We start from the raw sequence: 50,175 nt of genomic DNA on the forward strand, positions 1-50,175 counted from the left end.
GGGGTTCCCCGCGCCGACCGACCGGCGCGGGGAACCGGCAACCGCCGTCAGTCCAGGTGCGGTTCCGGCACGCGCAGGGTCAGGATCGCCATGTCGTCGGAGGGGGCGTCGCTGGCGAAGCGTTCGACGGCGCGCATGATGCGGGCCGCGACCGCCCCTGCCGTCAGGCCCGTGCAGGTGGCGAGGACGTCCGCGAGCCCGTCGTCGCCGAGCATGCGGGTGCCCTCACGCCGTTCGGTGATGCCGTCGGTGACGCACAGCAGCACGTCCCCGTGGTCGAGCGTGTACGTCTCCTCGTACAGCTCCAGGTCGTCCATCACGCCGAGCAGGGGCTGGGGTTCGGCGGCGGGGACGACGGTGCCGTCCGGGCGCAGGCGCAGGGGGAGCGGGTGGCCGGCGCAGACGACCTTGAGGACGGCGCTGCCGTCCTCCTGCGGCCACAGCTCGCCGTAGAGGAGGGTGAGGAAGCGGCTGCGGGCGCCCTCGTCGAGGATCGCGGCGTTGAGGCGTTCGAGGACGGCGGGGCCGCTGAAGCCCTCGCGGGCGAGCAGCCGCAGGGCGTGGCGGGCGAGACCGGTGACGGCCGCGGCCTCGGGGCCGGTGCCGCAGACGTCGCCGATGGCGAAGCCGTAGGCGCCGTCGCGGATGGGGAAGAGGTCGTAGAAGTCGCCGCCGACCTCGTTGCCCTCGCCGGCGGCGCGGTAGATGACCTCGACCTCGACGTTCGGGACGACCGGCAGCTCCGGGGGGAGGAGGCTGCGCTGGAGGGACTGGCTGATCGCGACGCGCTCGGAGTACAGGCGGGAGTTGTCCAGCGCGAGGGCGGCCCGGCGTGAGAGGTCCTCGGCGAGCTCCAGGATCTCCTGGCGGAAGTGGTCGTCGGACGGCTTGCCCAGGGTGAGCATGCCGATGACGCGGTTGCGGGCGACCAGCGGCAGGACGACCGTCTCGCCGGCCACCGCCGCGGAGGTGGCGAGCGTGGCGCCGATGCCGTTGCCCAGGTGCGGGGTGTCGGAGCGGCCGAGGCTGTGGATGGAGGCGCGCAGGGCGGCCTGGTGGGCGGCCTCGGCGGGCGCGCTCCAGGGGCGGGCGCCGGGGGTGGGGACGGGGTCGGGCGGGCTGATCTTGGAGAGCAGCGCCTTGAGGCCGTCGATGCGCTCCTCGTCCTCGTGCAGGACGTAGGAGAGGTAGGGGGCCGAGGTCTGGTCGGCGATGGTGTAGACGGCGCACCAGGTGGCGAGGGTGGGGACGGTCATCTGCGCCATGAGGGCGAGGGTCTGGTCGCGGTCCAGGGTGCCGGCGAGGAGGTCGGAGGCCTCGACGAGGAAGGAGAGCGAGCCGCGGCGCAGCCGCTCCAGCTCACCGAGGCGGGCCGACTCGACGGCGAGCGCGATGCGGTCGGCGGCGAACTGCAGCCGCAGCGCCTCCTCGTTGGAGTATCGGCCGGCGGCCTCCGCCGCGACGCCGAGCGAGCCGGTGAGTCGGCCCTCGACCTTGAGTGGGACGGTGACGACCGACCGCATGCCCGTGCCGGCGAGCAGGGGGACGGCGCCGGGGACCGCGGCCAGGTCGTCGTGGACGGCGGGCATGCGGGCCGAGCCGTAGCGGCCGGAGCCGGCCTCGACGGGGACGCGCGCGAACCGCTGGCGGGCCGAGGGCAGCCCGGTGGAGGCGCGGACCTCCAGCTCGGTCTCGTCGTCGGTGGCGAGCAGCAGGAAGGCGGCGTCGCCGTCGAGCATGTCGCGGGAGCGCTCGACGGTGCGCTGGAGCAGGCCGTCGAGGTCGTCGGGGGCGGGGGAGCCGATGAACGTCTCGAACGGGTCGCTGGTGCGGCTCTCGGCCAGCGAGGAGGAGTCGGTGGACGCGCCGCGCAGAGGTGTCTGCAGGACGGCCCGGTCCTCGTCGCGGACCAGCAGGCAGACGGTGGACGGCGCGCCGTCGCTGTCGCGGACGCGCAGGTGGGAGGCGTAGACGGGCAGGACGCGGCCGTCGGCGGCGCGGAAGCCGTAGCTGCCCTCCCAGCGGGAGAGGCCGAGGGCCTCGGCGACGCCGGTGCCGGTGCCGGGGGTGTGCGGCCAGGCGACGAAGTCGGTGAGGAGCTTGCCGGTGATCTGTTCGGCGGGGTGGCCGAAGACGTGCTCGGCGTCCTCGTTCCACGAGGTGACGGCACCGGCCGCGTCGGTCTGCACGACGGCGACCCGGACCCGTCCGTCGGCGGCGGGGAGCAGGCCGACGGGGAGGGCGGGCCCGGCGGAGCGGGTCCCGACGGGGCGCTCGGGCAGTTCGAGCTGGAACCAGACCTGCTTGTGGGTGGGGGTGTACTCGACGCCCCAGCGGGCGGCCAGGGCCGCGCAGAGCAGCAGGCCGCGGCCGCCCTCCTGGTCGGGGCTGCGCTCCTCGACGCCGGAGAGCAGGGGCACCTCGCGCTCGGGGTAGTGGTCGGCGACCTCGACCCGTACGCCGTCCTCGGAGCGCAGGCACAGGACCTGGGCCTCGGTGCCGGCGTGGACGACGGCGTTGGTGACCAGCTCGCTGGTGAGGACGACGGCGTCGTCGACGATGTCGGAGAAGCCCCAGCCGTGGAGGGTGTCGCGGACGAAGCCGCGGGCGGACGCGACCGAGCGGCCGACCGGTTCGAAGGTTGCGGCCGCGCGGGCGGTGATCACAGAACTCCTCATGTTCGAACGCGCCTCTGCCCCGAGATCCGCCATCGTGCGGCCGCCCCTCCGTGCCCCGTGTGTGTCACCGTGCGGTGTGGATTCGCGCGCCGTCGACCGGGCCGGGCGGGCCGGACGGTTGGACAGCCGGATGCCAGGTTACTTACCTTCGCGGTCCGGGCCGATGCCGGTCTTCCGTGTTTCCGTCCCTACGGGGCGGGGACGGTATGCGAAGCTGCCGAACTGTTATGGCCAGGTTCGGCCGTGGTGAAACACTGGGCAGGCTTCAAGGGAAGCCCCCCTGGGCATTGAGGTCGACCCCTGCGGGAGGGACACGTGGAGTCTGGCGGATCGGCGCGAGGCACGGGCACGCGCGCGAAGAGCAGTCCGCCGCGACCTCGCCGGCGGCGCGGGACCACCGAGGTGGACACGGCCGCGCTCGACCGGCTGCTCACCGCGCTCGTGGCCATGCGGGACGGCAACTTCCGGCGGCGGCTGACCGTCTCCGGCGACGGTGTCATGCCGGAGATCGCGGCCGTCTTCAACGAGGTCGCGGACCGCAAGCTGCATCTGACGGGCGAGCTGCAGCGGGTGCGGCGGATGGTCGGCCGCGAGGGGAAGCTCGCGGAGCGCCTGGAGACGGGCGTCAGCGAGGGCGACTGGGCCGACGCGATCGACGCGGCGAACGCGCTGGTCGACGACCTGGTGCGGCCGGTCTCCGAGGTCGGCCGGGTGCTGTCGGCGGTCGCGGAGGGCGACCTCGACCAGCGGATGGACCTGCGGGCGCAGGCCGCCGAGGGCACGGAGCGGCCGCTGCGGGGCGAGTTCCTGAAGGTCGGCCGGACCGTGAACGGCCTGGTCGACCAGCTGTCCACGTTCACCGACGAGGTGACCCGGGTGGCCAGCGAGGTGGGCACGGAGGGCAAGCTCGGCGGGCAGGCGAAGGTCCGGGGGATGTCCGGGTCGTGGAAGGACCTGACCGACTCCGTCAACACGATGGCGTACCGGCTCACCGCGCAGGTGCGGGACATCGCGCTGGTCACCACCGCCGTCGCCAAGGGCGATCTGTCCCGCAAGGTCACCGTCGAGGTGGCCGGCGAGATGGCGGAGCTGAAGAACACCGTCAACACGATGGTGGACCAGTTGTCGTCGTTCTCCTCCGAGGTGACCCGGGTCGCCCGCGAGGTGGGCACCGAGGGCGAGCTGGGCGGGCAGGCGACGGTGCCGGGGGTGGCGGGGGTCTGGAAGGACCTCACCGACTCGGTGAACACCATGGCGGGGAACCTGACCTCGCAGGTGCGGGGCATCGCCGAGGTGACGACGGCGGTCGCCAACGGCGACCTGTCGCAGAAGGTCACGGTGAGCGCCCGCGGCGAGGTGGCGCAGCTCGCCGACACGATCAACCAGATGACCGAGACCCTTCGGACGTTCGCCGACGAGGTGACCCGGGTGGCGCGCGAGGTCGGCCTCGAAGGGGAGTTGGGCGGCCAGGCGAAGGTGCCGGGGGCGGCGGGGACGTGGAAGGACCTGACCGACTCCGTCAACACGGCGTTCCGCAACCTCACCGGTCAGGTGAGGGACATCGCGCAGGTGACGACGGCGGTCGCGAACGGCGACATGTCGCAGAAGGTCACCGTCGACGTCGCCGGCGAGATGCTGGAGCTGAAGAACACCGTCAACACGATGGTCGACCAGCTCTCCGCGTTCGGCGCCGAGGTGACCCGGGTGGCGCGGGAGATCGGCGTCGAGGGCGAGCTGGGCGGGCAGGCGCGGGTGCCGGGGGCGGCGGGGACGTGGAAGGACCTGACCGACTCCGTCAACACGGCGTTCCGCAACCTCACCGGTCAGGTGCGCAACATCGCGCAGGTGACGACGGCCGTGGCCAACGGGGACCTCTCGCAGAAGGTCACCGTGGACGTGTCCGGCGAGATGCTCCAGCTGAAGAACACCGTCAACACGATGGTCGACCAGCTGTCGTCGTTCGCCGACCAGGTGACCCGGATGGCCAGGGACGTGGGCACGGAGGGCCGCCTCGGCGGGCAGGCGCGCGTCATCGGGGTCTCGGGGACGTGGAAGGACCTGACCGACTCCGTCAACTTCATGGCCGGCAACCTCACCTCTCAGGTGCGGCAGATCGCGCAGGTCACGACGGCGGTCGCGCGCGGTGACCTGTCGCAGAAGATCGAGGTCGACGCGCGCGGCGAGATCCTGGAGCTGAAGAACACCATCAACACGATGGTCGACCAGCTCTCCGCCTTCGCCGACCAGGTCACCCGCGTGGCCCGCGAGGTGGGCACCGACGGGCGGCTCGGCGGGCAGGCGCAGGTGCCGGGCGTGGCCGGGGTGTGGCGCGACTTGACCGACTCGGTGAACGGCATGGCCGGGAACCTCACGGCGCAGGTCCGCAACATCGCCCAGGTGGCGACGGCGGTCGCGCGCGGTGACCTGTCGCAGAAGATCGACGTGGACGCGCGCGGCGAGATCCTGGAGCTGAAGAACACCCTCAACACGATGGTGGACCAGCTGTCGTCGTTCGCGGAGCAGGTGACCCGGGTGGCCCGCGAGGTGGGCACCGAGGGGCAGTTGGGCGGGCAGGCCGAGGTGCAGGGGGTGTCGGGCACCTGGAAGGACCTGACGCAGTCCGTGAACTTCATGGCGAACAACCTCACCAGCCAGGTGCGGAACATCGCCGAGGTGACGACGGCCGTGGCGCGCGGCGACCTGTCGAAGAAGATCACCGTCGACGCCAAGGGCGAGATCCTGGAGCTGGTGACGACCGTCAACACGATGGTCGACCAGCTGTCGTCGTTCGCGGAGCAGGTGACCCGGGTGGCCCGCGAGGTGGGCACCGAGGGGCAGCTCGGCGGGCAGGCGCGGGTGCCGGGCGTCACCGGCATCTGGAAGGACCTCAGCGACAACGTCAACCTGATGGCCAACAACCTCACCAGCCAGGTGCGGAACATCTCCCAGGTCTCGGCGGCGGTCGCCAACGGAGACCTGACGAAGAAGGTGACGGTCAAGGCGCGCGGCGAGGTCGCGCAGCTCGCCGACACCGTCAACACGATGGTGACGACGCTGTCGTCGTTCGCCGACGAGGTGACCCGGGTGGCCCGCGAGGTGGGCACCGACGGCATCCTCGGCGGGCAGGCGCGGGTGCCGGGCGTCTCGGGGACGTGGAAGGACCTCACCGAGTCGGTGAACTCGATGGCGTCCAACCTGACCGGCCAGGTGCGCAACATCGCGATGGTCACCACCGCGGTCGCCAAGGGCGACCTGACGAAGAAGATCGACGTCGACGCGCGCGGCGAGATCCTGGAGCTCAAGACGACCATCAACACGATGGTCGACCAGCTGTCGTCGTTCGCCGAGGAGGTCACCCGCGTCGCCCGCGAGGTGGGCACGGAGGGCCAGCTCGGCGGGCAGGCGCGGGTGCGGGACGTCGACGGCACCTGGCGCGACCTGACCGAGTCGGTGAACGAGATGGCCGGGAACCTGACCCGTCAGGTCCGCGCCATCGCGGCGGTCGCCACGGCGGTGACCCGCGGCGACCTCAACCTCAAGATCGACGTGGACGCGGCCGGCGAGATCCAGGTCCTGCAGGACAACATCAACACGATGATCGCGAACCTGCGCGACACCACGATCGCCAACAAGGAGCAGGACTGGCTCAAGGGCAACCTCGCCCGCATCTCCGGCCTGATGCAGGGCCGCCGCGACCTCGCCGACGTCGCCTCGCTGATCATGAGCGAGCTGACGCCGGTGGTCTCCGCGCAGCACGGCGCGTTTTTTCTCGCGATGCCCGTCGACGACGGCCCGGACCTGGCCGTCGAGGTCGGCGACGACGCCTACGAGTTGCGGATGCTGGGGAGTTACGGCTACTCGATGGGCGCGATGCCCACCGCGTTCCGGCCCGGCGAGACGCTGATCGGCACCGCGGCGACGGAGAAGCGCACCATCCTGGTGGAGAACGCGCCCAGCGGCTACCTCAAGATCGCCTCCGGGCTCGGCGAGGCGCCGCCGGCGCAGGTCATCGTCCTGCCGGTGCTCTTCGAGGGGAAGATCCTCGGCGTCATCGAACTGGCCTCGTTCCAGCCGTTCACGCAGATCCAGCGCGACTTCCTCAGCCAGATCGCGGAGATGATCGCGACCTCCGTCAACACCATCAGCGTCAACACCAAGACCGAGGTGCTGCTGAAGCAGTCGCAGGAACTCACCGAGCAACTGCGGGAACGGTCGGCCGAGTTGGAGAACCGGCAGAAGGCGCTCCAGGTCTCCAACGCCGAACTGGAGGAGAAGGCCGAGCTGTTGGCCCGGCAGAACCGCGACATCGAGGTCAAGAACACCGAGATCGAGGAGGCGCGGCAGGTCCTGGAGGAGCGCGCCGAGCAGCTCGCCGTCTCGATGCGCTACAAGTCCGAGTTCCTGGCGAACATGTCGCACGAGCTGCGGACCCCGCTCAACTCCCTGCTGATCCTGGCCAAGTTGCTCGCCGACAACGCCGAGGCGAACCTCTCCCACAAGCAGGTCGAGTTCGCCGAGACCATCCACGGCGCGGGCTCGGACCTGCTGCAGCTCATCAACGACATCCTGGACCTGTCGAAGGTCGAGGCGGGCAAGATGGACGTCAGCCCGACCCGGATCGCGCTCGTCCAGCTCGTCGACTACGTGGAGGCCACCTTCCGGCCGCTCACCGCCGAGAAGGGCCTCGACTTCTCCGTCCGGGTCTCCCCGGAGCTGCCCGCCACGCTGCACACCGACGAGCAGCGGCTGCTGCAGGTGCTGCGCAACCTGCTGTCGAACGCGGTGAAGTTCACCGACGGCGGCGCGGTCGAGCTGGTCATCCGGCACGCCAACGCCGACGTCCCCGACGCGATCCGCGAGCAGCTCCTGGAGGCGGGCTCCCTCAGGGACGCCAACGCCGACCTGATCGCGTTCTCGGTCACCGACACCGGCATCGGCATCGCGGCGAGCAAGATGCGGGTCATCTTCGAGGCGTTCAAGCAGGCGGACGGCACCACCAGCCGCAAGTACGGCGGTACGGGCCTGGGGTTGTCGATCAGCCGGGAGATCGCCCGGCTCCTCGGCGGCGAGATCCACGCGGCGAGCGAGCCGGGCCGCGGCTCGACGTTCACGCTGTACCTGCCCCTGCACCCGAGCGAACTCCCGCCCCAGGGCTACGCGCAGCCGGCGCCCGGCTCCGACCGGGCCGGCGAGGAGGCGCAGCCGGAGGAGGCGGCCGCCGACGCCGAGCGGCTCGCGCGGCCCGAACCGCCGCGCGCGGAGCGCGAGGCCGCCGCGGGCCCCGCCGCGCTGTTCCGGCGGCGGCGCAGGGCCGTCCAGGCGGCCCCGCCGCGCGCCGCGCTGCCCGAGCGGGCCTCGGCCGAGCCGGACGGCCTGACGGCCCCGGCGGGTGAGGAGCAGCCGGAGGCCGGCGAGCGGAAGGTGTTCGCGTTCGACGGCGAGCGGGTGCTCATCGTCGACGACGACATCCGCAACGTCTTCGCCCTCACCAGCGTCCTGGAGCAGCACGGGCTCGCGGTGCTCTACGCGGAGAACGGGCGGGAGGGCATCGAGGTCCTGGAGCAGCACGACGACGTGACGCTCGTCCTGATGGACATCATGATGCCGGAGATGGACGGCTACGCGACCACCACCGCGATCCGCCGGATGCCGCAGTTCGCCGGTCTGCCGATCATCGCGCTCACCGCGAAGGCGATGAAGGGCGACCGGGAGAAGGCGATCGAGTCGGGCGCCTCGGACTACGTGACCAAGCCCGTCGACCCCGATCACCTGCTGTCGGTCATGGAGCAGTGGATGCGCGGTGAGTGACGGCGGTTGGCCGGATCCCGTCGGTGCCCGGTGAGGCGGTGCTGACCGAACGTGCCCGAAGGCGTGTGAGGCCTCGGTGTTCGGGGAACCTTCTGGTCTTCACCCGCGTTTCCGCTACGTCGACAGTGACATCGCGGTGACAGGGTGTGGCGACCGGCAGGGTGCGGCTACCATGACCGGCACGAGTGCGGGCGGCGAAAAGGTGTCGCCCCCTGGGGCGGCGCCCGGTTCACTGCCGGGGCGAGGAGGGCGGGCCGTGGTGCAGAAGGCCAAGATCCTCCTGGTCGATGACCGGCCGGAGAATCTGCTGGCGCTGGAGGCCATCCTCTCTGCGCTCGATCAGACGCTGGTGCGGGCATCGTCCGGGGAGGAGGCGCTCAAAGCGCTGCTCACCGACGACTTCGCGGTGATCCTGCTGGATGTCCAGATGCCGGGCATGGACGGGTTCGAGACCGCCGCCCACATCAAGCGGCGGGAGCGGACCCGGGACATCCCGATCATCTTCCTCACCGCGATCAACCACGGCCCGCACCACACCTTCCGCGGGTACGCGGCGGGCGCGGTCGACTACATCTCCAAGCCGTTCGACCCCTGGGTGCTGCGGGCCAAGGTCTCGGTGTTCGTCGAGCTGTACATGAAGAACTGTCAGCTCCGGGAGCAGGCGGCGCTGCTGCGGCTCCAGCTCGAGGGCGGCGCCGGCGCCCGCCCGGGCGCCGGACAGGGCAAGGAGGCCGCCGGTCTCCTCGCCGAGCTGTCCGCGCGGCTCGCCGCCGTCGAGGAGCAGGCCGAGGCGCTCTCCAAGCAGCTCGACGACGACGCGGCCGACGCGTCCGCCGTGGCCACCGCGGCCCATCTCGAACGCAAGCTCACCGGTCTGCGCCGCGCGCTCGACGCGCTGGAGCCGGGCACCGGTTCCGACGCGGCCCAGGTGCAGTCGAAGAGCTGAGCGGGCCTCGCCCGCAGGGGACCGGCGCGCGGCCGCACTGAGGTCGCGTCAGTTTCCGTCCTCCCCGAGGCGACACGTACGGGTGAAGCCGCCGCCACACGTGTTCCGTCCGGCCTCCACCGGTAACCTCACCCCCATGGCCTCACGTATGTCCGCAGCCAAGAAGGCGTCCGCGCAGAAGGCGCCCGCGAAGAAGGCGGCGGCCGTGAAGAGGCCTCCCGCCGCGAAGGCCCCGGCCAAGCGGGCCCCCGCGAGGAAGGCGCCCGCCCGGAAGGCCGCGGCGAAGCGGCCCGCCCCCCGGCCCGCGCCGAGCCCCACCGGCGGCGTCTACCGGATGGTCCGCGCCCTGTGGCTCGGCCTCGCGCACTCCGTGGGCGCGCTGTTCCGCGGCATAGGGCGCGGCGCCAAGGGACTCGACCCGGCCCACCGCAAGGACGGCCTCGCCCTGCTCCTCCTCGGCCTCGCGCTGGTCGTCGCGGCCGGCACCTGGTCGAACCTCTCGGGGCCGGTCGGCGGCCTCGTCGACCTGCTCGTCACCGGCGCGTTCGGCCGCCTGGACCTGCTCGTGCCGCTGCTGCTCGGCGCCGTCGCCGTCCGGCTGATCCGCCATCCGGAACAGCCGGAGGCCAACGGACGGATCGTCATCGGCCTGTCCGCGCTGGTCGTCGGCGTGCTCGGCCAGGTGCACATCGCCTGCGGCGCGCCCGGCCGGGGCCAGGGCACCGACGCGCTGCGGGACGCCGGCGGGTTCATCGGCTGGGGCGCGTCCATGCCGCTCGTCTTCACGATGGGCCAGTTCCTCGCCGTGCCGCTGCTCGTGCTCCTCACCGTCTTCGGGCTGCTCGTCGTCACCGCCACGCCCGTCAACGCGATCCCGCAGCGGCTGCGGCTGCTCGGGGTGCGGCTCGGCGTCATAGAGCCCCGCCCGGAGGACGAGGTACGCGACGAGCGGGCGTACGAGTACGACGACGAGTGGGGCGACGAGGCGCCCGCGCCGCGCGCCCGGCGGCGGGCCTCCACCGCGGACGCCGTCGACCCCGACCACGCCGAGGCGGAGGCGCTCGCCCGGCGCCGGCGGCCGCGCCGCGGCCCCTCGCAGCCGGCCTTCGACCAGCCCATGGACGCCGTCGACGTCGCCGCGGCGGCGGCCGCCGCGCTCGACGGGGCGGTGCTCAACGGGATGCCGCCGTCGCCGCTGGTCGCCGACCTGACCCGGGACGTCACGGGGGAGCGCGGAGCCGAGCGCACGCCCGTGCCGTCCGCGCGAGAGGACACAGGCCGCCCGGTGCCCGGGAAGGTGTCGCGGCCGGCGAAGGCGCCGGAGCCCGAACGGGACGAGGCGACGCCCTCCGACGGCGTCCCCGACCTCACCAAGACCCCGCGGACCGAGGACCGGCCGCTGCCCGCCCGCGCGGAGCAGCTCCAGCTGTCCGGCGACATCACCTACTCGCTGCCCTCGCTGGACCTGCTGGAACGCGGCGGCCCCGGCAAGACCCGCAGCGCCGCCAACGACGCCGTCGTCACCTCGCTGACCACCGTCTTCAGCGAGTTCAAGGTCGACGCCGCCGTCACCGGCTTCACCCGTGGCCCGACCGTCACCCGCTACGAGGTCGAGCTCGGCCCGGCGGTGAAGGTCGAGCGGATCACCGCGCTCACCAAGAACATCGCCTACGCCGTCGCCAGCCCGGACGTGCGGATCATCTCGCCGATCCCCGGCAAGTCGGCCGTCGGCATCGAGATCCCCAACACCGACCGCGAGATGGTCAACCTCGGCGACGTGCTGCGGCTCGCCGACGCCGCCGAGGACGACCACCCGATGCTCGTCGCGCTCGGCAAGGACGTCGAGGGCGGCTACGTGATGGCCAACCTGGCGACCATGCCGCATGTCCTGGTCGCCGGCGCCACCGGCTCGGGCAAGTCGTCCTGCATCAACTGCCTCATCACCAGCATCATGGTGCGGGCCACGCCCGAGGACGTCCGGATGGTCCTCGTCGACCCCAAGCGGGTCGAGCTGACGGCCTACGAGGGCATCCCGCACCTCATCACCCCGATCATCACCAACCCCAAGAAGGCCGCCGAGGCCCTGCAGTGGGTCGTGCGCGAGATGGACCTGCGCTACGACGACCTCGCCGCCTTCGGCTACCGCCACATCGACGACTTCAACAAGGCCGTCCGGGACGGCAAGCTGAAGACGCCCGAGGGCAGCGAGCGCGAGCTCTCGCCGTACCCGTACCTGCTGGTGATCGTCGACGAGCTCGCCGACCTGATGATGGTCGCCCCCCGGGACGTCGAGGACTCCATCGTCCGGATCACCCAGCTCGCCCGTGCGGCGGGCATCCACCTCGTGCTCGCCACCCAGCGTCCTTCGGTGGACGTCGTGACCGGTCTGATCAAGGCGAACGTGCCCTCGCGGCTCGCGTTCGCCACCTCCTCGCTCGCGGACTCCCGCGTCATCCTCGACCAGCCGGGCGCGGAGAAGCTGATCGGCAAGGGCGACGGTCTCTTCCTGCCGATGGGGGCCAACAAGCCCACCCGTATGCAGGGCGCGTTCGTCACCGAGGACGAGGTCCACGCGGTGGTGCAGCACTGCAAGGACCAGATGGCGCCGGTCTTCCGGGACGACGTCACCGTCGGCGGCAAGCAGAAGAAGGAGATCGACGAGGAGATCGGCGACGACCTCGACCTGCTCTGCCAGGCGGTCGAACTGGTGGTCTCCACCCAGTTCGGCTCCACCTCGATGCTCCAGCGCAAGCTCAGGGTCGGCTTCGCGAAGGCGGGGCGGCTGATGGACCTGATGGAGTCGCGGAACATCGTCGGACCCAGCGAGGGGTCCAAGGCGCGGGACGTGCTGGTGAAGGCGGACGAGATCGAGGGAGTGATCGCCGTCATCCGCGGGGAGTCCCAGGACTAGAGCGGGGGACGACCACGGGCGAAGGGGGCGTACCGCCCCGGTGATGGGGCGGATTCCGCCGGGAGGGGCGCGGCGGGCAACCGTTTCGCCCGGGGCCACGTCCACGGGGTAGGCGGAGCGGTGAGCGGTCCGGCCGGTGGACCGTTCCGATGGCGTAAAAGGTCCCCCGTCCGGTTGCCCCACCCTTTCGCACCACCCCTAAACTGAACCTCCAGCAGGTGGTTGAACGCTCGAAAGGCGTCCCCGTGTCCATCGGCAAATCCTCCGGCACCCCCCACGAGTCCCCCGAACCGGCCGAGACCGACGCGGCCCCGGAACCGGGCAGCACCCCGGATTCCGGCGCGGCCGACGAGGCCCGCCCCTCGATCGGGCGCGCCCTGCGCGAGGCCCGCGCCGCCGCCGGGCTGAGCGTCGACCAGATCAGCCAGACCACCCGCGTCCGCGCACCGATCGTCCAGGACATCGAGCAGGACGACTTCTCCCGGTGCGGCGGCGACGTCTACGCCCGCGGACACATCAGGACCATCGCCGCCGCCGTCGGCATCGCCCCCGGGCCGCTGCTCGAGCAGTTCGCCGAGGAACGCGGCGGCCGGCCGCAGCCCACCCCCGCGGCCCCGCTGTTCGAGGCCGAGCGGATCAGGCCGGAGCGGCAGCGGCCGAACTGGACGGCGGCCATGGTCGCCGCGATCGTCGCGGTGATCGGCTTCGTCGGCTTCACGATGTTCACCGGTGACGACGAGGGATCCAAGCGGAACCTGGCCCAGGACGACGCCACGCCCGCCCCGTCCGCCGAGCCGAGCAAGAGCCCCGCGAAGGCCGCGGGCCCCAAGCCCGCGCCGTCCGAGAGCGCCGTCGCGGCGGCTCCCGCGGACAAGGTGACCGTGAAGCTGGTCGTCGTCGAGGACGGCCGCAGCTGGGTCTCCGCCAAGGACCACAACGGGATGAAGCTCTTCGACGGCACCCTGCAGCAGGGCGACGCGAAGACCTTCACCGACCCGCAGAAGATCGACCTGGTCCTCGGCAACGCCGGCGCGATCCAGCTGTTCGTGAACGGCAAGGAGATCAAGGACGAGTTCGGCGACGGCCAGGTCGAGCGGCTCACCTACACCAAGGGCGACCCCGAGGCCGGGTGACCGCCCCGGTCGCGCCCGCCGCGGCCCTCCGGGGCGGGCCCGGGGGCGGCGGCGCTCTGGGCGCCGGCCGGACGAAGTACGCTGGGTGCCATGCCCGAACGCCGTACCGTCGCTCTCGTCACTCTTGGCTGCGCCCGTAACGAGGTGGACTCGGAGGAGCTCGCAGGCCGCCTGGAGGCGGACGGCTGGGAGCTCGTCGAGGACGCCGCCCACGCCGACGTCGCCGTCGTCAACACCTGCGGATTCGTCGAGGCCGCCAAGAAGGACTCCGTCGACGCCCTGCTCGAAGCCAACGATCTGAAGGACCACGGCAAGACCCAGGCCGTGGTCGCCGTGGGCTGCATGGCCGAGCGCTACGGCAAGGAGCTGGCCGGCGCCCTGCCCGAGGCGGACGGCGTCCTCGGCTTCGACGACTACGCCGACATCTCCGACCGCCTGCAGACCATCCTCAACGGCGGCATCCACGCCTCCCACACCCCCCGCGACCGGCGCAAGCTGCTGCCGATCAGCCCGGCCGAGCGCCAGACGGCCGGGGGCGTCGCGCTGCCCGGCCACGCCCAGAGTGCCGAGCCCGCGCCGGCCCCCGAGGACCTCCCCGAAGGCATCGCGCCCGCGTCCGGACCGCGCGCGCCGCTGCGCCGCCGGCTCGGCTCCGCCGGTCCGGTCGCCTCCGTCAAGCTGGCCTCCGGCTGCGACCGCCGCTGCTCCTTCTGCGCCATCCCCTCCTTCCGCGGCTCCTTCATCTCGCGCCGCCCGAGCGACGTCCTGCAGGAGACCCGCTGGCTCGCCGAGCAGGGCGTCAAGGAGGTGATGCTCGTCTCGGAGAACAACACCTCCTACGGCAAGGACCTCGGCGACATCCGGCTCCTGGAGACCCTGCTGCCCGAGCTGGCGGACGTCGACGGCATCGAGCGCATCCGCGTCAGCTACCTCCAGCCCGCCGAGATGCGGCCCGGCCTGATCGACGTCCTCACCTCGACGCCGAAGGTCGCCCCGTACTTCGACCTGTCCTTCCAGCACTCCGCGCCCGGCGTGCTGCGCGCCATGCGCCGCTTCGGCGACACCGACCGGTTCCTGGAGCTGCTCGACACCATCCGGAGCAAGGCGCCCCAGGCGGGTGTCCGCTCGAACTTCATCGTCGGCTTCCCCGGCGAGACCGAGGCCGACTTCGCCGAGCTGGAACGCTTCCTCACCGGCGCCCGCCTCGACGCCATCGGCGTCTTCGGCTACTCCGACGAGGAGGGCACGGAGGCCGAGACGTACGACGGGAAGCTGGACCAGGACACCGTCGACGCGCGCCTCGCGCACCTCTCGCAGCTGGCCGAGGAGCTCACCGCCCAGCGCGCCGACGAGCGCGTCGGCGAGACGCTCCACGTCCTCGTCGAGAGCGCCGGAGACGACGACAGCGAGGGTCTCGCCTTCGGCCGCGCGGCCCACCAGGCGCCCGAGACCGACGGCCAGGTGATCTTCACGGAGAGCGCCGGTCTCGTCCCGGGTCGTATGGTCGAGGCGAAGGCGGTCGGTACCGAAGGGGTCGACCTCGTGGCGGAATGTATCGACGTGGAGGCGGCCAGATGACGGGAGTCCCGGCATCCGCGGCGGGCGGTACCGGCGCCACGCCGGCCCGCGGCGGGAAGCTGGGGGCCGCGGCGGTCGACCCCGTCTCCCTCTGGAACATCGCCAACATCCTCACGATGATCCGGCTGGTCCTCGTGCCGGGCTTCGTGATCATCCTGCTGCAGGACGGCGGCCACGACCCCGTCTGGCGGGCCTGGGCCTGGGCGGCCTTCGCCGTCGCCATGATCACCGACGTCTTCGACGGCCACCTGGCCCGGACGTACGACCTGGTCACCGACTTCGGCAAGATCGCCGACCCGATCGCCGACAAGGCCATCATGGGCGCGGCGCTCATCTGCCTCTCCTGGCTGGGCGATCTGCCGTGGTGGGTGACCGCCGTGATCCTGGCCCGGGAACTCGGCATCACGCTCATGCGTTTCTGGGTCATCCGGCACGGTGTGATCCCCGCCAGCAGGGGCGGCAAGCTGAAGACCCTCACCCAGGGGGTCGCCGTCGGGATGTACGTCCTGGTGCTCACCGGGCCGCTGGCGACCCTGCGGTGGTGGGTGATGGCGGCCGCCGTCGTGCTCACCGTCGGCACCGGGCTCGACTACGTCCGGCAGGCCGTCGTGCTGCGGCGCATCGGCCGCGCGGCCGAGCGGGAGACCTCGTGACGTCGGACGCCCACGAGGAGTCGGATGTCCTGGAGCTCCTGGTGGGGCGCGGCGAGAGCGTCGCCTGTGCTGAGTCCCTGACCGGCGGCCTGCTGGCCGCGGCGCTGACCGACGTACCCGGGGCCTCGCGGGCCTTCCGCGGCGGGGTCACGGCGTACGCCACCGACGTCAAGCGGGACGTGCTCGGCGTGGACGGTGCGCTGCTGGCCGAGCGGGGCGCCGTCGATCCGGACGTCGCCCTCGCGATGGCCGCGGGCGTCAGGCGGCTCCTCGGCGCCGACTGGGGCGTCGCGACCACCGGCGTCGCCGGGCCCGACCCGCAGGACGGGCGGCCGGTCGGGACGGTGTTCGTGGCGGTCGCGGGACCGGGTGCGGAAGGTGGCCTCGGGGAGCATGCCCGAATTGTCACGCCCCTGCGGTTGAACGGTGGCCGAACGGAAATCCGTAAGGACAGCGTACGAGCGGCCCTCGGGCTGCTGTCCGGCGAACTGATCGGAAATGGGCGGACACAGGATACGGAACAGAACGGGGGGATTTGATGTTTGCAGCCCTGAGTGAACACGACATCGCTCCCCGCACGGCCGCGTCGCTAAGCGGTACGGTGGGGCGTAATGGATGCGGCTACGCGGTCCGAGGAGGGAGCCACCGATGATTCTGCTCCGTCGCCTGCTGGGTGACGTGCTGCGTCGGCAGCGCCAGCGCCAAGGCCGTACTCTGCGCGAGGTCTCCTCGTCCGCCCGAGTCTCACTCGGCTATCTCTCCGAGGTGGAGCGGGGGCAGAAGGAGGCGTCCTCCGAACTGCTCTCCGCGATCTGTGACGCGCTTGATGTACGGATGTCCGAGCTCATGCGCGAGGTGAGCGACGAGCTCGCCCTCGCGGAGCTGGCCCAGTCTGCAGCGGCGAGCGAGTCGATGCCGGCGCCGGTGCGCCCGATGCTCAATTCCGTCTCCGTGACGTCGATGGCGGGTGTCTCGCCCGATCGCGTCACCATCAAGGCGCCCGCGGAAGCGGTGGACGTGGTCGCCGCGTAGCCGACGGCTGCGTACGAGTGCGACGCCGAGCCCCGGCCGGGTACGTCCCGGCCGGGGCTTCTGCGTGCCCGGACGGGTGCGAGAGGCCCTGAGGTGACCGTATTGTCCGACATGTGACATGGTTGCTGAGGGACATCACCGGAGCCGGCCCGCAGGGCCCGACGGGAGGTACGGGTGCTGACGCGTGCGGCGCTGGTGATCGCGGTCGGGGCGGGCGTGGCGTGGTGGTGGGCGGTAGCCAGGCTGCTGCTCGACCCGGCGGACGCGGGGGCGCTGGAGGGGACCGTGGTGGTCGGCGGGTGGGGGCTGAGCCTGCTGCCGGTGCACTGCGTGGGCAAGGCGCGGGCGAAGGGTGTGGCGCCGTGGACCCTGGCGTGGTGGTCGGGGCGGCGCAAGGGGTCCTGAGGGGGATGGGATCGGATCCAGCGCTCCGGGGCGGGCGCTTCAGGGGGTGGGGCCGCTCTGGCAGCGGGGGCACCAGTACGTGGGCCGCTCGCGCGAACCGTCGCCCTGGTCGGCCTTGCGGATCGAGGTACCGCAGCGCAGGCAGGGGCGGGGCGCGCGCCCGTAGACGTACTGCTGCCGGCCCGGAGTGGAGTTGCCGGTGGTGATCCGGGTCGGGCGGACGCGGTTGGCCTCCAGGAGCTTCTTGGCGACCGTCGTCGCGTGCTCGGGGGCCGGCAGTTCGCCGACGGGCAGCCAGGGGGTCACCCGGAGCAGGAAGCAGATCTCCGACTTGTACACGTTGCCGACGCCGGCCAGGTTCCGCTGGTCGAGCAGGGCCTCGCCGAGTGCCCGGCCGGGCTCCTTGAGCAGGTTGGCCAGCGCCCGGTCGGCGTCCCAGTCCGGGCCGAGGAGGTCCGGACCCAGGTGTCCCACAGCCTTCTCCTCGTCCCGGGTGCGGAGCAGTTCCAGCACGGGGAGCCGGTAGCCGACGGCCGTGCGCTCGTCGTTGCCGAGGATCGCGCGGATCTGGTGGTCGGGCCCGCCCCGCCAGCGCTCGCCGGGGGCGTATATCCTCCACTGGCCGTCCATGCGCAGGTGCGAGTGCAGGGTGAGGCCGCCCTCGATCCGGGTCAGCAGGTGCTTGCCGCGCGCGGTCACGTCCAGGACGGTGCGGCCCGTCAGGTCGGCGGTGGCGAAGCGGGGCACACGCAGGTCCGACCGGGTGAGGACCCGGTCGGCGAGCGCCGTGTGCAGACGGGCCGCGGCCTGGAAGACGGTGTCGCCCTCGGGCATGGCATCGGGCTCCCTGGTCGTCGCTGTCCGGTGCTGCCCGTCGTCGGAGCGGGGCAGGTCGGGTCGGTCGGGGTGCGGGTTCCCGGGGGCGGACCGGCCAGTCCGGCTGACGTGTGTGCGAGCCGGTCAGGCGCGCAGCCGCAGGCCTCGCGGGGTGGCGTGGAACCCGGCTGCCTCCAGTGTGCGGCCCAGGGGCGAGGTCAGCGCGGAGGCGCCGTTGACCCGCTCCACGGTGACCGTGCCGAGTGCGCCCGCGGCCGCCGCTGCCGCCAGGGCGGTGACGGCCGCGTGGACCCGGTCGTCGGGCGCCCCGGGGGCGTCGGGTTCCGGGGCGGTCCCATCGCCGTGGTCCGTGCGGGCGTCGGGCCAGGCCAGGAGCGTCTTGCCGCCGCGCTCCATGTACAGGGTGAGCGCGCCGTCGACCAGGACGACGAGGGAGCCCGCCTTGCGGCCCGGCTTGTGGGTGGCGTCACCTGGGGGTTCGGGCCAGGGGAGGGCGGCTCCGTAAGCGTTGGCGGGGTCGGCGGCGGCGAGGACGACGGCCCGGGCGGGCTGGTCGCGGGGGGTGCCGCGGTCCTGGGCGGTGGAGGTGGCGCGCAGCCGGTCGACGGCCCCGTCCATGGCGAACTGGGCGGCTCCCAGGCCTTCGACGACGTAACCGCGGCGGGCCTGGCCGCTCTCCTCGAAGACGGACAGCACTCGGTACACGGCGGAGAAGCCGCCCTCCACGCCCTCGGCGCCGACTGCGCCCCTGGTCACCACCCCGTGCCGGTCCAGGAGGGTGCGGGCCAGGGCGTGGGCCCGGACCGTGGGGTCCGGCTCGGGCGAGGGCAGGAGTGACCAGCGGCCGGACACGGTCGGCGGCCCGGTGCGCGAGGTGGCGCGGGCGGCTGCGGTGAGAGAGCCGTAGCGGCCGCGCGGTACGGACCGCTTGGCGCGGTGGGCGGTCGAGCCGGCGGTGCGGCCCGAGCCGAGCAGCGCGCGGAGCGGGGCGAGGGTGTCGTTGGTCAGCCGGCCCGACCAGGTCAGCTCCCACAGGGCCTCCGCGAGCTGCGTGTCGGAGACGGTGGGGTGGGTGGTGGCGCGCACCTGGTCGGCGATCTGGCGGAAGAAGAGACCGTAGCCGCCGGCCAGGGTGGTCAGCACGGACTCGTGGAGAGCGGTCTGCTCCAGGGGGTGCGGGGGCGGCAGCAGGAGCGGGGCGGCGTCGGCGAGGTGGAGGGAGACCCAGCCGTCCTTGCCGGGGAGCGATCCCGCACCGGACCACACCACCTCGCCGGTGGTGGTCAGCTCGTCGAGCATCGCGGGGGTGTACCCGGCGACCCGGGACGGCAGGACGAGCCTCTCCAGGGCCGAGGCGGGGACGGTCGCCCCCTGGAGCTGCTCGATCGCGCGCACCAGGCCGTCGATGCCGCGCAGCCCGCCCCCGCCGACGTGCTGCCACTGCGGGAGGAACGCGGCCAGGGCGGTGGGCGGTACCGGTTCGAGTTCGTGCCGGAGCGCGGCGAGGGAGCGGCGGCGCAGGCGGCGCAGCACGGTGGCGTCGCACCACTCCTGGCCGCTGCCCGAGGGATGGAACTCGCCCTGGACGACGCGGCCGTTGCCCGCGAGGCGCTGCAGGGTGCCGTCGGTGACGGCCGGGCCGAGGCCGAAGCGGTTCGCGGCGGCGGCCGAGGTGAAGGGGCCGTGGGTGCGGGCGTAGCGGGCGAGCAGGTCGCCCAGGGGGGCCTTGACCGGTTCGGTGAACGCCTCGGGGACGCCGACGGGCAGCGCGGTGCCGAGCGCGTCCCGCAGGCGGCCCGCGTCCTCGATCGCGGCCCAGTGGTCGGCGCCGGAGATCCGCACCCGGATGGCGCGGCGGGCGCCGGCGAGGGCGGGGGCCCATTCGGGTGCGGCGCCGCGCTCGGCCAGTTCGGCGTCGGTGAGGGGGCCCAGTACGCGCAGCAGGTCGGCGACGCCCTCGGCGCCCTTGATCCGGCGGTCCTCGGTGAGCCACTGCAGCTCCTGCTCCAGCTCCGACAGGACCTCGGGGTCGAGGAGCTCGCGCAGCTCCGCCTGTCCGAGCAGCTCGGCGAGCAGCCGGGAGTCCAGGGACAGTGCGGCCGCCCGGCGTTCGGCGAGCGGGGAGTCGCCCTCGTAGAGGAACTGCGCCACGTAGCCGAAGAGCAGGGAGCGGGCGAAGGGGGACGGTTCGGGGGTGGTGACCTCGACCAGGCGGACCTTGCGGGACTCGATGTCCCCCATCAGCTCGGTCAGTCCGGGGACGTCGAAGACGTCCTGCAGGCACTCGCGGACCGCTTCGAGGACGATCGGGAAGGAGCCGAACTCGGATGCCACCTGGAGCAGTTGGGAGGCGCGCTGGCGCTGCTGCCACAGCGGGGTCCGCTTGCCGGGGCTGCGCCGGGGCAGCAGCAGCGCCCGGGCGGCGCACTCGCGGAAGCGGGAGGCGAAGAGGGCGGAGCCGCCGACCTGGTCGGTGACCAGCTGGTCGACCTCGGACTTGTCGAAGAGCGTGTCGGCGGCGCCGACCGGGGGCTTGTCGCTGTCGTAGGACGCCTCGGGGAGCATCGGCTCCTGGTCGAGGAGGTCCAGGCTCATCAGGTCGGCGTCGGGCAGCCGGAGCACGATGCCGTCGTCGGCGTGCATGACCTGGGCGTCCATGCCGTACCGCTCGGTGAGGCGGGCGCCCAGGGCGAGCGCCCAGGGGGCGTGGACCTGCGCGCCGAAGGGGGAGTGGACGACGACCCGCCAGTCGCCCAGCTCGTCGCGGAAGCGTTCCACGACGATCGTGCGGTCGTCGGGGATGTGGCCGCAGGCCTGGCGCTGCTCGTCGAGGTAGGCGATCACGTTGCCCGCGGCCCACTCGTCCAGGCCCGCGGCGGAGAGGCGGGCGCGGGCCTTGTCGGGGGTGAGGGCGCCGACCTCCCGGAGGAAGGCGCCGACCGCGCGGCCCAGTTCGAGCGGGCGGCCGAGCTGGTCGCCCTTCCAGAACGGCAGCCTTCCGGGGACGCCCGGGGCGGGGGAGACCAGGACCCGGTCGCGGGTGATGTCCTCGATGCGCCAGGAGCTGGTGCCGAGGGTGAAGACGTCCCCGACGCGGGACTCGTAGACCATCTCCTCGTCGAGCTCGCCGACCCGGCCGCCGCCCTTCTTGGGGTCGGACCCGGCGAGGAAGACGCCGAAGAGGCCCCGGTCGGGGATCGTGCCGCCGGAGGTGACCGCCAGGCGCTGCGCGCCGGGGCGGCCGGTCACGGTGCCCGCGACGCGGTCCCAGACCACACGGGGGCGCAGCTCGGCGAAGGCGTCCGAGGGGTACCGGCCGGCGAGCATGTCCAGGACGGCGGTGAACGCGGACTCCGGGAGCGCGGAGAACGGGGCCGCGCGGCGGACGACGGCGAGCAGGTCGTCGGCCTGCCAGCTGTCGAGCGCGACCATGGCGACGAGTTGCTGGGCGAGGACGTCGAGCGGGTTGGCGGGGACCCGCAGCGACTCGATGGCGCCGGTCCGCATCCGCTCGGTGACCACGGCCGACTGGACCAGGTCGCCGCGGTACTTGGGGAAGACGACCCCGGTGGAGACCGCCCCCACCTGGTGGCCGGCCCGGCCGACGCGCTGGAGCCCGGAGGCGACCGAGGGGGGCGACTCCACCTGCACGACCAGGTCCACCGCGCCCATGTCGATGCCGAGCTCCAGGCTGGACGTGGCCACGACGGCGGGCAGCCGGCCGGCCTTGAGGTCCTCCTCGACCAGGGCGCGCTGCTCCTTGGACACCGATCCGTGGTGGGCGCGTGCGAGGACCTGGGGGGCGCCCGAGACCCCGCCGGAGCCGCCCATCAGTTCCGCGGGGGAGTGGGCCTCCGGTACGGGTTCGCCGGTGGCCCGCTCGTAGGCGATCTCGTTGAGCCGGTTGCACAGGCGCTCGGCGAGGCGGCGGGAGTTGGCGAAGACGATGGTGGAGCGGTGCGCCTGGACGAGGTCGGCGATCCGTTCCTCGACCTGCGGCCAGATCGAGGGGCGCTCCTTCTCGTCGCCCTCGGCGACCGGGGAGCCGCCGAGCTCGCCCATGTCCTCCACCGGCACCACCACCGACAGGTCGAAGCGCTTCGCCGACGGCGGCTGCACGATCTCGACCTTGCGGCGCGGCGAGAGGTAGCGGGCGATCTCGTCGACCGGCCGGACCGTCGCCGACAGGCCGATGCGCCGGGCAGGGCGGGGGAGCAGCTCGTCCAGGCGCTCCAGGGAGACGGCGAGGTGGGCGCCGCGCTTGGTGCCCGCCACCGCGTGGACCTCGTCGAGGATGACCGTCTCGACGCCGGCCAGGGCTTCGCGGGCGGACGAGGTGAGCATCAGGAAGAGCGACTCGGGGGTGGTGATGAGGATGTCCGGCGGGTGGGTGGCCATCGAGCGCCGCTCGGCCGCCGGGGTGTCGCCGGAGCGGATCCCGACCCGGACCTCCGGCTCGGGCAGCCCCTGCCGTACGGACTCCTGGCGGATGCCGGTCAGGGGCGAGCGGAGGTTGCGCTCGACGTCGACCGCGAGCGCCTTGAGCGGGGAGACGTACAGGACCCGGCAGCGCTTGCGGGGGTCGGCGGGGGGCGGGGCGGCCGCCAGGTCGTCCAGGGCGGCCAGGAAGGCGGCGAGCGTCTTGCCGGAGCCGGTCGGGGCCACGACCAGCACGTCCGAGCCCTCGCCGATCGCCCGCCAGGCTCCGGCCTGGGCGTCCGTGGGCGCGGTGAAGGCCCCCGTGAACCAGCTCCTGGTCGCGGGGGAGAAACCGGCAAGCGCGTCTCCAGCCATGGCCCCATCGTGCACCGAGCCACTGACAATCGCCCGGACCTGCGACAATTCACGGTATGACGGCGGCGGACGAGGACGGCGGGAACCGGGACCGGGCCCGGTACTGGCAGCACCCCGACCTCCCCGGCGTCGACCTCCTGCACGCCCACTACGTCCGGATGGCCTTCGCCCGGCACACCCACGAGACGTTCGTGTTCGCCGCGATCACCGAGGGCGTCGAGGCCTTCCACTACGGTTCCGACCTGGTCAGGGCGGGGCCGGGGCAGATCGCGCTGGTGAACCCGGACGTCTCGCACACCGGGCACGCGGGCGTCCCCGAAGGCTGGACCTACCGCACGCTCTACCCGGACGCCGACCTGATCGAGTCCATCGCCGCCGACGCGCTCTCCCTGCGCGGCCCGGTCGGCTTCACCGCCCCGGTGGTCGACGACGCCTACGCCGCGCAGCTCGTCGTCGGCGTCCACAAGGCGGCCGAGCAGGGCAACGCGCTGGCCGCGGACACCCTGCTGCGCCAGGTCACCGCGCGGATGCTGCGCAGCCACGGCGGACGGCTGCCCGGCCGCGAGGGGCAGGCCGCCGGGGCACGGGACGCGGACCGGGCGCGGGCCCTGCTGGAGGAGCGGATGGACAGCCCGCCCACCCTGGAGCGGCTCGCCGCGGAGCTGGGCACCAGCCCCTTCGCGCTGCTGCGCGCCTTCAAGCGGCGCTACGGCATGCCGCCGCACGCCTGGCTGACGGACGCCCGGGTGCGGCGGGCCCGCGCGCTCCTGGACGCGGGCTCGGCCCCGGCGGAAGCGGCGCTGGCCGTCGGCTTCACCGACCAGCCGCACCTCAACCGGCACTTCACCCGGATGGTGGGGGTCCCGCCGGGCGCGTACCGGCGCGGACGTGCAAGAACGTACAAGACGGGTGACGACGGGCCCGCGTAGCGTCCCGGACGTGGTGAAGAAGACAGCGTCCCCAGAGGGACGCCACGCGACAGACATACAGGCCTCAGGGGACGGCACGGTCCTCGCCGGGCCCGCCGGCGCCTCCGTACCGGTGAAGGCGGACGCGGCCGTCGTCCGCGACGCGCTCGGGGTGGGCGTCGCGGTGGGCCTCTCCGGGTTCGCCTTCGGCGTCACGTCGGTCGGCGCCGGGCTGAGCGTGCTCCAGACCTGCGCGCTCAGCCTGCTGGTCTTCACCGGCGCGTCGCAGTTCGCGCTCGTGGGCGCGCTCGCCGCCGGCGGCAACCCGTTCACCGCCGCCGCGGGAGCGTTCTTCCTCGGCGCGCGCAACGCGTTCTACGGACTGCGCCTCTCCCAGCTGCTCTCGCTGCGGCGCTCCGTGCGCCCGCTCGCCGCCCACTGGGTCATCGACGAGACCACCGCCGTCGCGCTCGCGCAGCCGGACCGCCGGTCCGCGCGGATCGGCTTCACGGTCACCGGCCTCACGCTCTACGTGCTGTGGAACCTGACGACGCTGCTCGGCGGGATCGGCGCGGAGGCGCTCGGCGACACCTCGGCCTGGGGGCTCGACGCGGCGGGACCCGCCGTCTTCCTGGCGCTGCTCGCACCGATGCTGCGGACGGCGACGGAGCGCCTCACCGCCGGTCTCGCGGTCGTGCTGGGCCTCGGGCTGCTGCCGGTGCTCCCGGCCGGGGTCCCGGTGCTCGTGGCGGGGCTCGCCGCACCCGCGATGCTGTTCCTGGAGGGCCGCCGGGCCCGTGCGGGCGCCGCGGGCGAGGAGGGGGAGCGGTGAACGTCTGGATCGCGATCATCGCGACCGCCGTCGGCTGCTACGCGGTCAAGCTGCTCGGCCTGCTCGTCCCGGCCGGGGTCCTCGAGCGGCCGCTCGTGCAACGGCTCGCGGCCCTGATGCCGGTCGCCCTGCTGGCGGCGCTCACCGCCCAGCAGACCTTCCAGGCGGGCGACGCGCTCGTCGTCGACGCCCGGCTCGCGGGCATGGCGGCGGCCGCCCTCGCGCTCGTGCTGCGGGCGCACTTCCTGGTCGTCGTCGGCGTCGCGGTCGCGGTGACGGCCGGCGTCAGGCTCCTGACCGGCTGAACCCGCGACCCGCCGTCCGCACGGAGGGTCAGTCGAGCCGGCGGCCGTGGGCGCGCAGGGTCAGCAGCGCCTCGATGGTGACGATCGGCCGCCATTCCAGATGGGTGCCGACGGCCCACTCCGGCCACCGCACGGGCCACCCGCCGTCGTCCTGCTGCTCGGCGGCGAGCGCGTCCAGGGAGCGGTCCATCTCGGCGTCGGTGAACCAGCGGCGGGCCAGGGAGTCGGGTGTCCTGGCGAAGTGGTGGGGGAGATGGTGCTCGCCCGGGGCGTACCCGTCGGCGACGGGTGTGTCGTCCGGGCGGGCCGGGTCGAGCAGGACGAGGCGGTCGTCCCGCACCAGCCGCCCCAGGCGGTCCGCCGCCGCCTCAGCGCGCACCCGGTCCGGGACGCCGTCCAGGAACGCGACCGCCGCCCGCACCTCGTAGGGGTGCGACGAGGTGAGGGAGTCGACGACCGCCCAGCAGAAGTCGGTGGCCCGGAAGAGCCATGCGTGCCACACCTCGTTGCGGTGCAGCAGCCCCACCACGGGGCCGGTGGCGAGCAGTTCGCCCGGCGGATCGTCGACCAAGGGGATGAACGGCGCCACCGGGTAGCCGCGGATCGAGGGATGCAGGGCGGGCAGTGCACCGTCCTTGGTGGACACGCCGGTCAGGTAGCGGCAGATCCGCTCCGCCCGCATCCCGCCGCACCTGCCGATGGAGTCGAGGATCCCCAGGGCGTGCGCGGTGTGCAGCGGCTGGCTGACGGGGCCCCGCAGATCGGGCTCCAGGGCGTGGCCGTAGCCGCCGTCGTCGTTGAGGTAGGCGTCCAGCGCCGTCTCGATCCGGTCCGTGCCGCCGCCCAGGAAGTGGTGCTCGAACAGCCGCTGTTCGAGCACACGGGCGGTCAGCCAGACGAACCGCTCGGCGCGTGCCATGGGTGATGCTCCGGTTCCTGCCATGTGTCGACCGTAGGGCGCGTGCCGTGAGGGGCAAGGCCTACGGCGCGGGCTCACCCTCAGGAGCGCGATACTGGAAGCATGCGGTTGACGATTTTCTGGGAGCGGATGGCGGACCACTTCGGTGAGGGGTATGCGCAGTCGTTCGCGAGCGATCACGTGATGTCCGAACTGGGGGGCCGCACCGTGCGCGAGGCCCTGGAGGCGGGCTGGGAGGCGAAGGACGTCTGGCGCGCGGTCTGTACGGCGATGGAGATCCCCGAGCACCGGCGCTGATCCCGGACGGCGACCGTACGAGAGACTGAGACGTGGCATCGACTGACGAGCAACCCCAGGGCGCCGTCCCGCCGGACCCGACGCCCCCCGCCCCGCCCACCGCGCCACCCCCCGCAGCGGCCGTCGAGCCCCGCGACCGGATGCCGCGCTGGCTGCCGAGGGCCGTCGTCCTGGCCCTCGCGCTGTACGCCTGCTTCCAGTTGGGCAGCTGGATGTTCCACCAGCTGCTCGGGCTGCTGATCAACATCCTGATCGCGTTCTTCCTCGCCCTCGCCATCGAACCCGCCGTCGGCCGGATGTCCGCGCGGGGCATGCGGCGCGGTCTCGCGACGGCGATCGTGTTCTTCGGGGTGCTGATCGCGGGCGCGGGCTTCGTGACGCTGCTCGGGACGATGCTCGCCGACCAGATCGTGCAGATGGTCGAGGACTTCCCCGACTACCTCGACTCGGTCATCAACTGGATCAACACCACGTTCTCCACCGACCTGTCGCGGGTGCAGATCCAGGACAGCCTGGTGCGCTCCGACTGGCTGCAGCGGTACGTGCAGAACAGCGCCTCCGGCGTCCTCGACGTCTCCGCCCAGGTCGTCGGCGGCCTCTTCCAGCTGCTGACGATCGCGCTCTTCTCGTTCTACTTCGCCGCCGACGGCCCCCGGCTGCGGCGGGCCCTGTGCTCGGTGCTGCCGCCCGCCAAGCAGGCGGAGGTGCTGCGGGCCTGGGAGATCGCCGTCACCAAGACCGGCGGGTACATCTACTCGCGCGGGCTCATGGCCCTGATCTCCGGGGCGGCTCACTACGTGCTGCTCGCCACCCTCGGCGTGCCCTACGCGCCCGCGCTCGCCATCTGGGTCGGCCTGGTCTCGCAGTTCATCCCGACCATCGGCACCTACCTGGCCGGCGCCCTGCCGATTCTGATCGCCTTCACGGTCAACCCCTGGTACGCGCTGTGGGTGCTGCTCTTCGTCGTGGTCTACCAGCAGTTCGAGAACTACGTGCTGCAGCCGAAGCTGACCGCGAGGACGGTCGACATCCACCCGGCGGTCGCGTTCGGCTCGGTCGTCGCGGGGACGGCCCTGCTCGGCGCGGTCGGCGCGCTGATCGCCATCCCGGCCGTCGCCACCCTGCAGGCCTTCCTCGGCGCCTACGTCAAGCGGTACGACGTCACCGACGACCCGCGGGTGCAGGGGCGGCGGCGCAGGCCGGGGACCGCGGCGCTGGCGCAGGCGCGCGGCGCGCTGCGCCGGGGGAACCGCGAGGAGCTGCCGCGGCGGTCGGAGACGGAACCCGACGAGGAGTAGCCGGTGCGGGCCGCGGGGGCACGCGTGGTGCGGGCCGCGGGGTGCGCGTGGTGCGCTTGACACGAAAATCGAACATCCTTTCTGATGGATGTTCCGCCCCGATTTCCCAGGGGGCGCCGCAGCGAGTTATCCACAGGTCGGAGCGACGTCGGGGCCCATTGTCAGTGCCAGGCGTTAGCGTCGTAGACGTGAAGCGATCGACTCAAGCAAATCGGGTGGAACCCATGGCAGGTACGGACCGCGACAAGGCGCTGGACGCCGCGCTCGCACAGATCGAACGGCAATTCGGCAAGGGCGCGGTGATGCGCCTGGGCGAGCGCCCCAACGAGCCCATCGAGGTGATCGGCACCGGCTCGACCGCCCTCGACATCGCGCTCGGCGTCGGCGGCCTGCCGCGCGGCCGCGTGGTGGAGGTCTACGGACCGGAGTCCTCCGGCAAGACCACCCTCACCCTGCACGCGGTGGCCAACGCCCAGAAGGCCGGCGGCACCGTGGCGTTCATCGACGCAGAGCACGCCCTCGACCCCGAGTACGCCAAGAAGCTCGGCGTCGACATCGACAACCTCATCCTGTCCCAGCCGGACAACGGCGAGCAGGCCCTGGAGATCGTCGACATGCTGGTGCGCTCCGGCGCGCTGGACCTCATCGTCGTCGACTCCGTCGCGGCCCTGGTGCCGCGTGCGGAGATCGAGGGCGAGATGGGCGACTCGCACGTCGGTCTCCAGGCGCGCCTGATGAGCCAGGCGCTGCGGAAGATCACCAGCGCCCTCAACCAGTCCAAGACCACCGCGATCTTCATCAACCAGCTCCGCGAGAAGATCGGTGTGATGTTCGGCTCCCCGGAGACCACCACCGGTGGCCGGGCGCTGAAGTTCTACGCCTCGGTGCGCCTGGACATCCGCCGTATCGAGACCCTCAAGGACGGCACCGACGCGGTCGGCAACCGGACCCGGGTCAAGGTCGTCAAGAACAAGGTCGCGCCGCCCTTCAAGCAGGCCGAGTTCGACATCCTCTACGGCCAGGGCATCAGCCGCGAGGGCGGCCTGATCGACATGGGCGTCGAGCACGGCTTCGTCCGCAAGGCCGGCGCCTGGTACACCTACGAGGGCGACCAGCTCGGCCAGGGCAAGGAGAACGCCCGGAACTTCCTCAAGGACAACCCCGACCTGGCGGACGAGATCGAGAAGAAGATCAAGACCAAGCTGGGTGTCGGCGTCCGTCCCGGGGACACCGCCGAGGAGCCGGTCGCGGCCGTCCCCGGCACCGGCGACGAGGCGGCGAAGGCGGTCCCGGCCCCCGCGGCCAAGACCGCCAAGGCGCCCAAGACGGCGGCAGCGGCCAAGAGCTGAGCTGATCATCCGTGACACGGCGAAGCGACTGGCCGGGCGACGCGGAGGCAGCGGCGGACGGGCCGTCCTCGGCACCGAGGGCGGCCCGGCGGAAGGAGGCCCGCACGGACGGGCCGGGGCCCGAGCGGCCCCAGGACCCGGCCGAGCGGGCGCGGGCGATCTGCCTGCGCCTGCTCACCGGAACGGCCAAGACCCGCAAGCAGCTCGCGGAGGCACTGCAGAAGCGGGAGATCCCCGACGAGGTGGCGCAGGAGGTCCTCTCCCGCTTCGAGGAGGTCGGTCTCATCGACGACGCCGCCTTCGCCGGGGCCTGGGTCGAGTCCCGGCACCACGGCAGGGGCCTGGCCCGCAGGGCGCTCGCCCAGGAGCTCCGCACCAAGGGTGTGGACAACGCCCTGATCGCCGACGCGATGGTGCAGCTCGACGCGGACCGGGAGGAGGCCACCGCCCGGGAGCTGGTCGCCCGCAAGCTCCGGTCCACGCGGGGGCTCGACCGGGACAAGCGGCTGCGCCGGCTCGCCGGGATGCTGGCCCGCAAGGGGTACTCCGAGGGCATGGCGATCAGGGTGGTGCGCCAGGCGCTGGAGGAAGAGGGAGCCGAGGAGCGGGACGGCACGTACGGGAGCGGCTTCGACGCCCACTGACCGCGTGTGGTCGGAGCGGGCCACGCGGGGCGGGACCGGGTTCGACCGGGCCGCCCCGACGCGTCGGGCCGGCCCGGTCCGGGGTCTCAGCCCCGGTCCGACCCGTCCGGTTCCCGCGCCGCGTCCACCGCCGGCGGGGTGGGGCGGCCGGGCCCGTCGGCCCGCACGGGAAGTCCCGCCGCACGCCAGGCCTGGAAGCCGCCGTCCAGATCGGTGGCACGGGTCAGGCCCAGCCGCCGCAGGGACTCCGCGGCGAGGCTCGACGCGTACCCCTCGTTGCAGACGACGATCACCGGCACCCCGTGGCCGGTCGCCTCGGCGACCCGGTGGCTGCCCTGCGGGTCGAGCCGCCACTCCAGCTCGTTGCGCTCCACGATGAGCGCGCCCGGGATCAGCCCGTCCCGCTCCCGCAGGGCCGCGTACCGGATGTCCACCAGCAGCGCCCCCTCGGCCGCGGCGGCGTGCGCCTCCGCCGCACTCGGGCGGCGGACACCGGAGCGCACCTCGTCGAGCAGCGCGTCGATGCCCTGACGCGGGGCGCTCACTGCCAGTCCTCCGGCCGCTCCACCGACTCCAGGCGCAGGACCGGCCCGGTACGGCTGTAGCGGCGGATCTGCGGCAGCGGCGGGTAGTAGGCGTGCACGGAGACGGCGTGCTGCGTCGAGGTGTTGAGCACCTCGTGGACGTGGTGCTGCCCGAACGCGCGGCCCTTGCCGGCCGTCAACCGCCGGGTGCGGTCGATGCCTTCGGACAGCTCCAGCGTCTTCCAGCCGTCGGCCGGCAGCCGGGCCGTCAGCGAGTTCTCCCGCAGCTCACCCGCCGCGGTGAGGAACGCGCCGACGGACTCCGCGTGGTCGTGCCAGCCGGTGCCCGTGCCCGGTGGCCACCCGATGAGCCACGCCTCGCTGCCCGCCGGACCGTCGAGCCGCACCCAGGTGCGGCCCTCGGGGTCCAGCGGGAGCTGGGCGACGGCGGCCGGGTCGGCGGCGACGCGGCGGACGAAGTCGAGCAGCTGTGCGGCCGTGGGGCCGGGCGGGGCCTGCGCCGGCTGCGGAAGGTCGGCGGGCGGCGCGGTGACACCGGCGGGCGACACGGGGGCGGGCACGGGCGCACCCGTGGTGGGAACAGACACTGGAGACCGTCCTGGAGTTCGCGGAACGGCCGCGCGCGACGGGAAGCGGACACCGGGGCGCGGCGGAGGAGGGGGAGGCGAATTCAGCAGGAAGGTCGACACATGCAGCCCGCGTAGCGGACGAGGTCCATATGGACCCGCCGCCACAGGCGGACATCGGTGTCGGTCATGTCCCGGAGTACACCACGGGCTCAGAACCTGGTCAAACCCTCTGGGCCGTCGGGTCGCACACGGTCGCGCCGCCGCGCACCGCCTCCGCGCACGCGTGCAGCTCGGCCGGCCGCACACCGCCGAGCGCGGCGACGAGATGGCCGTCGGGCCGCACCACGAGCACGCTGTGCGCGGGCGCCTCCGGGTAGCCCTCGGTGACCAGCAGCTCGGCCCGCGTGGGCAGCGCGGCGACCGCCGCCGCCAGACGCGGCATGACGCCCGCGCTCAGCCAGTGCCGCCGGTCCCATACCCCGGTACCCGGGGCCACGAGGACGACCAGCAGCCGGCCCCGCCCCAGCCGGTCCCGCAGCCAGACCGTTTCGCCGTCCGGAGCCGTCACCCGGACGTCCGCCACGGGGGCGCCGGTCGCGGTGCCGATGTCGATCTCCGAGGCCTGGACGTCCGGAAGGAGGGGCGTATGGATGTACACGGGGGGCGCGCCGAGCGGACCGCGACCGACATGGGCGTCGGCCAGCAGGGTGTCGCCCGCGCGGGTGCCGCCGGGCACGACGGACCGCAGCCCCACGCCGCCCCGCAGTATCGGCAGCGCCTGGTCCGCGGCGCGCAGCCGCGCGGCGACGGCGGTGCGGCGCTCGGTCTCGTAGCTGTCCAGGAGGGTGCGGGGGGCCTCGCCGTGCCAGACGAACGCCAGCTTCCAGGCCAGGTTCTCGGCGTCGCGCAGCCCCTCGTCGACGCCCTGGGTGCCGAGCGCCCCCAGGAGGTGCGCCGCGTCCCCGGCGAGGAACGCCCGCTTCACCCGCCACCGGCGGGCCAGCCGGTGGTGCACGGTGTGCACGCCGGTGTCGAGGAGCTCGTAGGGCGGCGTCGTCCCGCCGCACCAGCCGGCCAGGGTGTCGCGTACGCGGGCGACGAGCACGTCGGGGGTGACCAGCTCGCCGCGCGGGGGGAGCAGCCAGTCGAGCCGCCAGGCGCCGTCGCCCATGGGGCGGGCGGAGACCTCGCCGGGGGCGCCGCGCCAGGGCGGCTGACGGTGCAGCAGCGCCTGGCCGGGCCAGGGGAGTTCGGCGCGCAGGGCGGCGACGGCGTGCCGCTCGACCCCGGTGCGGCCGGGGAAGCGGACGTCCAGGAGCTTGCGGACGGTCGACCGGGCGCCGTCGCAGCCGATCAGGTGGCTGCCGCGCCACCAGGTTCCGTCGGGGCCGGCCGTGTGGGCGGTGACGCCGTCAGCGTCCTGCTCGAAGGAGTCCAGCTTGCTCTCGGTGACGATCTTGATGAGCCGCTGCCCCTGAGCGGCTTCGCGCAGGGCGGTGGTGAGCGTGTGCTGGGGGAGGTGCAGCGGGGCGGGCGAGGTGCTGTAGTCGACCCGCTCGACGTCCTGGCGGCGGCGTACGGCACGCCAGCCGGTCCAGCGCACGGCCAGGCCGTCGAGCGCGGTGCCGGAGAGGCGCAGGGCCAGGTCGGCGGTGTCCTCGCGCAGGACGACGGTCCGCGCGGGCCGCTGCTCGTCCTTGCCGGGGCCCTCGTCGAGGACGACGCAGGGCACCGACTGGGCGGCCAGGGAGAGGGCCAGGGCGAGGCCGACCGGGCCTGCCCCGACGATGATCACCGGGTCCACGGCGCGGCTCCTCGTGCCTCTGCGTTGCTGGAGAGGCGGGTGGACGGAGCGGGGTGCGCGATCACACACCGTATGCAACCTGTTGCGCATGCTTGCGTCAAGTGACGAAGGCAGCGACGCCGGGGCGTCGCTGCCTTCGGGGAGGGCGTGCGCCCTCGTGCGCCCTGGTGGGGCGTCAGGCACCCCTGCCGGTCGCCTGGTCGGTCGCCCCGATCACGGCGACCTCCTCGGCGGTCTGCGGGCCCATCGCGGCACCGGTGCTCTTCTTGCGGCGGCGCAGCCGCTTCTCGAGCCAGCTCGCGAACGAGGTGAGGGCGAAGTTGAGCGCGATGAAGACGACGGCGACGACGACGAAGCTGGGGATCACGGACGCGTAGAAGGCGGCTGCCGTCTTGCGCGCGTTCAGCAGCTCGGTGAAGCCGAGCATGACGCCGCCGAGGGCGGTGTCCTTCACGATGACGACGAGCTGGCTGACGATCGCCGGCAGCATCACGGTGACGGCCTGCGGCAGCAGGATGGTCATCATGATCTGGCTCTTGCGCATGCCGATCGCCATCGCGGCTTCGGACTGGCCCTTGGGGAGGGACAGGATGCCCGCGCGGACGACCTCCGCGAGGACCGAGGCGTTGTAGAGGACCAGGCCGGTGACGACGGCGTACAAGGGGCGCGCCTCGGACGAGATGTCGGTCGACCGGGCGTAGAACTCGTTCGCGAAGAACATGAGAACGAGTACGGGGATGGCGCGGAAGAACTCGACGATCGCACCGGCCGGCAGACGCACCCAGGAGTGGTCGGAGAGGCGGGCGATCCCGAAAATCGCCCCTAGGGGCAGGGCTATGAGGAGTGACAGTCCCGCGGCCTTAAGCGTGTTCAGAAGCCCCGGCAGGAGATAGCCGGTCCACGTCGACGGCTCGGCCAGGAAAGGTCGCCACTTCGCCCAGTCGAGCTGTCCCTTCTCGTCAAGCACACTCAGCACGAAGTACGCGGCGAGTGCGAGCAGGAGGAGGAAGACGACGGACACGACCAGGTTGCGCGCCTTGGCCCGGGGCCCGGGGGCGTCGTACAGAACGGAGCTCATCGCTTCACCGCCACACGCTTGCCGACCCGTCCCAGGAGCAGACCGGTGGGGAGGGTCAGGAGTACGAATCCCAGCGCGATGACCGCGGCTACGGGAAAGGGTTGTGCCGTCTTCTCGATCATGGTCTTCATCAGCAGCGCCGCTTCGGCCACACCGATGGCGGAGGCCACGGTCGTGTTCTTGATGAGCGCGATCAGCACGTTGGTGAGAGGGGCCACGACGGAGCGGAACGCCTGGGGCAGGACGATCAGCGTCAGGACCTGGAAGAAGCTCAGCCCGATGGCCCGGGCGGCCTCCGCCTGGCCGACGGGAACGGTGTTGATGCCCGATCGGATCGCTTCGCAGACGAATGCGGCGGTGTACGCGGAGAGACCGAGGACCGCGAGCCGGAAGTCCCTGGTCGCGAAGACGTCCGGCGACCCCATCGTCACACCGAAGACACCGGCCAGACCGAGTGAGGTGAAGACGATGATGATGGTGAGCGGAGTGTTCCGCACCACGTTCACGTAGACGGTGCCGAAGGCCCGCATGAGCGGGACGGGGCTGACCCGCATTCCGGCCAGCACTGTTCCCAGCACCAGGGAAAATATGGCGGAGTAGAAGGCGAGCTGCACGGTGAGCCAGAAGGCACCGAGCAGGTCGAAATCTCCGATGAAGTCGAACACGATCTCCCGCGCCCTCGAGTGTGTTGATGGCGAAGTGCGCCGCCGTCACGGCCGGGAACGGCCCGACGGCGGCGCACCTTCCGTGCGCAGATGTCGCCCGAAGGCGACGGATCAGGCCTTCGGCGGGACGACCGTGCCGACCTTGGGCGCGGGCTCGTTCTCGTAGGTGTCGCCGAAGTTGTCCTTGACGGCCTGCTCCCAGGCACCGTCGGAGACCATCTTCTCCAGGGCGGTGTTGATCTTCGCCTTGAGGTCGCTGCCCTCCTTGACGCCGATGCCGTAGTTCTCGTTGCTCAGCTCCAGGCCGGCGAGCTTGAACTGGCCCTTGTACTGCTCCTGGGCGGCGTAGCCGGCGAGGATCGAGTCGTCCGTCGTCAGCGCGTCGACCTGGCCGCTGGCGAGACCCTCGATGCACTCGGAGTACGTGCCGAGCTCCTGGAGCTGCGCCTTGGGGGCGATCTTCTCCTTGACGTTCTGGGCGGAGGTCGAACCGGTCACCGAGCACAGCTTCTTGCCGTTCAGGTCCGTGCCCGACTTGATGTCGGAGTCGGCCTTCACGAGAAGGTCCTGATGGGCCAGCAGGTACGGGCCGGCGAAGTCGACCGACTTCTCACGCTCGTCGTTGATCGAGTACGAGGCGGCGATGAACTGGACGTCGCCACGCGACAGCGCGTTCTCGCGCTCCGCGCTCGGCGTCTCGATGAACTCGATGTCGCCCTCCGCGTAACCGAGCTCCTTGGCCACGTACGTCGCGACGGCCACGTCGAAGCCGGAGAACTTGCCGTCGGGGCTCTTGAGGCCGATGCCCGGCTGGTCGTACTTGATGCCGACCTTGATCTTCTTGCCGCCGCTCTCGCCGCCCGTGCTGTCCGAGCCGCCGTCGCCGTCGTCCCCGCCGCACGCGGTGGCGGTGAGGGCGAGTACCAGGGCGGCGGCGGTGGCCGCGGTGACCTTGCGAAGCTTCATGGTGAACATCCTTCGGTTACGAGGGTGCGGAGGTGCCGGAGTGCGGGTGCGCGTCAGTGGTGGAGGATCTTCGACAGGAAGTCCTTGGCCCGGTCGCTGCGGGGGTTGCTGAAGAACTGGTCCGGGGCCGCTTCCTCGACGATCCGGCCGTCGGCCATGAACACCACGCGGTTGGCGGCGGAGCGGGCGAAGCCCATCTCGTGGGTGACGACGATCATCGTCATGCCGTCCCGGGCCAGTTGCTGCATGACCTCGAGGACCTCGTTGATCATCTCGGGGTCGAGCGCCGAGGTCGGCTCGTCGAAGAGCATCACCTTGGGGTCCATCGCGAGCGCCCGGGCGATGGCCACGCGCTGCTGCTGACCGCCGGAGAGCTGGGCGGGGTACTTGTCCGCCTGCGAGGCGACGCCGACGCGGTCGAGCAGTGCGCGCGCCTTCTCCTCGGCGGCCTTCTTCTCCGCCTTGCGGACCTTGAGCATGCCCAACGTCACGTTCTCGAGCACGGTCTTGTGCGCGAAGAGGTTGAACGACTGGAAGACCATGCCCACGTCGGCGCGCAGCCTGGCCAGGGCCTTGCCCTCGGCGGGCAGTGGCTTTCCGTCGATGGTGATCTCGCCCGAGTCGATCGTCTCCAGGCGGTTGATCGTCCGGCACAGCGTCGACTTGCCCGAGCCCGAGGGGCCGATCACGACGACGACCTCACCGCGCGTGATGGTCAGATCGATGTCCTGGAGCACGTGCAGCGCGCCGAAGTGCTTGTTGACGTTGCTCAGTACGACCAGCTCGCCGGCCGCGGGCACGGCGTCCTTGGTCACCGATACTTCGGTCATCCGCCTCTTGCTCCGTCCTCATCGAGTGCGATTGGACATTAGTAATGCCGTACGACCTGCGTCATTACATCTGAGGGGAAATTGAGCATAACGATCCGGCCGCAACCGGACACACTGCGTGAACAGGACGCCCCGGTCCCGTACCGGCTGCATAACGGAACGTGCGCGTAACAGGAAGTGCCTTGACCAGGACACCGCTCATCGGCGTACATGCCTGGGTACGTCCGCGACCGCGGAGTGAACGACCGGTGATCGGAAGGGGGCCCCTTTGAGGCTGTTGCTCGTCGAGGACGACGACCACGTCGCCGCGGCCCTCTCCGCCGTCCTCAAGCGGCACGGTTTCGACGTGACGCACGCGCGCAACGGCGAGGAGGCGCTGCACGCCCTCCTGCCGCCGGGCGAGGGCGTCAAGCCGTTCGGCGTCGTGCTGCTCGACCTGGGGCTGCCGGACCAGGACGGCTACGAGGTCTGCGGCAGGATCCGCAAGCGCTCGGCCGTACCCGTCATCATGGTCACCGCCCGTGCGGACGTGCGCTCGCGCATCCACGGCCTCAACCTGGGCGCCGACGACTACGTGGTCAAGCCGTACGACACCGGTGAGCTGCTGGCCCGCATCCACGCGGTCAGCCGGCGCACCGGGCCCGACGAGGCGCAGCCCTCGGAGGAGCCCGAGGCGGGGCTGCGGCTCGGTCCGATCCGCATCGAGCTGCCCACCCGCAGGGTGAGCGTCGACGGCAGGGACGTCGCGCTGACCCGCAAGGAGTTCGACCTGCTCGCGCTGCTCGCGCAGCGGCCCGGAGTGGTCTTCCGGCGCGAGCAGATCATCAGCGAGGTGTGGCGGACCAGTTGGGAGGGGACGGGGCGCACCCTGGAGGTGCACGTGGCCTCCCTGCGTTCCAAGCTGGGGCTGCCCGCCCTCGTCGAGACGGTCCGGGGGGTCGGCTACCGGCTCGTCGTGCCCGCCTCCTGAGCCCCGTCGGCCCCGCCCGTGCGCAAGCTGCTGCTCAGACTCCTCATCGCCCTCATGGCGTGCGTCCTGCTCGCCCTGGGCTTCCCGCTCGCCATGAGCGTGGCCGCCGCCGAGCAGCAGGAGGTCGTCGTCGACCGCATCGACGACACGGCCCGCTTCGCCTCCCTCGCGCAGTTCATCTCCGAGGGCACCCAGGGGGCCGAGGAGAAGCGCTCCACCCTGGAGGCCGAACTCGACCGCTACCACGACGTCTACGGCATCCGGGCGGGGGTCTTCTACCGCAGCGACCGGGCCATGGCGGTCGCCCCGCGCGACTGGAAGGTGCCCCTGGACGGCCAGGCGCGCGCGGCCTACGAGGAGGCCTTCGACAGCCGCCGCAGCCACAACCCGCCCCAGGTGCTGCCCTGGCACGACGACGGGCGGATCGTCGTCGCCTCCCCGGTCATCCGCGACGGCGACGTGATGGCCGTCGTCCTGACCGACTCGCCGACCGACCTCGTGCGTGGCCGCATCCTGCGGGGCTGGCTGCTCATCGGCGTGGGGGAGATGTTCGCGATGCTCGTCGCCGTCGGGGCGGCGTTCCGGCTGACCGGGTGGGTGCTGCGGCCGGTGCGGACGCTCGACGGGGCGGCGCACGACATCGCCACGGGCCAGCTCAACTCCCGGGTCGCGGCGTCCAGCGGGCCGCCGGAACTCCGGCGCCTGGCACGTTCGTTCAACGAGATGGCCGACCACGTCGAGGACGTCCTGGAGCAGCAGCGCGCCTTCGTCGCCGACGCCTCCCACCAACTGCGCAACCCGCTGGCCGCGTTGATGCTGCGGATCGAGCTGCTGGCCCTGGAACTGCCCGAGGGCAACGAGGAGATCGCCTCGGTGCGCACCGAGGGCAAGCGGCTGGCGCGCGTCCTCGACGACCTCCTGGACCTGGCCCTCGCCGAGCACGCCCCGGCCGACCTCCAGCTCACCGACCTCGGCGAGCTGGCCGCCGAGCGCGTCGAGGCGTGGCTGCCGCTCGCGCGCGACAAGGGGGTGGATCTCGTGGGGGAGTGCGCCGCGGTGACGGCCTGGGCCGACCCGGTGTCCCTCTCCAGCGTCCTCGACGCCGTGATCGACAACGCGCTGAAGTTCACGCCCGGCGGCGAGCAGGTCACCGTCACCGTCGCCGCCAACGGCGAGACCTCCATGATCGTGGTGGCGGACCTGGGGCCGGGGCTCCCGGAGGACGAACTGGCCCGCATCGGCGACCGGTTCTGGCGTTCCACCCGGCACCAGAACGTCAAGGGCTCGGGTCTCGGGCTCTCCATCGCGCGCGCCCTGCTGCTCGCCGGGCGCGGGTCCCTCGCCTACGCGCCCAACGAGCCCCACGGCCTGCGGGTGACCCTCAGGCTGCCCCGTACGGCCCCCGCGGCCCCGGCGGGCGGCCCGCAGACCTGACCGGGCGCCGGACCCCGCAGCGGGGCGGCTACGGCTTCACCGAGCGGTAGTAGCGCCGTGCGCCATCGTGCAGCTCCAGCGGGTCGGTGTAGAGCGCGGTGCGGACGTCGACGAGCTGGGCGGCGTGCACCGCCTTGCCGATGGTGTCCCGGCTGTCGATCACGGCCCGGGTCAGGGCCTCCGTGAGACCGCGGTCCGCGCGGTCGGTGGTCACCAGCAGGTTCGCCACCGCGAGCGTCGTCACCGGCCGGCCGTTCTGGGCGCGGGCGTAGGCCGTCTCCGGCATCACGGCCGAGCGGTAGTAGCGGGCCACGCCGCCCATCCGGTGCAGCGCGTCGACCAGGTCGCCCAGCGGTACGAGGCGGATGTCGGTCCGCTTCGACAGCTCGGTGATCGCGTTGGTCGGCAGACCGCCGGACCAGAAGAACGCGTCGATGCTGCCGGCCTCGAGGCGGTCGTCCACGGTGTCGATGCCGTAGGACGTCGGGTCGACGTCCTCGTACAGGTCGAGACCGGCCGCCCGGAGCACCTGCTCCGCTATCAGCCGCACCCCCGAGTCCTCCGGGCCGACGCCGACGGTCGCGCCGCGGAGGTCGTCGATGGAGTCGATCGCGGAGTCGGCCCGTACGACGAGGTGGATGTAGTCGTCGTAGAGGCGCACGCACCCGCGCAGCCGGTCGCCGCCCGGACCGCCCTCCTGGATGTACTTCTCCACGGCGTCCGCCGCCGCGATGGTGAAGTCGGCCCTGCCGGTGGCCACGCGGGCGACGTTCTCCTGGGAGCCGTCGCTGTTCATCAGCCGCATGGTGACGTCGGGCAGGTCCCGCGCGGCCGCCGCCTGGAGCCGTTTGCCGTACAGCTGGTAGACGCCGGTGTCGATGCCCGTGCTGAAGCGCACCGTCCCCTTGGGGGAGGGGGGACCCATGGGGAGCAGCCACCACAGGAGCAGCCCGAGCGCCACCAGGACCGCCGCCGCCGACAGCAGGGCGCGGCGACCGCGGAGGCGGGGGAGGGACAGGGGCATGGCGCGATCCTGCCAGCTGGGGCCCGGGGTGACCAGGGGCGTTCCCCGCGGTGCACCTCCTCGGGAGCGCCCGCGCGCCGAGGCCGTCCCCTGGGGCGTCGGCGTGAGCGGTCCGCGCGGACCCTTACCCTGGACGGGTGACCAGCAGCAGTGACCGGACCGGAGCAGTGGACCACGTGGGTGAGAGTCGGAGCTACGAGATCCGCACGTACGGCTGCCAGATGAACGTGCACGACAGCGAGCGCCTGTCGGGCCTCCTGGAGGACGCCGGCTACGTGCGGGCCCCCAAGGACGCCGACGGCGACGCCGACGTGGTGGTGTTCAACACCTGCGCCGTGCGGGAGAACGCCGACAACAAGCTCTACGGCAACCTCGGCCGGCTGGCGCCGATGAAGACGAAGCGGCCCGGCATGCAGATCGCCGTCGGCGGCTGCCTGGCCCAGAAGGACCGCGACACCATCGTCTCCAAGGCGCCCTGGGTCGACGTGGTCTTCGGGACGCACAACATCGGCAAGCTCCCGGTCCTCCTGGAGCGGGCCCGGGTGCAGGAGGAGGCGCAGGTCGAGATCGCCGAGTCGCTGGAGGCGTTCCCCTCGACCCTGCCGACCCGCCGCGAGAGCGCCTACGCGGCCTGGGTGTCCATCTCCGTCGGCTGCAACAACACCTGCACCTTCTGCATCGTGCCCGCGCTGCGCGGGAAGGAGAAGGACCGCAGGACCGGCGACATCCTCGCCGAGATCGAGGCCCTGGTCGCCGAGGGCGTCTCCGAGATCACCCTGCTCGGCCAGAACGTCAACGCCTACGGGTCCGACATCGGCGACCGCGAGGCGTTCTCCAAGCTCCTGCGGGCCTGCGGGAGGATCGAGGGCCTGGAGCGCGTCCGCTTCACCTCGCCGCACCCGCGCGACTTCACCGACGACGTCATCGCCGCGATGGCCGAGACGCCGAACGTCATGCCGCAGCTCCACATGCCCATGCAGTCCGGCTCGGACACGGTCCTCAAGGCGATGCGCCGGTCCTACCGACAGGAACGGTTCCTCGGGATCATCGAGAAGGTGCGCGCGGCCATGCCGGACGCCGCCATCTCCACCGACATCATCGTCGGCTTCCCCGGCGAGACCGAGGAGGACTTCGAGCAGACCATGCACGCGGTCCGCGAGGCGCGCTTCGCCAACGCGTTCACGTTCCAGTACAGCAAGCGCCCCGGGACCCCGGCGGCGACGATGGACGGGCAGGTCCCCAAGGAAGTCGTCCAGGAGCGCTACATGCGCCTGTCGGCCCTCCAGGAGGAGATCTCCTGGAGCGAGAACAAGAAGCAGGTCGGCCGGACCCTCGACATCATGGTGGCCGAGGGTGAGGGCCGTAAGGACGGCGCGACCCACCGGCTCTCCGGGCGCGCGCCCGACAACCGGCTGGTCCACTTCACCAAGCCCGACGGCGACGTGCGTCCCGGGGACGTCGTCACCGTCGAGATCACCTACGCCGCCCCGCACCACCTGCTTGCCGAGGGCGCACCGCTCGGTGTCCGGCGGACCCGCGCGGGCGACGCCTGGGAGAAGCGCCAGGGCGCTCCCAAGGCCGCACCCGGGGTGATGCTCGGACTGCCGAAGATCGGCGTTCCGGAGCCGCTCCCGGCGGTCACCGGCGGCTGCTCGGTCGGCTGATCCGGGTCGCACGCCAGTAGGCTGCCGATCATGCTCGTAGCCGCCGCCGTCTGCCCCTGCCCGCCGCTCCTCGTCCCCGAGGTGGCCGCCGGCGCCGCCCCCGAGCTGGACCCGTTGCGGGCCGCGTGCGAACGGGCCGTCGCGGCGCTGGCCGAGGCCCGTCCGGACCGGTTGGTCGTGGTCGGGCCGGCCGACGTCGTCGGGGTGGAGACGTTTCCGCAGGGCGCCGCGGGTTCGTTCCGGGGCTTCGGCGTCGGTCTGGACGTGCGTCTGGGGTCGGCGCCGCTCGACGCGCACCGCGATGCCCCGCGCGGGGCCGGGGAGCTTGCGCTGCCGGCCTCGCTGGCGGTCGCCGCCGTCCTCCTGGAGCGTGCGGGCTGGACCGGGCCCGTGACGGGCGTCGGTGTCGGGGAACCTCTCGCGGCCGAGCGGTGTATCCCGTACGGAAGGACGCTCACGGCCGGGAGCGAGCGGATCGCGTTGCTGGTGATGGGGGACGGCAGCGCGTGCCGGTCGCTGAAGGCGCCGGGCTACCTCGACGAGAGGGCGACGGCTTTCGACGAGGAGGCGGCACGGGCGCTCGGGGCGGCGGACGTGGACGCCCTCGCGGCCCTGGACGCCGGGCTCGCCGCGGAGCTGAAGGCCGCGGGCCGCGCGCCGTGGCAGGTCCTCGCGGGCGCGGCCGAGGGCGCGGGGCTGCGCGGCGAGCTGCTCCACGACGACGCGCCCTACGGCGTCGGCTACCTGACGGCGCTCTGGTCGTAGGGCGGCCGCCTCACGACCGGGCGGCCGCCGCTGCCGACGGCGCGGTCAGGCCGCCGGGGGCGGGGGAGGAGGCGTGGTGCCCGTGGGGCCGCCGCCGGCTCCGCCGTCGCCCTTGTCGCCCATCCGGTCCAGGGCCTCCTTCGCCTTGCCCGTGCCGCTGCGGATCTGACCGCTGTACTTGCCCTTGGTCTTGGAGTCCACCGCCTTCGCGGCCTTGTCGATCCCCTGGTCGATCTTGTCGTTGTGCTGCTGCGCGAGATCGCCGACCTTGTCCTTCGCCGGCGCGAGCTTGGCCTTGAGCGTGTCCAGGAAGCCCATGGGGGCACCTTCCCTCGTCGGGACAATCCGACAAAACGGATTTTCGGTACTCATACCGTACTCGGGTGGGCGAGATCACGCCCTGCCCCCCTGTTCACGGCCCCGACGGTCCCGGGGCGGCCCGTCCGGTTTGCGAGACTGTCACCGTGAGCACCGCACCCCCCGCGCCGCGGGTCATCGCAGTCGTCGGACCCACCGCGGCCGGTAAATCCGATCTCGGCGTCTTCCTCGCCCGCGAGCTGGGCGGAGAGGTGATCAACGCCGACTCGATGCAGCTGTACCGGGGGATGGACATCGGCACCGCCAAGCTGACGCTCCCCGAGCGAGGCGGGGTCCCGCACCGCCTGCTGGACATCTGGGACGTCACCGAGGCGGCCAGCGTCGCCGAATATCAGCGCCTGGCCCGCGCCGAGATCGACCGCCTGCTCGCCGAGGGCCGCACGCCCGTCCTGGTCGGCGGCTCCGGGCTGTACGTGCGCGGCGCCGTCGACCGCCTCGACTTCCCCGGCACCGACGCCGCAGTCCGCGCCCGGCTCGAGGAGGAGCTGACCCTGCGCGGGCCCGGCGCCCTGCACGCGCGGCTGGCCGCGGCCGACCCCGAGGCGGGCCGCGCCATCCTGCCCGGCAACGGACGCCGGATCGTGCGCGCCCTGGAGGTCATCGAGATCACCGGCAAGCCCTTCACAGCCAACCTCCCGGGGCACGAGTCGTTCTACGACACCCTTCAGATCGGCGTCGACGTCGCCCGCCCCGAGCTGGACGAGCGCATCGCGGACCGGGTGGACCGCATGTGGGAGGCGGGGCTCGTCGAGGAGGTGCGGTCCCTGGAGGAGCGCGGTCTGCGGGACGGGCGGACGGCGTCCCGCGCGCTCGGCTACCAGCAGGTGCTCTCGGCGCTGGCGGGGGAGTGCACCGAGGACGAGGCCCGGGCGGAGACCGTGCGCGCGACCAAGCGCTTCGCGCGCCGGCAGGACTCCTGGTTCCGCCGCGATCCGCGGGTCCACTGGCTCAGCGGGGCGGCGGCCGACCGCGGCGAACTTCGCTCCCGGGCCCGCGCGTTGCTCGAACGACCGGTCACGACCTGATCACGTGATGGCATCGGGACGCCCCGGCCGCCATTCCGGCCGCCGTGAGCGTGCCATCATCGAGCATCGATCGACCGTTCAGGCTCTGAGTTGGGAGGGCGCGTGACGATGGAAGCGGGCCCCCGCGACACCGCGGACACGGCGGACGGGGCCCCGGGTCGGATCATCCCGGACGGGCCCGAGCCCGACGGCACTCCCCCCGCCCACCTGCGCGAGCCGCTGGGCGAGGAGGTCGAGGTCGAACTGCGGCCCCAGCGGCGGATGCGGATCTGGCACCTCGCGCCCATCACCGCGCTCACCGCCGTCGGCTCGCTGATGTTCGCCTTCCCGCTCGCCTTCGCCTACGAGGACGGCGGCGCGGTCGTCGCCATGCTCGGCCTGCTGCTGTGCTGCTGCGCCGCCGGCTGGGGCGTGATGGCGGCCCGGCGGGTCGGCTCCACCTGGCCCGGCCTCCCGCCGCGCGGCTCGGGCCGCCGCCCCGACTGGCGGGTGATCGCGCTGTACACACTCGTCGTGGTCGCCCTCGCCGTGCTCGCCGTCTGGCGCGTCGCCCGGCTGCGCTGACGCCGCCCCGAGGTCCGCGGGCCGGCGCCGTGCCGGCCGGTCCACCCGAGGCGCCGGACTGTCGCCGGTCCGCCGTACGATCGACGGCATGACCACCAGCGCGCCGATCGCCTTCCTCAAGGGTCACGGGACCGAGAACGACTTCGTGATCGTCCCGGACCCCGGCAACTCCGTCGACCTGCCCGCCGAGGCCGTCGCGCGCCTGTGCGACCGCAGGGCCGGGCTCGGCGCGGACGGCGTCCTGCACGTGGTGCGCAGCGCGGCCCACCCCGAAGCGGCCCACCTGGCCGACACCGCCGAGTGGTTCATGGACTACCGGAACGCGGACGGCTCGATCGCCGAGATGTGCGGCAACGGCGTCCGGGTCTTCGCCCGCTACCTCCAGCACGCCGGCCTCGCGGCCGAGGGCGAGCTGGCGATCGCCACCCGCGGCGGGGTGAAGCGGGTCCACCTCGACAAGAACGGCGACGTCACCGTCCTCATGGGCCGCGCCGTCCTCCCGGCGGACGGCGTCACGGTCACCGTCGGCGGCCGCAGCTGGGACGCGCTCAACGTCTCCATGGGCAACCCGCACGCGGTGGCCTTCGTCGACGACCTCGACCACGCCGGCCGCCTCCTGGAGCCCCCGGCCTACGCCCCCGCCGCCGTCTACCCCGACGGCGTCAACGTCGAGTTCGTGGTCGACCGCGGCCCCGGGCACGTGGCGATGCGCGTCCACGAACGCGGTTCCGGGGAGACCCGCTCCTGCGGCACCGGCGCGTGCGCGGTCGCCGTGGCCGCCGCCCGCCGCGACGGCGCCGACCCGGCGGTCACCGGCGCCCCGGCGACGTACACCGTGGACCTGCCCGGCGGCACGCTCGTGATCACCGAGCGGGCGGACGGCGAGATCGAGATGACCGGGCCCGCCGTCATCGTGGCCGAGGGCGTCCTCGACGCCTCCTGGTGGGACACGGGTGAGCGGTGAAGCTTCGCTCGAACGGGTGATCCGGTTCACGCTCGGCGAGAGCGGCCCGGCCGTACGTGGTGGGCTCGGTAGCATCAAGCACCGGCCCCCGAGGACGTCAGGTCGTCGCCCCTCGGCCCGTCGCCGGTCCCGTACGCCGGAGGTGCCCGTGAGTGCAGAGGCCGCAGACCCCGTGACCCCCGTCGCTCCCGCGCCGGAGAGCCGCCGCCGCGGCCGTCCGCGGCTGGATCTGCGCCGTCTCGGCCGGGCCGCGATGATCGGATCGGGTCCGCGCGAGCGCTTCTCCGACGCGCTGAGCCATGTGGCCGAAGCGCACCGCGCCCGCCATCCCGAGGCCGACCTCGCCACCCTGCACCGGGCGTACGTCCTCGCGGAGAGCTCGCACCGCGGGCAGATGCGCAAGAGCGGTGAGCCCTACATCACCCACCCGCTCGCCGTCACCCTGATCCTGGCCCAGCTCGGCGCGGAGACGACCACGCTGACGGCCTCGCTGCTCCACGACACCGTCGAGGACACCGACGTCACCCTGGAGCAGGTGCGCCGCGAGTTCGGCGAGGAGGTCGCCTACCTGGTCGACGGCGTCACCAAGCTGGAGAAGGTCGACTACGGGGCGGCCGCCGAACCCGAGACGTTCCGCAAGATGCTGGTCGCCACGGGGAACGACGTCCGGGTGATGTCGATCAAACTCGCGGACCGGCTGCACAACATGCGCACGCTCGGCGTGATGCGCCCCGAGAAGCAGGCCCGCATCGCGCTCGTGACCCGCGACGTCCTCATCCCGCTCGCCGAGCGGCTCGGTGTCCAGGCGCTCAAGACCGAGCTGGAGGACCTCGTCTTCGCGATCCTCCACCCCGCCGAGTACGAGGCGACCCACGCCCTGATCGAGGCGAACGCCCGCCGCTTGGACCCGCTGGCGGCCTTCGCGGAGGAGTTCCGCGCCGTCCTGCGCGAGGCGGACATCGACGCCGAGGTCCTGGTGCGGCCCCGGCACCACCTCTCCGTGCACCGCACCCGGGTCAAGCGCGGGGAACTGCGCGGGTCCGAGTTCGGCCGCCTCCTGGTCCTCGTCGGCGAGGACGCCGACTGCTACGCCGTCCTCGGCGAGCTGCACACCTGCTTCACCCCGGTGATCTCGGAGTTCAAGGACTTCATCGCGGTGCCGAAGTTCAACCTCTACCAGTCGCTGCACACGGCGGTCGCCCGGCCGGACGGCGAGGTCGCCGAGGTCCTCATCCGGACCCAGCAGATGCACACGGTCGCCGAGGCCGGCGTCGTCGCGCTCGGCAACCCCTACATCGCGCAGGACCCCGCCCAGGACGTCTCCGACCCGCCGGACGGCGAGCGTGCCGACCCGACCCGGCCCGGCTGGCTCTCGCGCCTGCTCGACTGGCAGGAGGCCGCCCCGGACCCGGAGACCTTCTACAGCTCGCTGCGCGCGGACCTCGCCCAGGACCGGGAGATCACCGTCTTCCGCACCGAGGGCGGCACCATCGGGCTGCCGGCCGGCGCGAGCTGCGTGGACGCCGCCTACGCCGACCACGGCGAGCAGGGGCACGCGGTCATCGGGGCCAGGGTCAACGGCCGGCTGACCTCGCTGAGCACGGTCCTGCGCGACGGCGACACCGTGCAGCTGCTCGTCGCCCCCGACACCGGCTTCGGCCCCTCGCCCGACTGGCTCGACCACGCCCGCACGCCCGCCGCGCGGATCGCGATCTCCGCCTGGCTGGCCGCCCACCCCGGCACGCACGAGGACGCCGACGCACCGCGCCCCGCACCCGCCGTCCCCGGTCTGCGGCGCGCCGCCTCCGACATGGTGGTGGACCTCCCCGGAGCCGGCCCGGTCCGGCTCGCCGGCTGCTGCACCCCCGTCCCGCCCGACGAGGTGACCGGCTTCGCGGTCCGTGGCGGGGCCGTGACCGTCCACCGGCTGAGCTGTCCGGCCGTGGCGCGGATGGAGGACCTCGGGCGGCCCCCGGTGGCGGCGCGGTGGGGTGCGCAGAGCGCGGAGGGCTGCCGGGTCACCCTGGTCGCGGAGTCCTTCGGCCGTCCGCACCTGCTCGCCGACCTCACGGAGGTGATCGCGGCGGAGGGCGCGGCGATCGTCTCCGCCACCGTTGAACCGCCCAGCGAGCAGCGCGTGCGGCACACGTACACCCTGCACCTGGCGGACGCGCTCGGCCTTCCCGCGCTGATGCGCGCGATGCGCGAGGTGCCCGGCGTCTACGACGTGAGCCGCGCGCAGCACCACGCCCCGGCCTGACCGGCCGGCGGACCCGGGCTCTCCGGCGGCCGACCGTCCTGACCGTCGGCCGTCGGGGAACCGGCCGCGCACCGCTCCCGCAGCCCGTACGGGTGGACCGGCGCGCGTTGACGACCGACTGTCCGTGGTCAGCTGATAACCGTGGGTGATGCCGCTCACCCTCCGCCGCCGCATGCGCGCAGGCCTCCTCGCCGCCGCCTCCGCCGCCGTGATCGCCGCCACGAGCCCGTCGCCCATCCCGCTGGGCATCGGCGACCCCCTCTTCCCGCACCTCGGGAACCCCGGATACGACGTCCTGGCGTACGACATCGCCCTCGACTACTCCGGGGACAACACCGCGCCCCTGGACGCCGTCACCGTCCTCGACGCCCGCGCGCTGACCCGTCTGCAACGGATCAACCTCGACTTCGACCGCGGGACCGTGACGTCGGTCGAGGTGGACGGCGAGCCCGCCGCGTTCGCCCGGGCCGGCGAGGACCTCGTCGTCACCCCCGACGCCCCCGTCGAGGCCTCCGCGCGGACCCGGATCACCGTGAAGCACACCAGCGTGCCGACGGGGAAGAACGACGGCGGTTGGGTGCGCACCGGGGACGGGCTCGTCATGGCGAACCAGGCGGACGCCGCGCACCGCGTCTTCCCCTGCAACGACCACCCCTCGGACAAGGCTATGTTCACCTTCCGGATCACCACCCGGAAGCCCGACCTGACGGCGGTCGCCAGCGGCCTGCCGATCGACGTCCGCACGTCCGCGGCCGACGGCGCCGTCACCGCCGCGTACCGGACCTCCCGCCCCATGGCCACCGAGCTCGCGCAGGTCTCGATCGGCCGGAACGCCGTCGTGCGCCGCACGGGCCCGCACGGCCTTCCCCTCAGGGACGTGGTGCGGACCGAGGACCGCGAGACGATCGAGCCGTGGCTGGCGAAGACCCCCGACCACCTGCGGTGGATGGAGAGCAGGGTCGGCCGCTACCCCTTCGAGACCTACGGCGTCCTCGCCGCCGACGTGACGACCGGCTTCGCGCTGGAGACGCAGACGCTGTCCCTCTTCGAGCGCCGGCTGTTCACCGAGCCGCGGCTCCCCGCCTGGTACGTCGAATCGATCATGGTCCATGAGCTGGCCCACCACTGGTTCGGCAACAGCGTCTCGCCGCGCAACTGGTCGGACCTCTGGCTGAGCGAGGGGCACGCCACCTGGTACGAGGCCCTGTTCACCGAGGACCGCACCGGGCGGTCGCTGCAGGAGCGGATGCGCAACGCCTACCGCAGGTCCGACCAGTGGCGCGCGGCGGGCGGGCCGCCGGCGGCGCCCGAGCAGCCCGCGCCGGGCAGAAAACTGAGCCTGTTCCGGCCCGTCGTCTACGACGGCAGCGCGCTGGTCCTCTACGCGCTGCGGGCCGAGATCGGGCAGGCCGCCTTCGACCGCCTGGAGCGGAGCTGGGTGGGCGAACACGCCCACGGCTCGGCGTCGACGGCCGACTTCGTGCGCCTGGCCTCGCGCACCGCGGCCCGTGACCTCACCGGCTTCTTCCAGGAGTGGCTCTACGCGCGGAAGACCCCCGCCATGCCGGGGCACCCGGACTGGACCTCCGACGCACCGGCCGAGGCGGGCGGAAAGGCGGCGAAATCCTGATGACGGGCCGGTCGGCGCCGTGGGACGATTCTGCGGTCGGCGGCGCTGCCGGGCCCGGAATTATCGGACGGTCCCACACGTTGGTACCGACAAGGACTCCCCTCCGCTCGTCGTGGGCCCCGCCCGCGTGACACCCGGGAATCCATCGATTCCATCGACGTAAGGATCAAATGACCTCCTCTTCATCCCCTTCCCAGAACGCTCAGAACGGTCAGCAGGGCTTTTCCGAGGGGCTTCGGGCCGACGCTCTGATGGAAGAGGACGTCGCCTGGAGCTACGAGATCGACGGCGAGCGTGACGGCGACCAGTACGACCGCTCCGAGCGCGCCGCGCTGCGCCGGGTGGCCGGCCTCTCCACCGAGCTCGAGGACGTCACCGAGGTCGAGTACCGGCAGCTCCGTCTGGAGCGCGTGGTGCTCGTCGGTGTGTGGACGTCCGGCACGGCGCAGGACGCCGACAACTCCATGGCCGAGCTCGCCGCCCTCGCCGAGACGGCCGGCGCGTTCGTCCTCGACGGGGTCGTGCAACGCCGCGACAAACCCGACCCGGCCACCTACATCGGCTCGGGCAAGGCCAGGGAGCTGCGGGACATCGTCCTGGAGTCCGGCGCGGACACGGTCGTCTGCGACGGTGAGCTCAGCCCCGGCCAGCTCATCCACCTCGAGGATGTCGTCAAGGTCAAGGTCGTCGACCGGACGGCCCTGATCCTCGACATCTTCGCCCAGCACGCCAAGTCCCGGGAGGGCAAGGCGCAGGTCTCGCTCGCGCAGATGCAGTACATGCTGCCGCGGCTGCGCGGCTGGGGTCAGTCGTTGTCGCGTCAGATGGGCGGCGGCGGGACCAGCGGCGGCGGCGGGATGGCCACCCGTGGTCCCGGTGAGACCAAGATCGAGACGGACCGGCGGCGGATCCGCGAGAAGATGGCGAAGATGCGCCGGGAGATCGCGGAGATGAAGACCGGCCGCGAGATCAAGCGGCAGGAGCGGCGCCGCAACCAGGTGCCCTCGGTCGCGATCGCCGGATACACCAACGCCGGCAAGTCCTCCCTGCTCAACCGGCTCACCGGCGCGGGCGTGCTCGTGGAGAACGCCCTGTTCGCCACCCTCGACCCGACCGTCCGCCGGGCCGAGACCCCGTCGGGGCGGCACTACACCCTGGCCGACACCGTCGGCTTCGTCCGGCACCTGCCGCACCACCTCGTCGAGGCGTTCCGCTCCACGATGGAGGAGGTCGGCGACTCCGACCTCATCCTGCACGTCGTGGACGGCTCGCACCCGGCGCCGGAGGAGCAGTTGGCGGCCGTGCGCGAGGTGATCCGCGACGTCGGCGCGACGAAGGTCCCCGAGATCGTCGTGGTCAACAAGGCGGACGCGGCGGACCCGCTCGTCCTCCAGCGCCTGCTGCGCAACGAGAAGCACGCGATCGTGGTCTCGGCGCGTACGGGGCAGGGCATCGACGAACTGCTCGCACTGATCGACGACGAACTGCCGCGGCCGTCCGTCGGGATCGAGGTCGTCGTGCCGTACACCGAGGGCCAGCTCGTCGCCCGGGCGCATGCCGAGGGCGAGGTGATCTCCGAGGAGCATCTCGCGGAGGGCACCCTGCTCAAGGCGCGGGTGCACGAGGTGCTGGCGGCGGAGTTCGCCCGCTTCGTACCGGCCGCTCACTGACGCTGTCCAGCACGACAGGGCCCGCCCCGGAGCAGTCCGGGGC

General features: G+C 72.7%; 40 protein-coding genes. 26 read left to right on the forward strand and 14 right to left on the reverse strand.

The features are described 5' to 3' along the window. Positions 1–47: 47 nt before the first annotated feature. The gene (locus ACFWEG_RS10285; RefSeq protein WP_387211719.1) at positions 48–2,678 is read right to left on the reverse strand and encodes a SpoIIE family protein phosphatase; all 2,631 of its coding nucleotides are present in this window, start codon (positions 2,676–2,678) and stop codon (positions 48–50) included. 315 nt (positions 2,679–2,993) lie between these two features. Here ACFWEG_RS10285 and ACFWEG_RS10290 point away from each other — a divergent pair, with 315 nt between their 5' ends. The 9 genes from ACFWEG_RS10290 (at position 2,994) to ACFWEG_RS10330 (ending at position 17,144) form a co-directional block, all read left to right on the forward strand. Next, the gene (locus ACFWEG_RS10290; RefSeq protein ID WP_387211722.1) at positions 2,994–8,486 is read left to right on the forward strand and encodes a HAMP domain-containing protein; all 5,493 of its coding nucleotides are present in this window, start codon (positions 2,994–2,996) and stop codon (positions 8,484–8,486) included. Between the two features lie 256 nt (positions 8,487–8,742). After that, on the forward strand, positions 8,743–9,432 hold the full coding sequence (locus ACFWEG_RS10295) for a two-component system response regulator (RefSeq protein ID WP_387211725.1): 690 nt from the start codon (positions 8,743–8,745) through the stop codon (positions 9,430–9,432). 136 nt (positions 9,433–9,568) lie between these two features. Then, the gene (locus ACFWEG_RS10300) at positions 9,569–12,343 is read left to right on the forward strand and encodes a DNA translocase FtsK (protein WP_387211728.1); all 2,775 of its coding nucleotides are present in this window, start codon (positions 9,569–9,571) and stop codon (positions 12,341–12,343) included. Positions 12,344–12,588: 245 nt separating this feature from the next. Further along, positions 12,589–13,476, forward strand: coding sequence for a helix-turn-helix domain-containing protein (locus ACFWEG_RS10305; RefSeq protein WP_387211731.1), 888 nt, complete (start codon positions 12,589–12,591; stop codon positions 13,474–13,476). A gap of 90 nt (positions 13,477–13,566) precedes the next feature. Then, a complete protein-coding gene (rimO, locus tag ACFWEG_RS10310) occupies positions 13,567–15,054 on the forward strand; it encodes a 30S ribosomal protein S12 methylthiotransferase RimO (protein WP_387211735.1) in 1,488 nt (495 codons plus the stop codon). Continuing rightward, positions 15,051–15,707, forward strand: coding sequence for a CDP-diacylglycerol--glycerol-3-phosphate 3-phosphatidyltransferase (gene pgsA / locus ACFWEG_RS10315; protein ID WP_387211738.1), 657 nt, complete (start codon positions 15,051–15,053; stop codon positions 15,705–15,707). Before rimO ends, pgsA begins: the two co-directional genes overlap by 4 nt. Beyond that, complete coding sequence (locus ACFWEG_RS10320; protein ID WP_387211741.1) at positions 15,704–16,246, forward strand: CinA family protein; 543 nt, start codon at positions 15,704–15,706, stop codon at positions 16,244–16,246. The genes pgsA and ACFWEG_RS10320 overlap by 4 nt, the downstream gene beginning before the upstream one ends. Positions 16,247–16,355: 109 nt before the next feature. Beyond that, positions 16,356–16,739: a helix-turn-helix domain-containing protein gene (locus ACFWEG_RS10325; RefSeq protein WP_387211744.1), complete on the forward strand. Its 384-nt coding sequence runs from the start codon at positions 16,356–16,358 to the stop codon at positions 16,737–16,739. A gap of 174 nt (positions 16,740–16,913) precedes the next feature. Next, positions 16,914–17,144: a hypothetical protein gene (locus ACFWEG_RS10330; protein WP_387211747.1), complete on the forward strand. Its 231-nt coding sequence runs from the start codon at positions 16,914–16,916 to the stop codon at positions 17,142–17,144. Positions 17,145–17,183: 39 nt separating this feature from the next. On the opposite strand, the gene ACFWEG_RS10335 is transcribed toward ACFWEG_RS10330, so the two are convergent. Together ACFWEG_RS10335 and ACFWEG_RS10340 are read right to left on the reverse strand one after the other, a co-directional pair. Beyond that, positions 17,184–17,978: an Fpg/Nei family DNA glycosylase gene (locus tag ACFWEG_RS10335; protein WP_387211750.1), complete on the reverse strand. Its 795-nt coding sequence runs from the start codon at positions 17,976–17,978 to the stop codon at positions 17,184–17,186. Between the two features lie 126 nt (positions 17,979–18,104). Next, positions 18,105–22,775, reverse strand: coding sequence for an ATP-dependent helicase (locus tag ACFWEG_RS10340; protein ID WP_387211753.1), 4,671 nt, complete (start codon positions 22,773–22,775; stop codon positions 18,105–18,107). A 56-nt stretch (positions 22,776–22,831) separates the two neighbouring features. Between ACFWEG_RS10340 and ACFWEG_RS10345 the strand changes: the two genes are divergently transcribed. From ACFWEG_RS10345 to ACFWEG_RS10355, 3 genes are read left to right on the forward strand one after another with little or no spacing between them, the layout of a single operon-like run. Further along, on the forward strand, positions 22,832–23,704 hold the full coding sequence (locus ACFWEG_RS10345; RefSeq protein ID WP_387211756.1) for an AraC family transcriptional regulator: 873 nt from the start codon (positions 22,832–22,834) through the stop codon (positions 23,702–23,704). 55 nt (positions 23,705–23,759) lie between these two features. Next, positions 23,760–24,515, forward strand: coding sequence for an AzlC family ABC transporter permease (locus tag ACFWEG_RS10350; RefSeq protein ID WP_387211826.1), 756 nt, complete (start codon positions 23,760–23,762; stop codon positions 24,513–24,515). Then, positions 24,512–24,820: an AzlD domain-containing protein gene (locus ACFWEG_RS10355; protein ID WP_387211759.1), complete on the forward strand. Its 309-nt coding sequence runs from the start codon at positions 24,512–24,514 to the stop codon at positions 24,818–24,820. Before ACFWEG_RS10350 ends, ACFWEG_RS10355 begins: the two co-directional genes overlap by 4 nt. A gap of 28 nt (positions 24,821–24,848) precedes the next feature. Here the strand turns inward: ACFWEG_RS10355 and ACFWEG_RS10360 are convergent, their stop codons facing one another. Next, the gene (locus tag ACFWEG_RS10360) at positions 24,849–25,763 is read right to left on the reverse strand and encodes a hypothetical protein (protein ID WP_387211762.1); all 915 of its coding nucleotides are present in this window, start codon (positions 25,761–25,763) and stop codon (positions 24,849–24,851) included. Between the two features lie 78 nt (positions 25,764–25,841). Here ACFWEG_RS10360 and ACFWEG_RS10365 point away from each other — a divergent pair, with 78 nt between their 5' ends. From ACFWEG_RS10365 to recX, 4 genes are all read left to right on the forward strand, one after another. Further along, complete coding sequence (locus ACFWEG_RS10365) at positions 25,842–26,036, forward strand: DUF3046 domain-containing protein (RefSeq protein WP_387211765.1); 195 nt, start codon at positions 25,842–25,844, stop codon at positions 26,034–26,036. 32 nt (positions 26,037–26,068) lie between these two features. Further along, positions 26,069–27,334 carry an AI-2E family transporter gene (locus ACFWEG_RS10370; protein ID WP_387211768.1) on the forward strand — a complete coding sequence of 422 codons (1,266 nt, stop codon included), beginning with the start codon at positions 26,069–26,071 and terminating at the stop codon, positions 27,332–27,334. Positions 27,335–27,558: 224 nt separating this feature from the next. Next, the gene (gene recA, locus ACFWEG_RS10375; RefSeq protein WP_387211771.1) at positions 27,559–28,683 is read left to right on the forward strand and encodes a recombinase RecA; all 1,125 of its coding nucleotides are present in this window, start codon (positions 27,559–27,561) and stop codon (positions 28,681–28,683) included. An 11-nt stretch (positions 28,684–28,694) separates the two neighbouring features. After that, entirely contained in the window at positions 28,695–29,327 is a 633-nt protein-coding gene (gene recX / locus ACFWEG_RS10380) for a recombination regulator RecX (RefSeq protein ID WP_387211774.1), read from the forward strand. 86 nt (positions 29,328–29,413) lie between these two features. Here the strand turns inward: recX and ACFWEG_RS10385 are convergent, their stop codons facing one another. The 8 genes from ACFWEG_RS10385 to ACFWEG_RS10420 all read right to left on the reverse strand — a co-directional run bounded on the left by ACFWEG_RS10385 (position 29,414) and on the right by ACFWEG_RS10420 (position 35,784). Next, on the reverse strand, positions 29,414–29,878 hold the full coding sequence (locus ACFWEG_RS10385) for a rhodanese-like domain-containing protein (protein WP_387211829.1): 465 nt from the start codon (positions 29,876–29,878) through the stop codon (positions 29,414–29,416). Further along, a complete protein-coding gene (locus ACFWEG_RS10390; RefSeq protein ID WP_387211777.1) occupies positions 29,869–30,459 on the reverse strand; it encodes a cysteine dioxygenase in 591 nt (196 codons plus the stop codon). The genes ACFWEG_RS10385 and ACFWEG_RS10390 overlap by 10 nt, the downstream gene beginning before the upstream one ends. Before the next feature lie 83 nt (positions 30,460–30,542). Continuing rightward, positions 30,543–30,629, reverse strand: a complete 87-nt coding sequence (locus tag ACFWEG_RS10395; protein ID WP_358477332.1) for a putative leader peptide — start codon at positions 30,627–30,629, stop codon at positions 30,543–30,545. A gap of 32 nt (positions 30,630–30,661) precedes the next feature. Further along, positions 30,662–32,245 carry an FAD-dependent monooxygenase gene (locus ACFWEG_RS10400; protein WP_387211780.1) on the reverse strand — a complete coding sequence of 528 codons (1,584 nt, stop codon included), beginning with the start codon at positions 32,243–32,245 and terminating at the stop codon, positions 30,662–30,664. Positions 32,246–32,420: 175 nt separating this feature from the next. Then, positions 32,421–33,323 carry an amino acid ABC transporter permease gene (locus ACFWEG_RS10405; protein ID WP_387211783.1) on the reverse strand — a complete coding sequence of 301 codons (903 nt, stop codon included), beginning with the start codon at positions 33,321–33,323 and terminating at the stop codon, positions 32,421–32,423. Further along, complete coding sequence (locus ACFWEG_RS10410) at positions 33,320–33,988, reverse strand: amino acid ABC transporter permease (protein WP_387211786.1); 669 nt, start codon at positions 33,986–33,988, stop codon at positions 33,320–33,322. The genes ACFWEG_RS10405 and ACFWEG_RS10410 overlap by 4 nt, the downstream gene beginning before the upstream one ends. A gap of 111 nt (positions 33,989–34,099) precedes the next feature. Continuing rightward, positions 34,100–34,954, reverse strand: a complete 855-nt coding sequence (locus ACFWEG_RS10415; protein WP_387211788.1) for a glutamate ABC transporter substrate-binding protein — start codon at positions 34,952–34,954, stop codon at positions 34,100–34,102. A gap of 53 nt (positions 34,955–35,007) precedes the next feature. Then, positions 35,008–35,784 carry an amino acid ABC transporter ATP-binding protein gene (locus ACFWEG_RS10420; RefSeq protein WP_387211791.1) on the reverse strand — a complete coding sequence of 259 codons (777 nt, stop codon included), beginning with the start codon at positions 35,782–35,784 and terminating at the stop codon, positions 35,008–35,010. Between the two features lie 268 nt (positions 35,785–36,052). Between ACFWEG_RS10420 and ACFWEG_RS10425 the strand changes: the two genes are divergently transcribed. Together ACFWEG_RS10425 and ACFWEG_RS10430 are read left to right on the forward strand one after the other, a co-directional pair. After that, positions 36,053–36,754 carry a response regulator transcription factor gene (locus ACFWEG_RS10425; RefSeq protein WP_387211794.1) on the forward strand — a complete coding sequence of 234 codons (702 nt, stop codon included), beginning with the start codon at positions 36,053–36,055 and terminating at the stop codon, positions 36,752–36,754. 18 nt (positions 36,755–36,772) lie between these two features. Further along, positions 36,773–38,188, forward strand: coding sequence for an ATP-binding protein (locus ACFWEG_RS10430; protein WP_387211797.1), 1,416 nt, complete (start codon positions 36,773–36,775; stop codon positions 38,186–38,188). Positions 38,189–38,216: 28 nt separating this feature from the next. Here the strand turns inward: ACFWEG_RS10430 and ACFWEG_RS10435 are convergent, their stop codons facing one another. Beyond that, positions 38,217–39,212 carry a TAXI family TRAP transporter solute-binding subunit gene (locus ACFWEG_RS10435; RefSeq protein ID WP_387211799.1) on the reverse strand — a complete coding sequence of 332 codons (996 nt, stop codon included), beginning with the start codon at positions 39,210–39,212 and terminating at the stop codon, positions 38,217–38,219. 137 nt (positions 39,213–39,349) lie between these two features. Here ACFWEG_RS10435 and miaB point away from each other — a divergent pair, with 137 nt between their 5' ends. Continuing rightward, a complete protein-coding gene (gene miaB / locus ACFWEG_RS10440; RefSeq protein WP_387211802.1) occupies positions 39,350–40,876 on the forward strand; it encodes a tRNA (N6-isopentenyl adenosine(37)-C2)-methylthiotransferase MiaB in 1,527 nt (508 codons plus the stop codon). Positions 40,877–40,906: 30 nt separating this feature from the next. Next, the gene (locus ACFWEG_RS10445; protein ID WP_387211805.1) at positions 40,907–41,641 is read left to right on the forward strand and encodes a class III extradiol dioxygenase subunit B-like domain-containing protein; all 735 of its coding nucleotides are present in this window, start codon (positions 40,907–40,909) and stop codon (positions 41,639–41,641) included. Between the two features lie 45 nt (positions 41,642–41,686). Here ACFWEG_RS10445 and ACFWEG_RS10450 read toward each other — a convergent pair whose 3' ends face one another. Next, on the reverse strand, positions 41,687–41,959 hold the full coding sequence (locus ACFWEG_RS10450; protein ID WP_387211808.1) for an antitoxin: 273 nt from the start codon (positions 41,957–41,959) through the stop codon (positions 41,687–41,689). A 146-nt stretch (positions 41,960–42,105) separates the two neighbouring features. On the opposite strand from ACFWEG_RS10450, the gene miaA reads away from it, so the two are divergent. The 6 genes from miaA (at position 42,106) to hflX (ending at position 50,132) form a co-directional block, all read left to right on the forward strand. Next, positions 42,106–43,044 carry a tRNA (adenosine(37)-N6)-dimethylallyltransferase MiaA gene (miaA, locus tag ACFWEG_RS10455; protein WP_387211811.1) on the forward strand — a complete coding sequence of 313 codons (939 nt, stop codon included), beginning with the start codon at positions 42,106–42,108 and terminating at the stop codon, positions 43,042–43,044. Between the two features lie 108 nt (positions 43,045–43,152). After that, positions 43,153–43,608 carry a hypothetical protein gene (locus ACFWEG_RS10460; protein WP_387211833.1) on the forward strand — a complete coding sequence of 152 codons (456 nt, stop codon included), beginning with the start codon at positions 43,153–43,155 and terminating at the stop codon, positions 43,606–43,608. Positions 43,609–43,696: 88 nt separating this feature from the next. Beyond that, positions 43,697–44,572 carry a diaminopimelate epimerase gene (gene dapF, locus ACFWEG_RS10465; protein WP_387211814.1) on the forward strand — a complete coding sequence of 292 codons (876 nt, stop codon included), beginning with the start codon at positions 43,697–43,699 and terminating at the stop codon, positions 44,570–44,572. A gap of 148 nt (positions 44,573–44,720) precedes the next feature. Then, on the forward strand, positions 44,721–46,832 hold the full coding sequence (locus ACFWEG_RS10470) for a RelA/SpoT family protein (RefSeq protein ID WP_387211817.1): 2,112 nt from the start codon (positions 44,721–44,723) through the stop codon (positions 46,830–46,832). A 148-nt stretch (positions 46,833–46,980) separates the two neighbouring features. Beyond that, positions 46,981–48,462 (forward strand): M1 family metallopeptidase, encoded by a 1,482-nt coding sequence (locus tag ACFWEG_RS10475; protein ID WP_387211820.1) that lies wholly within the window; start codon positions 46,981–46,983, stop codon positions 48,460–48,462. A gap of 170 nt (positions 48,463–48,632) precedes the next feature. After that, entirely contained in the window at positions 48,633–50,132 is a 1,500-nt protein-coding gene (hflX, locus tag ACFWEG_RS10480) for a GTPase HflX (protein WP_387211823.1), read from the forward strand. Positions 50,133–50,175 lie beyond the last annotated feature (43 nt).

The organism is Streptomyces sp. NPDC060194 (assembly GCF_042728285.1).
Lineage (GTDB): Bacteria > Actinomycetota > Actinomycetes > Streptomycetales > Streptomycetaceae > Streptomyces.

Excerpts from the sequence above, each read along its gene's own strand:
- ACFWEG_RS10285 (WP_387211719.1), bottom strand. The coding sequence starts at position 2,678 with ATGAGGAGTTCTGTGATCACCGCCCGCGCGGCCGCAACCTTCGAACCG.
- ACFWEG_RS10300 (WP_387211728.1), top strand. The coding sequence starts at position 9,569 with ATGGCCTCACGTATGTCCGCAGCCAAGAAGGCGTCCGCGCAGAAGGCG.
- rimO (WP_387211735.1), top strand. The coding sequence starts at position 13,567 with ATGCCCGAACGCCGTACCGTCGCTCTCGTCACTCTTGGCTGCGCCCGT.
- pgsA (WP_387211738.1), top strand. The coding sequence starts at position 15,051 with ATGACGGGAGTCCCGGCATCCGCGGCGGGCGGTACCGGCGCCACGCCG.
- ACFWEG_RS10325 (WP_387211744.1), top strand. The coding sequence starts at position 16,356 with ATGATTCTGCTCCGTCGCCTGCTGGGTGACGTGCTGCGTCGGCAGCGC.
- ACFWEG_RS10335 (WP_387211750.1), bottom strand. The coding sequence starts at position 17,978 with ATGCCCGAGGGCGACACCGTCTTCCAGGCCGCGGCCCGTCTGCACACG.
- ACFWEG_RS10340 (WP_387211753.1), bottom strand. The coding sequence starts at position 22,775 with ATGGCTGGAGACGCGCTTGCCGGTTTCTCCCCCGCGACCAGGAGCTGG.
- ACFWEG_RS10345 (WP_387211756.1), top strand. The coding sequence starts at position 22,832 with ATGACGGCGGCGGACGAGGACGGCGGGAACCGGGACCGGGCCCGGTAC.
- ACFWEG_RS10360 (WP_387211762.1), bottom strand. The coding sequence starts at position 25,763 with ATGGCAGGAACCGGAGCATCACCCATGGCACGCGCCGAGCGGTTCGTC.
- ACFWEG_RS10365 (WP_387211765.1), top strand. The coding sequence starts at position 25,842 with ATGCGGTTGACGATTTTCTGGGAGCGGATGGCGGACCACTTCGGTGAG.
- recA (WP_387211771.1), top strand. The coding sequence starts at position 27,559 with ATGGCAGGTACGGACCGCGACAAGGCGCTGGACGCCGCGCTCGCACAG.
- ACFWEG_RS10395 (WP_358477332.1), bottom strand. The coding sequence starts at position 30,629 with ATGACCGACACCGATGTCCGCCTGTGGCGGCGGGTCCATATGGACCTC.
- ACFWEG_RS10405 (WP_387211783.1), bottom strand. The coding sequence starts at position 33,323 with ATGAGCTCCGTTCTGTACGACGCCCCCGGGCCCCGGGCCAAGGCGCGC.
- ACFWEG_RS10415 (WP_387211788.1), bottom strand. The coding sequence starts at position 34,954 with ATGAAGCTTCGCAAGGTCACCGCGGCCACCGCCGCCGCCCTGGTACTC.
- ACFWEG_RS10420 (WP_387211791.1), bottom strand. The coding sequence starts at position 35,784 with ATGACCGAAGTATCGGTGACCAAGGACGCCGTGCCCGCGGCCGGCGAG.
- ACFWEG_RS10435 (WP_387211799.1), bottom strand. The coding sequence starts at position 39,212 with ATGCCCCTGTCCCTCCCCCGCCTCCGCGGTCGCCGCGCCCTGCTGTCG.
- ACFWEG_RS10445 (WP_387211805.1), top strand. The coding sequence starts at position 40,907 with ATGCTCGTAGCCGCCGCCGTCTGCCCCTGCCCGCCGCTCCTCGTCCCC.
- ACFWEG_RS10450 (WP_387211808.1), bottom strand. The coding sequence starts at position 41,959 with ATGGGCTTCCTGGACACGCTCAAGGCCAAGCTCGCGCCGGCGAAGGAC.
- ACFWEG_RS10460 (WP_387211833.1), top strand. The coding sequence starts at position 43,153 with ATGGAAGCGGGCCCCCGCGACACCGCGGACACGGCGGACGGGGCCCCG.
- dapF (WP_387211814.1), top strand. The coding sequence starts at position 43,697 with ATGACCACCAGCGCGCCGATCGCCTTCCTCAAGGGTCACGGGACCGAG.
- ACFWEG_RS10475 (WP_387211820.1), top strand. The coding sequence starts at position 46,981 with ATGCCGCTCACCCTCCGCCGCCGCATGCGCGCAGGCCTCCTCGCCGCC.
- hflX (WP_387211823.1), top strand. The coding sequence starts at position 48,633 with ATGACCTCCTCTTCATCCCCTTCCCAGAACGCTCAGAACGGTCAGCAG.